Annotated in this window: 37 protein-coding genes (2 of these 37 cut by a window edge); 7 read left to right on the top strand and 30 right to left on the bottom strand. The window is 70.1% G+C overall.

Going from position 1 to position 57,671, the window contains the following annotated elements; translation table 11 throughout:
* Both ACOJUJ_RS12130 and ACOJUJ_RS12125 read right to left on the bottom strand, forming a co-directional pair.
* A protein-coding gene (locus tag ACOJUJ_RS12130; RefSeq protein WP_420127141.1) for a zinc-dependent alcohol dehydrogenase crosses the window boundary here: on the bottom strand, nt 1-691 show its 5' portion. It extends 488 nt beyond the left edge of the window; the window shows 691 of its 1,179 coding nt (coding positions 1-691); its start codon is at nt 689-691; its stop codon lies beyond the left edge, outside the window.
* An 84-nt stretch (nt 692-775) separates the two neighbouring features.
* A complete protein-coding gene (locus ACOJUJ_RS12125; protein WP_420127140.1) occupies nt 776-1,255 on the bottom strand; it encodes a hypothetical protein in 480 nt (159 codons plus the stop codon).
* A 233-nt stretch (nt 1,256-1,488) separates the two neighbouring features.
* Here ACOJUJ_RS12125 and ACOJUJ_RS12120 point away from each other — a divergent pair, with 233 nt between their 5' ends.
* On the top strand, nt 1,489-1,932 hold the full coding sequence (locus tag ACOJUJ_RS12120; RefSeq protein WP_420127139.1) for a DUF488 family protein: 444 nt from the start codon (nt 1,489-1,491) through the stop codon (nt 1,930-1,932).
* Nucleotides 1,933-2,265: 333 nt separating this feature from the next.
* On the opposite strand, the gene ACOJUJ_RS12115 is transcribed toward ACOJUJ_RS12120, so the two are convergent.
* The 3 genes from ACOJUJ_RS12115 to ACOJUJ_RS12105 all read right to left on the bottom strand — a co-directional run bounded on the left by ACOJUJ_RS12115 (nt 2,266) and on the right by ACOJUJ_RS12105 (nt 8,981).
* The gene (locus ACOJUJ_RS12115; protein WP_420127138.1) at nt 2,266-3,759 is read right to left on the bottom strand and encodes a S8 family peptidase; all 1,494 of its coding nucleotides are present in this window, start codon (nt 3,757-3,759) and stop codon (nt 2,266-2,268) included.
* A 604-nt stretch (nt 3,760-4,363) separates the two neighbouring features.
* Nucleotides 4,364-7,213, bottom strand: a complete 2,850-nt coding sequence (gene ppc / locus ACOJUJ_RS12110; RefSeq protein ID WP_420127137.1) for a phosphoenolpyruvate carboxylase — start codon at nt 7,211-7,213, stop codon at nt 4,364-4,366.
* A gap of 964 nt (nt 7,214-8,177) precedes the next feature.
* Nucleotides 8,178-8,981, bottom strand: a complete 804-nt coding sequence (locus ACOJUJ_RS12105; RefSeq protein ID WP_420127136.1) for an ATP-grasp domain-containing protein — start codon at nt 8,979-8,981, stop codon at nt 8,178-8,180.
* A gap of 383 nt (nt 8,982-9,364) precedes the next feature.
* On the opposite strand from ACOJUJ_RS12105, the gene ACOJUJ_RS12100 reads away from it, so the two are divergent.
* The gene (locus ACOJUJ_RS12100) at nt 9,365-10,420 is read left to right on the top strand and encodes a saccharopine dehydrogenase family protein (RefSeq protein WP_420127135.1); all 1,056 of its coding nucleotides are present in this window, start codon (nt 9,365-9,367) and stop codon (nt 10,418-10,420) included.
* Nucleotides 10,421-10,822: 402 nt separating this feature from the next.
* The gene (locus ACOJUJ_RS12095) at nt 10,823-12,964 is read left to right on the top strand and encodes a TonB-dependent receptor (RefSeq protein WP_420127134.1); all 2,142 of its coding nucleotides are present in this window, start codon (nt 10,823-10,825) and stop codon (nt 12,962-12,964) included.
* A gap of 208 nt (nt 12,965-13,172) precedes the next feature.
* Here ACOJUJ_RS12095 and ACOJUJ_RS12090 read toward each other — a convergent pair whose 3' ends face one another.
* The 10 genes from ACOJUJ_RS12090 to ACOJUJ_RS12045 all read right to left on the bottom strand — a co-directional run bounded on the left by ACOJUJ_RS12090 (nt 13,173) and on the right by ACOJUJ_RS12045 (nt 23,167).
* Complete coding sequence (locus tag ACOJUJ_RS12090; protein WP_420127133.1) at nt 13,173-14,009, bottom strand: phosphodiester glycosidase family protein; 837 nt, start codon at nt 14,007-14,009, stop codon at nt 13,173-13,175.
* A 13-nt stretch (nt 14,010-14,022) separates the two neighbouring features.
* Nucleotides 14,023-14,910, bottom strand: a complete 888-nt coding sequence (locus ACOJUJ_RS12085; protein ID WP_420127132.1) for a lysylphosphatidylglycerol synthase domain-containing protein — start codon at nt 14,908-14,910, stop codon at nt 14,023-14,025.
* A gap of 169 nt (nt 14,911-15,079) precedes the next feature.
* Nucleotides 15,080-15,391 carry a hypothetical protein gene (locus tag ACOJUJ_RS12080; RefSeq protein ID WP_420127131.1) on the bottom strand — a complete coding sequence of 104 codons (312 nt, stop codon included), beginning with the start codon at nt 15,389-15,391 and terminating at the stop codon, nt 15,080-15,082.
* A 75-nt stretch (nt 15,392-15,466) separates the two neighbouring features.
* Nucleotides 15,467-15,739 (bottom strand): DUF3892 domain-containing protein, encoded by a 273-nt coding sequence (locus tag ACOJUJ_RS12075; protein ID WP_420127130.1) that lies wholly within the window; start codon nt 15,737-15,739, stop codon nt 15,467-15,469.
* A gap of 26 nt (nt 15,740-15,765) precedes the next feature.
* Nucleotides 15,766-16,215 (bottom strand): metal-dependent hydrolase, encoded by a 450-nt coding sequence (locus ACOJUJ_RS12070; protein ID WP_420127129.1) that lies wholly within the window; start codon nt 16,213-16,215, stop codon nt 15,766-15,768.
* A gap of 258 nt (nt 16,216-16,473) precedes the next feature.
* Entirely contained in the window at nt 16,474-17,064 is a 591-nt protein-coding gene (locus ACOJUJ_RS12065; RefSeq protein ID WP_420127128.1) for a hypothetical protein, read from the bottom strand.
* Nucleotides 17,065-18,329: 1,265 nt separating this feature from the next.
* Nucleotides 18,330-19,388, bottom strand: coding sequence for an ankyrin repeat domain-containing protein (locus tag ACOJUJ_RS12060; protein ID WP_420127127.1), 1,059 nt, complete (start codon nt 19,386-19,388; stop codon nt 18,330-18,332).
* A 403-nt stretch (nt 19,389-19,791) separates the two neighbouring features.
* A complete protein-coding gene (locus ACOJUJ_RS12055; protein WP_420127126.1) occupies nt 19,792-20,571 on the bottom strand; it encodes a phosphatase PAP2 family protein in 780 nt (259 codons plus the stop codon).
* A gap of 616 nt (nt 20,572-21,187) precedes the next feature.
* Nucleotides 21,188-22,720 (bottom strand): serine hydrolase domain-containing protein, encoded by a 1,533-nt coding sequence (locus ACOJUJ_RS12050; protein ID WP_420127125.1) that lies wholly within the window; start codon nt 22,718-22,720, stop codon nt 21,188-21,190.
* Nucleotides 22,721-22,780: 60 nt separating this feature from the next.
* Entirely contained in the window at nt 22,781-23,167 is a 387-nt protein-coding gene (locus ACOJUJ_RS12045) for a DUF6249 domain-containing protein (RefSeq protein ID WP_420127124.1), read from the bottom strand.
* A gap of 570 nt (nt 23,168-23,737) precedes the next feature.
* On the opposite strand from ACOJUJ_RS12045, the gene ACOJUJ_RS12040 reads away from it, so the two are divergent.
* Both ACOJUJ_RS12040 and ACOJUJ_RS12035 read left to right on the top strand, forming a co-directional pair.
* The gene (locus ACOJUJ_RS12040; RefSeq protein WP_420127123.1) at nt 23,738-24,313 is read left to right on the top strand and encodes an RNA polymerase sigma factor; all 576 of its coding nucleotides are present in this window, start codon (nt 23,738-23,740) and stop codon (nt 24,311-24,313) included.
* The gene (locus ACOJUJ_RS12035) at nt 24,310-24,714 is read left to right on the top strand and encodes a hypothetical protein (protein WP_420127122.1); all 405 of its coding nucleotides are present in this window, start codon (nt 24,310-24,312) and stop codon (nt 24,712-24,714) included. The genes ACOJUJ_RS12040 and ACOJUJ_RS12035 overlap by 4 nt, the downstream gene beginning before the upstream one ends.
* 359 nt (nt 24,715-25,073) lie before the next feature.
* Here ACOJUJ_RS12035 and ACOJUJ_RS12030 read toward each other — a convergent pair whose 3' ends face one another.
* The 13 genes from ACOJUJ_RS12030 to ACOJUJ_RS11970 form a co-directional block, all read right to left on the bottom strand.
* Nucleotides 25,074-26,390 carry a hypothetical protein gene (locus tag ACOJUJ_RS12030; protein ID WP_420127121.1) on the bottom strand — a complete coding sequence of 439 codons (1,317 nt, stop codon included), beginning with the start codon at nt 26,388-26,390 and terminating at the stop codon, nt 25,074-25,076.
* 146 nt (nt 26,391-26,536) lie between these two features.
* The gene (locus ACOJUJ_RS12025) at nt 26,537-27,004 is read right to left on the bottom strand and encodes an SET domain-containing protein (protein WP_420127120.1); all 468 of its coding nucleotides are present in this window, start codon (nt 27,002-27,004) and stop codon (nt 26,537-26,539) included.
* Between the two features lie 344 nt (nt 27,005-27,348).
* Nucleotides 27,349-28,047 (bottom strand): cupin domain-containing protein, encoded by a 699-nt coding sequence (locus tag ACOJUJ_RS12020; RefSeq protein ID WP_420127119.1) that lies wholly within the window; start codon nt 28,045-28,047, stop codon nt 27,349-27,351.
* 404 nt (nt 28,048-28,451) lie between these two features.
* Nucleotides 28,452-30,125, bottom strand: a complete 1,674-nt coding sequence (locus tag ACOJUJ_RS12015) for an asparagine synthetase B family protein (protein ID WP_420127118.1) — start codon at nt 30,123-30,125, stop codon at nt 28,452-28,454.
* Entirely contained in the window at nt 30,122-31,276 is a 1,155-nt protein-coding gene (locus ACOJUJ_RS12010) for a hypothetical protein (protein WP_420127117.1), read from the bottom strand. Before ACOJUJ_RS12010 ends, ACOJUJ_RS12015 begins: the two co-directional genes overlap by 4 nt.
* A gap of 80 nt (nt 31,277-31,356) precedes the next feature.
* Nucleotides 31,357-32,505 (bottom strand): hypothetical protein, encoded by a 1,149-nt coding sequence (locus ACOJUJ_RS12005; protein WP_420127116.1) that lies wholly within the window; start codon nt 32,503-32,505, stop codon nt 31,357-31,359.
* Nucleotides 32,506-32,557: 52 nt separating this feature from the next.
* The gene (locus ACOJUJ_RS12000; protein ID WP_420127115.1) at nt 32,558-33,982 is read right to left on the bottom strand and encodes an asparagine synthetase B family protein; all 1,425 of its coding nucleotides are present in this window, start codon (nt 33,980-33,982) and stop codon (nt 32,558-32,560) included.
* On the bottom strand, nt 33,939-34,736 hold the full coding sequence (locus ACOJUJ_RS11995) for a hypothetical protein (RefSeq protein ID WP_420127114.1): 798 nt from the start codon (nt 34,734-34,736) through the stop codon (nt 33,939-33,941). Before ACOJUJ_RS11995 ends, ACOJUJ_RS12000 begins: the two co-directional genes overlap by 44 nt.
* A 948-nt stretch (nt 34,737-35,684) precedes the next feature.
* Entirely contained in the window at nt 35,685-36,809 is a 1,125-nt protein-coding gene (locus ACOJUJ_RS11990; protein ID WP_420127113.1) for an NAD(P)-binding domain-containing protein, read from the bottom strand.
* Between the two features lie 362 nt (nt 36,810-37,171).
* Nucleotides 37,172-38,248, bottom strand: a complete 1,077-nt coding sequence (locus ACOJUJ_RS11985) for an LLM class flavin-dependent oxidoreductase (RefSeq protein ID WP_420127112.1) — start codon at nt 38,246-38,248, stop codon at nt 37,172-37,174.
* Nucleotides 38,249-38,324: 76 nt separating this feature from the next.
* On the bottom strand, nt 38,325-38,735 hold the full coding sequence (locus ACOJUJ_RS11980) for a DoxX family protein (protein ID WP_420127111.1): 411 nt from the start codon (nt 38,733-38,735) through the stop codon (nt 38,325-38,327).
* 106 nt (nt 38,736-38,841) lie between these two features.
* Nucleotides 38,842-39,318, bottom strand: a complete 477-nt coding sequence (locus ACOJUJ_RS11975) for a MarR family winged helix-turn-helix transcriptional regulator (RefSeq protein WP_420127110.1) — start codon at nt 39,316-39,318, stop codon at nt 38,842-38,844.
* A gap of 579 nt (nt 39,319-39,897) precedes the next feature.
* A complete protein-coding gene (locus tag ACOJUJ_RS11970) occupies nt 39,898-40,797 on the bottom strand; it encodes a GntR family transcriptional regulator (protein ID WP_420127109.1) in 900 nt (299 codons plus the stop codon).
* A 201-nt stretch (nt 40,798-40,998) separates the two neighbouring features.
* On the opposite strand from ACOJUJ_RS11970, the gene ACOJUJ_RS11965 reads away from it, so the two are divergent.
* Both ACOJUJ_RS11965 and ACOJUJ_RS11960 read left to right on the top strand, forming a co-directional pair.
* Nucleotides 40,999-41,277: a hypothetical protein gene (locus ACOJUJ_RS11965; RefSeq protein ID WP_420127108.1), complete on the top strand. Its 279-nt coding sequence runs from the start codon at nt 40,999-41,001 to the stop codon at nt 41,275-41,277.
* Between the two features lie 713 nt (nt 41,278-41,990).
* A complete protein-coding gene (locus ACOJUJ_RS11960) occupies nt 41,991-43,430 on the top strand; it encodes a serine hydrolase domain-containing protein (protein WP_420127107.1) in 1,440 nt (479 codons plus the stop codon).
* Nucleotides 43,431-43,951: 521 nt separating this feature from the next.
* On the opposite strand, the gene ACOJUJ_RS11955 is transcribed toward ACOJUJ_RS11960, so the two are convergent.
* The gene (locus tag ACOJUJ_RS11955) at nt 43,952-51,223 is read right to left on the bottom strand and encodes an amino acid adenylation domain-containing protein (RefSeq protein WP_420127106.1); all 7,272 of its coding nucleotides are present in this window, start codon (nt 51,221-51,223) and stop codon (nt 43,952-43,954) included.
* Between the two features lies 1 nt (nt 51,224).
* A protein-coding gene (locus tag ACOJUJ_RS11950; protein ID WP_420127105.1) for a non-ribosomal peptide synthase/polyketide synthase crosses the window boundary here: on the bottom strand, nt 51,225-57,671 show its 3' portion. 9,633 nt of this gene lie beyond the right edge of the window; only the last 6,447 of its 16,080 coding nucleotides appear in the window; its start codon lies beyond the right edge, outside the window; the stop codon is at nt 51,225-51,227.

Genomic DNA, 57,671 nt, shown 5'->3' with positions numbered 1-57,671 from the left:
GCCCCGCCGAGCGAGCCATCGCCAGCCGCTCCGGCACCGTGTCGATGGCGATCACCCGCCCGGCGCCCTGCATCCAGCAGCTCTGGATGGTCATCTGCCCCACCGGCCCGCACCCCCACACCGCCACCGTGTCGCCCGGCTGGATCTCGGCGTTGAGCGCCGCCATCCACCCCGTGGGAAAGATGTCGGAGAGAAACAGCACCTTTTCGTCGGGCAGGTCGCTGTCGATGCGCAGCGGGCCCACGTCGGCGTACGGCACGCGAAGGTACTGCGCCTGGCCGCCCGCGTAGCCGCCCGTCAGGTGCGAGTAGCCGAACAGGCCGGCGGTGGTGTGGCCCATCATCTTCTTCGCGACTTCGGCGTCGCGGTTGGTGTTCTCGCACACCGAGTAAAAGTCGTGCTGGCAGAACCAGCAGCTGCCGCACGAGATGGTGAACGGCACCACCACGCGGTCGCCCTTCTTGAGGCGCTTGACCGCGCTTCCCACCTCTTCCACGATCCCCATGGGCTCGTGGCCAATGATGTCGCCCGGCTTCATGAACGGGTTGAAGCCGTCGTACAGGTGCAGGTCGCTGCCGCAGATGGCCGTGCTGGTGATGCGGACGATGGCGTCCGTCGGGTCCACGATCGTCGGATCGGGCACCGTTTCACACTTCATCGACGAGCGCCCGTGCCACGTAAGTGCCTTCATCCTCTTCCTCCCCCTCCCGAGTGATCCGTCCGCCGCCGCTCCCCCTGAAGCGGCGGCCGTGTGATCCAGCCGGACGTTCCGCCCTCAGTCGTGGACGATGCGGCGGCTCAGCTCGCTGGCGCACAGCACGTCCAGCAGCGCCACCCCCGCCACCGCGCCCATGGCGATGGCCACGTTGCCGCGCCGGGGGTTGTCGCCGCTCAGCCCCGGCGCCAGCGTGGCCAGGTCCAGCGCGTCACCCGCCACCCGCCCCCAGACAAACTCCACGGGGCGCCGCCTGGCCAGGATCCCCACGCCCGTGGCGATCTCGCGCACGCCGTACGCCTGGATGAGCGCCGTCTGGTCCTCCATCCCCAGCGTGCGGGCCAGGTGGCGCGGGGCCAGCAGCTCGTACAGCCCCAGCCCGATGCTGAACCAGGCCAGCCCCCTGGCCAGCACCTTTCCGTCGCCGGTGCGGCGCTCCGTGTCCAGGTTCCACCCCGGCGTTTCCGTGGCGCTGCCCACCGAGTCCGCCATCTCGGGCCTGAACGCCCGCGCCCGGGTGTCTTCGAGGGTCGTCGTCATGCGTGTTTTCTCCTCCACCTTCGGTCCCTGTATCCGCCTCCTCGCCCGATTGCGGCGAGCGGGCCGGGGGGTCCTTGCACGCACGATGCCGCGAAGCCCGGCCAACCCACCCCATGCGCGTGCAGTGTAACGGGATGGTTCCGCGCGTGAAGCACGGCGGCCGGCGCGTGGCACGTGATTGGAAGAAGCCGATGTGGGGAACCGACGCAGCCGATCAGCCGGAACAGGAACGGATGACCTCCATCGCGACGATTGGATATGAAGACGCCACGGTGCAGCGCTTTCTGGGCACGCTGCGCGAGGCCGGTGTGGAGCTGCTGGTGGACGTGCGTGCGGTGGCGGGATCGCGGCGCCCCGGCTTCGCCAAGACCAGGCTGTCGGCCAACGTGCGGGAGATCGGCATCGACTACCTGCACCTGCGCGGCCTGGGCACCCCGTCCGACGGCCGCGCCGCCGCCCGCGCCGGCCGCCACGACGAGATGCGCGCGATCTTTCTGGACCACCTGCAGACGGCGGAATCGCAGGCGGAGCTGCACGCGCTGGCGGAACTGGTGCGCGGCGGCAAGCGCGTGTGCCTGCTCTGCCTGGAAGCCGACCCCGCCCACTGCCACCGCAGCATCGTCGCCGAAGCCCTGGGCGAGATCGTCCCCATCACCGTGGACCACCTGCGGCCGTGAGGCGCTTCGACGAATCTCGAGCTGCGTCCGACGGTGGCCCCTCTCCCGGCCTCTCCCCCGCAAAAAGCGCGGGAGAGAGGTGACGCGCACCGAGCGTTCAGCGCGCAGCCGACAGGCCGGACGCGAACACCGTCTACAAGCCGGTACGCGTGGAGGGTCGCGGTGCGGCGGTCTTTGTGGGACAGGTGGATGGTCCGCCGCCTGAAGCGTGGGATACGGAGGAACAGACCAAAGCCGGAGGTACGGAGGAGCTTCCTCCGTATCTCCGGCTTTTCTCTGCTGCTCTGTGCTCCCGCCGTTGTTCTTACGTCCGGCGGAAGCGTGGGCTCGTCGTCAGCAGATGTACTGGCCGCACATCATCTCCACGTACAGGTAGTGCTGGTTGCTGGTGACGGTCCCGCCGCCGGTAACGATCACGCGCACGTAGAACGAGGCGCTCCGCACCGGGACGCTGCGGCTGTAGGTAGCGCTGTTGGTGCCCACGTTGGTCCACGTGCCGGAGCCCTCGGGACGGTACTGCCACTGGTACGTGTACGGCTTTACACCGCCCGTCGCCCTGGCGCTGAACGTGACCGTAGCGGTGGTGGTGGGAGCGATGTACGTGGGCCCGCTCACGCTGGCCACCGGCGGCGAGGCGGGCGGCGGCGGGGGCGCGGCCGACAGGTCATCCAGCCGGCTGTACAGGAGCTGGTTGGGCGTGCCCGGGCTCACGCCCGACAGGCGATTGGGCGTGGCGCGGGCCATGATCACGCTCTGCACCGTGGCCGGCGTGGCCCACGGGTCGCCCTGCAGGTACAGCGCGGCGGCGCCCGCCACATGCGGCGCCGCCATCGACGTGCCGCTGTTGTTGTAGGTGCCCCCGTTGCTCCAGGTGGACACGATGCCCTCGCCCGGCGCGAACAGGTCCACGCAGGTGCCCCAGTTGCTGAACCACGCCTGGTGGTCCAGCGAGTTGCTGGCTCCCACGGTGATGGCGCTGGGCGCGCGGGCCGGCGAGTACTGGCAGGCGTCGTAGTTGTCGTTGCCCGCCGCGACCACCGCCGTGACCCCGGCGGCCACCAGGTTGGCCACCGCGTCGTCCGCGGACTGCATGGTCCAACCGCCCAGCGACAGGTTGGCCACCGCCGGCTTGATGTGGTTGAACCGCACCCAGTCGATGCCGGCGATGATCTGGCTCCAGTTGCCGGTGCCGTTGCACGCCAGCACCCGCACGGCGATCAGGCTGGCCGACTTGGCCACGCCGTAGGTGGTGGACCCCACCGTTCCCGCCACGTGGGTGCCGTGCCCGTTGCAGTCCTGCCCCGTGCCGCCCAGCGCGTCGTACCCCACCGACGCCCGACCGCCGAACTCCGCGTGCGACGTAAGGATCCCCGTGTCCAGCACGTACACGCGCACGCCGGAGCCCGTGGCGGCGTAGGTGTACGCGCTGTTGAGCGGGCGGTCGCGCTGGTCCACGCGGTCCAGCCCCCAGCTGCCCACCTGACTGGCGGTGACCACCTGGTCCTGCTCGATGTACGCCACGTGCGGATTGTGGCGCAGCCCGTTTACCGCCGCGGCGGGGAGCGTGGCCGCGAAGCCCTTGATGGCGTGCTGGTAGGTGTAGTGCAGCGTGCCGCCGGCGGACAGCTGGCGCGCCAGCCCGGGCACGTCGCGCGCGCCGTCCTTGAACACCACGATGTAGCGGTCGGGGATTGCCTGTCCGGCGCGCCCCGCCTGCAGCGCCGCCGGCGCGTCGGCGCGCGCGCGGTCGGGTGCGCTGGGCACGTCGGAGCACGCGGCGACCCCCATGGACGCCAGGAGAGCCGCAAGGCACAACCTGCTGCGCATCAGCATACGTCCAGCCTCCCTGTACTCCGGGTGATTCCGCTTCCCGGTCCCGCTCCGGAGCGCGCACGGGCCAGGTGGGTACGGCCAGCCGGCCGTCCCGTTCCGCATCCGCACCGAAGATCCATCCACATCACATTAAGTCTGATTACGTACTTATCTTCAGCGAAATTGTCCTTCCTGTCAAGACTCCTTTTCTTCGAGAATCCCCCAGCTTTCATAGTGGGGAGGTCGGTGCCTTATCTCGGCTCCCGTGAGCACCATTTGTCTACCTGAAGATGCTGTTTTCCGCATCTACTTGCCTGACAATGTTCTGCGAATAACGGAATAAAAACTTCTATACTTTGATTCCCCAAATACTCGATGCGCACCTGCGGTTCTGATGCGCAAACCGGAATCAGCATGACCTGCATGCGAAGCCAGCAGAGCCGGCGAGAAGCAACTCCGTTGACTCCGTTAACTCCGTGTGAGGCCCATTCTTTGGTGAATCGGCGGATACGAAGAAAGGCGCGGAGACGTGTTGCCGTCTCCGCGCCTCTCCCTCTGTCTCCGCGCCTCCGCGTGATGCTTTTCCCTTCCCGCGCAGGATTCAGCAGATCGCCGGTCATCACCCCGTGTTGCGCAGTCCCTGGGCGATGCCGCTGAGGGTGGTCGCGAGGGCGCTGTCCAGCCGCGCGACGGAATCCTCATCCGTCACCGCGTGCTCGCGCTTGCGCCGCAGAAGGACGATCTGCAGCAGCGAGAGCGGGTCCACGTACGGATTGCGCAGGGCGATGGCCGCCTGCAGCACCGGCGCGTCGTCCAGCAGATGCGCGGCGCCGCGGACGCGCAGGATGGTGTCCACCGTGCGGCGGAACTCTTCTTCCAGCCGCTCCAGCAGGCCGACGTCGCCGCCCAGCCGCTCCACGTACGCGCGGGCGATGACGAGGTCCGCCTTGGCGCACACCATCTCGATCTTCCCCAGCAGGTCGTCGAAGAACGGCCAGGTGCGCACCATCCGCCGCAGCAGCTCTACCCCGCCGGGGGCGGCGGCCGCCTCTGCCAGCGCGGTGCCGGCGCCCAGCCACGCGGGGAGCATCAGGCGGTTCTGCGTCCAGCCGAACTGCCACGGGATGGCGCGGATTCCCATGATCCCCGCCCCCGCCCCGGGCCGGTAGGCCGGCCGCGACCCGAAGCGCGCGTCCGCCAGCTCCTCCACCGGCGTGGCCGCGCGAAAGAGCGCGAACACCTCGTCGCCCTCGTGCACCAAGTCGCGGTAGATGCCCAGCGAGCGCTCCGACAGCCGCTCCATCACCTCGCGGAACGCCGCCTCGTCACCCGCCCGCGCATCGTCGCGCCAGTCGGAAAAGGCGTGGAGCAGGGTGCCGCCCAGCGTAACCTCCAGCGTGCGCTCGGCGATGGCGGACAGGCCGAACTGCTGGCTGATGATCTCGCCCTGCTCGGTGATCTTGATCCTCCCTTCCACCGTCTCCGGCGGAAGCGCCGCCAGCGCGCGGTGCACCGGCGATCCGCCGCCGCGGCCCACGCTGCCGCCGCGCCCGTGGAAGAGCGTCAGCTCCACGCCCCGCTCGCGGAAGAGCGCGGACAGCGCCTCCTGCGCCTGGTGCAGCCCCCAGGCGCTGGCCAGGATCCCCGCGTCCTTGCCGGAATCGGAGTAGCCGATCATCACCTCCTGCCGTCCCCCGCGCGCCGCCAGCTGGCGCTGGTAGACAGGGTCGTCCAGCAGCGAGCCCATCACCCCCGGCGCGTGCCGCAGGTCGTCCAGCGTCTCGAAGAGGGGCACCACGTCGATGCGCGACACCGGCGGGTCCGCCGCCAGGTCCACCAGCCCCGCCTCGCGCGCCAGCAGCAGCACGCGCAGCAGGTCCTCCGCCGAGGTGGTCATCGACACGATGTAGGTGGATGCCGCCGCGGCGCCCGCCTCGTCCTGCACCGTGCGCACGGCGCCAAAGGTGTCCAGCACGCGCCGCGTCGCATCCTCCACCGGCACGTAAGGACCCACGAGCGGGCGCCGCGCCAGCAGCTCGGCCCGCAGCGCCGCACCGTCCAGCTCCGCCAGCCCCACCTGGGCGGCCACGTCCGCCAGCGCCGCGGCGTGCGCGCTGGCGTGGTCGCGCACGTCCATCATGAAGCCGTGAAAGCCGTGCGCGCGCAGGCCCACCAGCAGCGGGTCCAGCGCGGACCGGCACACCTGCCGCGCCCCCGCCGCCACCAGGCACTCGCGCACCAGCAGCAGGTCGCGCTCGAACCCCGCCGCGTCCCCGTACGCCGCGGGCTCGTGCGCCGGGCGGCCCGCGTCGCGCGAGGCGACCTGGCGGCGCGTGGCCTCCAGCCGGCCCGACATGAAGCTGAGCTTGAGGCGCAGCGGCTCGTCGGCGTTGCGGCGGCGGTTGGCCTCCCACACCTCCGGCAGCACCGCGCGGTCGGCGTCCAGCGAGGCGCGCAGCGCCGGCCCCGGCTCTGCCACCTGTGCGGAGAGCGACAGCTGCTCGATGAGCGTTTCCACCTCGCGCCGGTAGCGGCCCAGGATCACGTGGCTGGCGCGCCGCGCCGCCGCCACCGTGACCTCCGGCGTGACGTTCGGATTGCCGTCGCGGTCCCCGCCGATCCAGTTGCCGATGCGCAGCGGCGTCGCCAGCCGCAGCCCCTCGTCCGCCTGCACGCCGAACTCGTCCTCGAACGCGCGGACCATGGCGTCCTGCGCCTTTGCGCCCGCCTCCAGCAGCCGTGTCTCCAGGTACCACAGGCCCGTGCTAACCTCGTCCATCACCGACGGGCGGTCGCGGCGCACCTCCGCCGTAAGCCACAGCAGCTCGATCTCGCCCTCCAGCGCGTCCTCCACCGGGCGGCGCTCGGCGGGCGGCGTCGCCTCCCGCTGAAGCAGCAGCTCCGCCACCCGCGACTGCAGCGCCAGCAGCGTGCGCCGCGTGCTTTCGGTGGGATGCGCCGTCATCACCGGGCGCACGTCCAGCCGCGCGATCGCCTCCGCCACTTCGCCGGCCGTCTTTCCGCCCTCGCGCAGCTGCCGCAGCGTCCACCGCGCGGACGCCGTTTGCGGCTCGCTGCCGGCCTGGCGCAGGTAGTGGGCGCGGCGGCGCACGCGGTGCACCTGCTCGGCGGTGTTGATGAGGAGAAAGAAAAGCGTGAACGCCCGCGCCGCGGATGCGCACGCCTCCAGCGGCAGCGCCGCCACGCGCTCCAGCAGCTGCTCGAAGGTCGGCGCGCCGGGATCGCCGCGGCGCCGGTCGCGGCACGCCTGGCGCAGCCCCTCGACGGTTTCCAGCGCCTGCGGCCCCTCCAGCCGCCCGATCACGCGTCCCAGCGCCGCCGCCAGCCAGCGCACGTCCTCGTGCAGCGGCACGTCTTCAGCGCGCGTCTCCGGCTGCGGCGGCACGGCGGAGGATGCGTTCACGGCGCTGGATGCGGCCGGATCGGTGGTGGCGGACTGGGTTTCCATGGATGTCGTTGGATGGGGCTGCCGTACGTGCTCGAACCCGCCACGCGTCACGATGCGGGCCACGGGCGCGCGGGAGCACGATTCGGGCGGTCCGGTGCGCTGCCGCCGGGTTCGTCGGGAGGGGGATCCGCCGGCCTCGGCTCGGTGATCTGGCATCGTGCCGGCGGGCTTGCCGGGGCGAATAAATTCGCGGCAACAACTACACAAAGTCCGCCTGCGCGGACTCGGCGGCCCGGCGGTGTGCGGCATTCCAGGCGACTGCGCGTCCGCAAGCGGGGGGGGGTGCCGCGGACGTCGGCGCGGGTGATCTGGCATCGTGCCATCCGCCCGCGGGAGCGAATAAATTCGCCGCTGGAAAGTCGCAAAGTCCGGCCTGCGCGGACTCGGCGGCCCGGCGGTGTGCGGCATTCCAGGCGACTGCGCGTCCGCAACCGGGGGGTTGCCGCAGACGTCGGCGCGGGGATCCGGTAATGTGCCGTCCGCCCGCGGGAGCGAATAAATTCGCCGCTACAACATCACAAAGTCCGCCTGCGCGGACTCGGCGGCCCGGCGGTGTGCGGCATTCCAAGCGAATGCGCGTCCGCAGCCAGGGGGGTTGCCGCATACGTCGGCGCGGGAATCTGGCAAATGTGCGATCCGCCCGCGGAAGCAAATGAATTCGCCGCTACAACATCACAAAGTCCGCCTGCGCGGACTCGGGGGCCCGGCGGTGTGCGGCATTCCAAGCGACTGCGCGTCCGCAGCCGGAGTGGGGCCTGCCTCCGCGCCCAAATTTGTCATTTCGAAGGAGCGCCGCGCTACACCTTCCGACGCTCCCAAACCAGGCGTGCGCCTGAGAAATCTACCGTCGGAGTTCACGTAACTGGCCACAGCGCATTGCACGTGCGGCTACAGTCCGCGCAGGCGGACTTTGCGCTTTTCCAGCGGCGAATTTATTCGCTCCTGGCGCGGACTTGGCTCCTCCTTATGCCGACGAAACCGCCGCCTGGAGCACCCGAACGAAGCTTGGCAGATCCCACGATTTTCGGTCCGACACCTGGCCGTCGCCGACTTCGACCAGGCGCAGCGCGCCGTCGCTGCGCAGCGCCACGTCAATGCTGGCGAAGGGCGCGTCCAGGCGCTCCGCCACTTCGCGCACCAGGTCCGGCGGGGCGGCTCCGTCTCGCCCGAACACGCGCTGGCGCACGGCGAAGTAGCGCTCCTCGCTCCCGGCGACGTACGCCTCCACCCGCCGCAGGCACACACCGCCTTCCAGCGAGCCGCGGTACTTCGCGAGCAGATCGACCACCTCCAGCACCTCGCCTGCTGAGCGGGCAATGGAGCCGCGGCTGGTGGTGAGCGACTTCACGAAGTCCTTGACGAAGTAGCCGGGCCACGACAGCTCCCGCAGCACACGGGGCAGCTCCGCCGGGTCCGTGACCACCACCGTCTCGGCGGTAAACTCACGGCACGGGTCCAGCCACCCCGGAAGGTGATGGCACCGTTCGTAGTCGGCGGCCGTGGTGACCATGCTGGCGCCCGCGGCCCGCACCCCCTCCTCCAGCGCGGCGTACGCCGGGACGCGCAGCATCCACCCCCGATACAGCACGTGCCCGCCTTCCGGGAGTGCCGGCCGCGCCACCACGCGCCCGCCATTGAAATTCTCCGACGAGAGCACCGCACAACTCAGCCCGGCCGCTTCGGCCGCCGCGTGCTCCTGGGCGTAGCTCGCGTCCGGGGCGCGGCGGGAAAGCGGATCGCTGGGATACAGCAACGTGGCTGGCGTCATGCGAGCGGTCGTGGCGTTACGTGGATGACATCGATGCTGAACGCGGCTGAAGGATCATTACCTCCAGCACCGGCGGCAAGCCTGTGCCGCCTAACAGGGGAAATAGAACCGAGCAGCCGCTTTGTTCGAATACCCCACCCGCCTGTCGAAGCGGGATCGACTTCTCCCCTCTCCGTGAGGAACGAACGGGGAGGGGCCGGGGGAGGGGCATCCCGGCCGACGCAGTTCGATCTCCGCCAGGACAACTCGTCCTCTCCTGATCCTTGCTTCCGTTGGACTGAGTCCGGCGAACGACAACACACGCGCCGGGGTGCCGTGGCGGCTCGCGTTGCGTAGAATGTGCGGATCGATGCACCGCCTCCCCCTCGCACCGTCCGGAAGCCATGGCCGCCGACTTTCTGCTCTACGGGTCCTACGGGTACACGGGCCGCCTGATCGCCGAGCGGGCGCGCGAGCTGGGGCTGTCGCCGCTGCTGGCGGGGCGCGATGCGCGACAGCTGGAGGCGCAGGCGGCGGAGCTTGGCTTGCCGCACCGCGCCTTTGCCCTGGACGACGCGGCCGCGCTGGACGCCGCGCTTGGCGAGACGCCCGTGGTGCTGCACGCCGCCGGCCCCTTCAGCCGCACGGCCAGGCCCATGGTGGAGGCGTGCCTGCGCACCGGCGCGCACTATCTGGACATCACCGGCGAGATCGGCGTCTTTGAGATGGCCGCCGCGCAGGACGCAAAAGCCAGGGCGGCCGGCGTGATGCTCCTTCCCGGCGCCGGCTTTGACGTGGTGCCCTCCGACTGCCTGGCCGCGCACCTCAAGCGCCGCCTGCCCTCCGCCACGTCGCTGACGCTGGCGTTCATGGGAACGGGCGGCGTCTCCCGCGGCACGCTGACGACCATGGCGGAGAGCGCGGGCGAGGGCGGCGCCGTGCGGCGGGGCGGGCGCATCACGCGCGTTCCCGCCGCGTACCGGTCGATGGAGGTGGATTTTGGGCGCGGGCCCGTGACGGTCACAACGATCCCGTGGGGCGACGTGTCCACCGCCTATCACAGCACCGGCATCCCCGACATCCAGGTGTACACCCGCGTGCCACGCCGGCAGGTGCGGATGATGCGCGCCACCCGCCGCCTGGGCTGGCTGCTGGGCTCCGCGCCCGTGCAGCGGATGATGAAGCGCTCCATCGCCAGGGGCCCGGCCGGCCCCACGCCGGAGCAGCGCGCCAGGGGGCTCAGCCTGCTGTGGGGGATGGCGGTGGATGCCGACGGACGGGCCGCCGTCAGCCGCCTGCGCACGCCCGAAGGCTACACGCTCACCGCCCGCACCTCCGTCGAGGCCGTGCGCCGCGTGCTGGCCGGCGAAGCGCCCGCCGGCTTTCAGACCCCCTCCCGCGCCTACGGCCCCGACTGGATCCTCCAGTTCGACGGCGTGCAGCGCGAGGACGTGGAGTGAGCAGGTCGACACCGTCTGGAGCCTGCCGTTTGCGGATCGGATGGGCGAAATCCCTGGCCGCGGACGCGCAGGTGCTGGGGACACCGCACACACCCTGGCCGCCGGGTCCGCGACGGCGCCGCGACGGCGGACTTTGTGATGTTCCAGCGGTCAAGCTTGCCGATTGAGGATCTAATCCGATGATCCCCCGGTTGCGGACGCGCCGGTGCGTGGGACGCCGCACACGCCCGGGCCGCCGAGTCCGCGAAGGTGGACTTTGCGATGTTCCAGCGGCGAATTCATTCGCTTCAGCGGGCCGGACGGCACGTGACCGGGTCCCGGGTCGGTATCGTTTGCTCCCGCAGGCGGGACGGCGTGTTACCGAATCCGCATCCAACAAGAACCACCCGTAGATCTACCGTGATGCACCCGATCGTCCGAATCGTCCCCCTGCTCCTTATCGCCGCCGCGCCGCTGCACGCGCAGCAGCCGGCGGTGCGGGACACCACTCATCTCGACACCGTCGTGCGGTTGCCGGACGTGACGGTGACGGCCACGCGCGCGCCGGCCCGCATCCTGGACGTGCCGCTCGCCGTGACCGTGGTGGGGCGGGAGGAGCTGCACGCGCAGGGCAACCGCGTGGACCAGGCGCTGCGCTCGGTTCCCGGCGTGCTGGCGCAGTCGCGCACGGGCGGCGGCGACCTGCGCATCGTTATCCGCGGCTTTGGGGCGCGCGGCGCGGGGGACCGTTCCAACGCGGGAACCACGCGCGGCATCCGCATCCTGCAGGACGGCGTACCCGAGACGGAGCCGGACGGGCGCACGGCGCTGGACCTCATCGACCTGGGCGCGGTGGAGGAGCTGGAGGTGGTGCGATCCAACGCGTCGGCGCTGTGGGGGAACGCGGCGGGCGGCGTCGTCAGCTTCTCGACCCTCCCCGCCTTCGATTTGCCGTTCGTGCAGGCGGAGCAGCAGGCGGGCGGATTCGGCCTGATGCGGCACGTGGCGCGCGGCGGGGTGCCCATCGGTGCGGCGCGCGGATACCTGATGTTTTCGCGGACGGAGCAGGACGGATGGCGCCGCAACTCCGCCGGCCTGCGCTCGCTGCTGAACGCGGGGCTGGTGGCGCCGATCGGCGGGCGGACGGACGTGCGGCTGCACGCGGTGGCGGCGGACAACCGCTTCGGCATCCCCGGCCCCCTGACGCAGGCCGCGCTGGAGGCGGACCCGCGCCAGGCGAACGCCGTCTACGCCGAACGCCGCGAGCGGCGGCACAACCGGCTGGCGCGCGGCTCCGTGCACGTGGAGCACCGCGCGGGCGAGCGGGTGACCGTGCAGGGAATGCTGTTCGCGCAGCCCAAGCAGCTGGTGCGCAGCGAGCGCGGCACCTACCGCGAGTTCGACCGCCACCACGCCGGCGGCAGCCTGGGCGCGCGCTGGGAGCACGCCGCGAGTCGGAACGTTTCGGCGAGCCTTTCCGCCGGCGTGGATTACGCGCGGCAGGGCGGGCCCGGCGTTTTCTACTCGCTCTCCGATGAAGGTGGCCGCGGCGACGAGGTGCGGACGAACCAGCGCGAGGGTTCCAGCAACTTCGGCGTCTATGCGCAGGAGCAGCTTTCCGCGGGCGCGCTGGAGGTGATCCTGGGCGCGCGGTGGGACGCGGTGGCGTACGACGTGGAGGACCGGCTGGACCCGCGCCTGAGCGACGAGCGCAGCTTCACCCGCCTGTCGCCCAAGCTGGGCCTGCTCTGGCGCCTGTCGCCCACGCGCAGCGTGTACGCCGGGGTGGGCGGCGGCGTGGAGGCGCCCGCGGGGAACGAGACGGACCCCGTGGGCACCTTTGGCGACGACACCATCTACGGCATCAACCCGCTGCTGCGCCCCATCCGCTCCACCACGTACGAGGTGGGCACCAAGGCCATCGAGGCGCGGGACGCCGGCATCGTCCGCGCGTTCAGCTACGACCTGGCGCTGTACTGGACGGAGGTGCGCGACGAGATCGTCCCCTACCGCGGCGGCCGCTTCTACTTCAGCGCGGGCGCCGTCCGCCGCCGCGGCGCGGAGCTGGGGGTGCGCGTGGTGACGGCGCCGGGGGTGGAGATGGACCTGGCGCTGGCGGGGAGCGACCACCGCTACACGCGCTACGCGGTGGATAGCGTGCACTACGGCCGCCCCGGCGCCACCGCCGACTTCAGCGGCAACCGCGTGGTCGGCGTCCCCGATGTGCACGGATCCGCGGCGGTGCGCTGGGCGCCGGCCTTTCGCCGCGAGGCGGAGCTGGAGCTGGCGATGCAGTGGGTGGACGGATTCTGGGCCGATGACGCCAACGCGGTGCGCGTTCCCGGCTACGCGCTGTGGAGCGCCGGCGTGGGGCTGCGGCGCCCCGTGCGCCTGCCGCGCGGCCTGACGCTGCGCGGCTCGCTGCGTCTGGAGAATCTGCTGGACGAGCGCTACGTCGCCTCCGCCTTTCTGAACCCCGACGTGGTGAATGGGCAGCCCGTCGCCTTTGAGCCCGGTCTCCCCCGCCACGCCGTCCTTACGTTTTCCGTGGGATGGGGACGCTGATTCCGAGGGAGAGATCGTCCATCGGACTACAGGAAACAGAGGTCAGGGTACAGAGGAACAGAGAACAGCCAGAGGATCAGAGGAGGGAATGCGGATCACCTCTGTTCCTCTGGCTGTTCTCCTTCCCTCTGTACCTTCCGATGTTGCTTTCCGGATTCGGCATGGTGGCTGGGCGATTGCGGGAGCGCATCCCTCCGCCCGGCGACTTCTACCGCCGCCTCGCGGTCTCCGTCACGATGAATACCGCGGCGAACTCGCGCGACGGTGGGGGAAGGCGGGTGCCGGGCCCGGCGTAGAATTGGGAGATGGCTCCATCCAGGAACAGCGCGTCCCGATATGCGAATGCGTCGCGGAACGCCGTGGCGAAGTGGTGAAAGGTGACGGGATCGTCCGCGATGGCAAAGACCACCGTGCCATCCCCGCGCACGCCGACGCCGTTGCGCACCTTGCGGCTCTGGCTGTTCGCCGGGAACGCGCGGGCCAGCGCGCCGTTTCGCACCAGCATGGGCCCCGACTGCGACGCGATCGTCGGCGCACCGGCCGGGGCACGGCGCGCCGCGAAATCCGCCGTCGACAGCACCCCCGCGCGCCCGCCGGCGACGAAGAACACGCCGTTGGGCGGGCAGTAGAAGTTCGCCACCGCGCACGGATTCGCCGGCCCCGCGCCGCGGTTCAGGCGCGAATACGTGCGTCCATCCGCCACCAGCAGTCCCGTCGCCGAATCCGCCCGCTCGTACAGCCCCGCGTTGGTGGCAAACAGCAGCCGCTCGCCGCGGGCGCGCACCAGCGAGTCCACGCGCGCGATGGTGCGCACCGGCCGCCCCCCGGCGTAGCGCGCCGTCAGCTGCAGCCGCGCCACCGCCGCGGGCGCAATCTCGCACACGCGGTATCGCGCGCCCCCGATGGCCTGCTGCCGGCAGGTGACCGGCGCATCGGTGCGCGGCGTCTGTGCCGCGGCGCGGTCCGCCGGCAGCCCGCCGAGGGCGACCACCACGATGGAGAGAAGCCATCGAACCCCGATCCCCACATCACCCAAACGGTTCATCCATCCTCGGCGGTCACACGATCTCGGCTTCGGCCTTCGGAAGTTCGGCCGGCCGCTCGCCACGAAGCACGTTGCGAACCGCGGCGCCTCCGTATCGCCGCAGCGCCAGCGCAAAGCCCAGGATCACCGGCACGCCGGTGGTGATCGCCCGCCACGCCAGGAACACCGGCCCCGCCGTTCCGCCCAGCTCCCCCGCCGTCCCGGCCGACGCCAGCAGCTCCACCGCACCCGCGCCGCCCGGCGTGGGAAAGAACAGCTGCCCGTAGACGAGCGCGAACGAGCCCATGACCAGCACGCCCGGCGCCGGCGGGTCGGGCAGCGTCTGCGCCAGAACCGGCAGCATCGCCAGCCGCGCGCCAATGCTGGCCAGCGTCAGCGGCACGCTCACCGCCAGCGGCCATCCGACGGCGCCGCGCAGCGCGGCTATCGTCGGCGCGGGCCTGGCGGCGGCCGGACGGCGCGCGCGGCGGCGGCGAACCCAGATCCACACGCCCACGCTCGCCGCGATGACGGCGAGCAGCCACGGCAGCCCCTCGCCCGCGCGGGCGCCCAGCCGCGGACCCTCGTCGGCCCACCAGCCGGCGCCCAGCAGCCACGCCGCGGCCGCGCCGGAGACCGCCACCACCGTCAGGTAGCTCACCATCTCCAGCGCCAGCACGGCCGCCGACACCCGTGCCGGCACGCCGCCGGAGAGCAGCCCCAGCCAGCGCGCCGGCTCTCCGCCCAGCCGCATGGGCGTGACCGCCGCCGCCGCGTCGCCAAACAGGATGGACGCGCAGAGCGACCGCACCGGCAGCCGGTAGCCCGCGCCGCGCAGAAACCAGTGCAGGCGCAGCGACCGGGCAAGCAGGTCGGCCGCCAGCAGCGCGGCGCACAGCGCGCAGGCGATCGGAAGGCTCATGCTCACACTCCCACGGCGGGCTTACGCTCATGGCCCTTCTGCAGTCGGGAAGGACCCCGACATAACCTGCGCGAGGGCGTGGCGGTGGACAAGACAAAAGTGCGGGGCAAGCGCGCCCGCGCCGCCCCGCACCTCCACCATTCGCCGCATCGTCCCGATGAATTTCGGGTCACAGAAGATGGCGGAGCCTTTTCAGGAACGCCACCACGTTGCCACCTGTGAACTCCGAAGTATTCAGCCGCATCTGTTCCCACAGGCCAAAGATCTCACGCTCCTGCTCGTCGGGTGGCCGGCCACCACCTCCTCCCCCGGATGCGCACTCCGGGGTAGAGAGGCGCATGAACAGACTGCCACGCTGAATGGAAACCTGTACACAGGTCGGCCTCCCGTCCTGTCTCCGACGCTGGATCTGCTCATTGATCCAGCTCTCAGTCACCTCTTCGAGCTTGCGGCTATCCGGCCCTACCTGAATCGTTACCATCGGCGTCCCCTGCGGGTGTGCGGGTAAGACCCGCGCTGGGGCAGCAACTCCCCAGCGCGGCAAATCGCTCTCCGGTCACGGGCACTGAGGCAGCGAAAGCAGGTTGTTGTTCCACTGTCGGTCCGCATACGTCCGGAGGTACGGCGCGCGTCCCGCTTCGCGCACAACTCCCACGTCTGCCCGCCTGCCCGCGTAGTCCTGGGTGTAGAACGTGTGCTCGCGTCCTTCGATCCAGGCGATCACCTGCTCTCGTGTCCATATAGAACCGTTGCTCCCCACATGCGTGATGTGCTCATGCGCGCTTTGCGGGTTCTGCTTACGGATGCATGTGATTCTTACGTCAGCCATCTTTGTCTCTCCATAGCTAAAAGGTTCTATCGGCAAATCAGCGGCAAGCTCATCGGGGTTGCCGCATCGAGCACCAGGTGGGACACGTACCCTGCCTGCATGCCCCCCAGGGCGCCGGCGAGAAACCGCCACAGGAACTCCAGCAGCAGCGCCACCGCTTGCTGAACGGTACTGAGTGTCTGATCGGCACGACGCACCGCGCATGCATCGGCCTGGGTACGGCAATACCGGCGCGCTGCCTCTAGTGACGCGAGCGAGACTCCCAGCAGCGCGAGAACGCTGTGCGCGCTGCTGCGGTGGCAGGGAGAGCGCGCCGGCTCAAGAACGTCCGGTGCCAGCCCACCCACCTTTCCTCCCCAAGCCGCTCCCGCGACTTCGCTCAACCACGCAAACCCCGTTTCGTCGCGGGCGTGGAACAGTCCCATTCCCACCCCGGCTGCCGTACCAACCTTCACGTGTGTTGCTCTGCCTGGCATCTTGTTCTCCTAGTCCAGTGGATTCCCGAAGGCCCATTCATCTTCACTTCACAACATGAAAACGAGGGCGTGACTGGTCATCGGGATGCAAGGGACCAGAAATGGCCAGCGTTGCGACCGCATGAATCGGCGCTGGTACGCACAGCAAAACCCGACGTGCACTAACTTACGTGCACGCCGCCTTCTTGTCAACCTTATTCATTCAACAAAATGAAAACGTTGAGGTATCTCTACCTTAATACATTATAGCATTGTAATTTACCGAACTGCAGCATAGACGTATTCCCGGCCGCCACCCAACACTGGACGATGGTCAATCCGGCGGACCAGTCCCAACTTGGAGAGATTCGTCAGACGGTTCGTCGCAGTCGAGATGTTCGCCAGGGAGAAGTGGCTCTGAACGGAACTGGCCGTTGCTTCGGATACTGAGAGGAGATGAGAGTAAGTTGCTTCGACGGCTGGGTCCACATCGCCCCGCAGCGTAGGTCCGTCCTCTTCGGACCGCTCTATCGCAACGAGCCTTTCTCCTTCCAACATGATTTCGACGTTATAGAGGCTGTCTCCCAGATCACGGAGAACGATGTACCGATCTTTCAACTCTCCAGTACTCACCCTTAAGAGCGCGCGGCGCAGAAGTCGGCGGGCAGCCTCCGACGCGACCCGCACATCCGTGAAATCAATCTCCAACAGACCGCCTACCGGGAGTTGATCCAGTTCGTGCAGCAACGCGTTCTCTGCATCTGCGGCCTCATCTGCCGTGAAGACAGAGTGGTCTCGGACATGGTCGGCGACTCGGAACAGTGCCGTCCGGGTATCTGAAGATCTTGTATACGCGTTCATGTCATTCAATGTACGGCTTATCTTCGGTCACGTCAAGTTTCCTCAGTTGGGGGATTACCTAATCGGGATCTCGATCCGTGTTTGCGTACCGTGTCCGTATGTAAGGCGGGACACTACTGGATCATCGCCGGAGCTTGGATTTATTCGAACCAGGGCAGCACCCGACCGGAACGTGACCGTCGCTCCCGCGTCGGTCACCAAGCGCTTGACCATACGCGCCATGCCCCCACCGGTGAATGCGCCGACCATCTCCTCTGAACGGCCGGAAAGCGGGTCCCGAAGCGCGGCACGAGTGGCGAGCGCATCAGAGTACTCGGCCAGCCGGGCATGCCGCACTTGAGTTAGCAGCGACGTCGGTATTCCCATCCCGTCGTCCGCGATTCCGATCTGAAGCACTGGAGGACGGCGTCTTGTGAACATCAGCGCCACTGCTGCGGCGTTCGAAGCTCCTCCGTGTGAAAGCACGTTTTGAAGGCACTCGTTCGTTGCACCCATCACGGCTGATGCCATTCGTTTGGTTAAGCCGCACTCACGGGAACGTGAGGAAAGAGCATTGAGGAAGGCGTCGATCGAAGAGTTACGATGCGGGCCAAAGATGGCAGCTGGCGCCAGGTTCTGACAATTGATCTGGCCAGCTGACGACACTGGTATCCACGCGGTACAGGCACTTCCCCGGTGCACGCCAGACTCGGCAAGTGCTCTCTCGGTTGCGGAACTCTGCGTTCCACAGGCGAGAACACTGCATCCTCTATGCGAAAAATGCCGTCCTACGACGGAAAAGAAGGCGATGCCCTCAGCGGTGCACGAATCTGCAGTGCTCCAATCAAGAACCAGCGTTTCCGGCACTGGGGCCGCTTCATCTCCAAACCCGCTGCGGACAAGCAGAGTCGAAAGGCCGCTGTGCGCTCTGGAATCATCGAGGCCCAGCCCGCGGAGTCGAAGCCAGACGGCAGTGCTTCTGCGTAGTGCCGGCTGAAGCGCGATTCGGAGCGCTTCGGGGCTAACAAGGGCTTCTTCGGCTAGGGTCATTCGTAAGTCATTCGGCGCCCGCCGGAAGCCGCCCGGTCCAACGCCAGCAGCGCGGCGCACAGGGCGCAGGCGATCGGAAGGCTCATCGGCGACCGGGGCACAGGGACGCGGCACGTCGTACCGTGAAGCTTGCCATCACGATTGCCTCGCCCCCCGCTCCGGGTCAACCACTTTCGCACGCCCCGACGCCGAAGGGCGGATCCGGCAAGGGATCCGCCCTTCGTGTTTCGCGACGCCGCGGAAGGCTACCGCCGATCCAGCAGTTCGACGATCGCGGCGTGCCCCCGCGACGCGGCGAGCGAGCGCGGCGTGTGGCCCAGCGCCTCCGGAGCGGGCGAGGCCCCGTGGTCCAGCAGCAGCCGGACGATCTCCGTCTCGCCCATCTCCGCCGCGCGGTGCAGCGACGTAAAGCCGCGCCCGTCCGCCGCGTCCGGGTCCGCGCCCCGGTCCAGCAAAAAGGCCGTCATGGCGGCGTTGCGGCCCTGCGCCGCGTTCATCAGCGGCGTCGCGCCTTCGTGCGAGCGCACGTCCACCGGCGAACCGCGCTCCAGCAGCAGGCGGGCGATGCGGGTATCGTCCCCGTGCACCAGCGCCCAGTGCAGCGGCGCCAGGCCGTCGCGCGCCAGCACGTCCGGTGGCGTGCCCGCGTCCAGCAGCGCCCGCACCGGCTCCACCTCGCCGTGCGCCACCGCGATGTGCAGCAGCGAATGCGTGCGCAGCGGCGGCTCTGGCGGGTCCAGCGGCAGCGCGTGCGGCGTGGCGAAGTGGGCGCGGTCGCCAAAGGCGGAAAAGCACCAGAGCGCCGCCTCCCGTGGATCCTGCTCGATCCCGGGGATCAGCGGCGCCGGGTAGATCAGCTCCATCGCGTGGCTGCGGATGAGAAAGTCCAGCACGCGGACCGTCAGCTCCGGCGCCTCGTCCTCGTCCAGGAACGCACCGCGGACGGTGGTGACCTCCAGCTCGCCGCCGGTGATGCGGACGTCCGCGACGGCCTGGACCGCGCGGTGCCAGCTGCGGATGAAGAGGATTTGCCCGCGATGAAGGTAGATGGCCCACTTCTGCTCCATCGCATCCGGGTTGAAGAGTACGCCGTCCGCCGGCGTCCCCTCCACGCGATACCGCAGCCCCGCCGCCACCCGCCGCGCCACAGGCGGCTCGATGCTGATAAAGCAGGTGCCGTCCTCGCGCCCGAACGAGGCGGCGTTCCGGGCGCACTGCGCATCCTTGGTGGTCGACAGCATCCCCAGCGCGATCGGCCGAACGTCCAGCAGCGGCACGCCCCACGGGTTCTCCGCCGCACTCATCCACCGCACCGGTGGAGCCTCGGACCCGGCTTCCGCCTCACCGCCGCTCTCCGGCGCACGAACCCGCGGGACGTCGGGCGCCGGCTCCGTTTCCTCGTTCGCCGACGGTTCCGCTTTCCCGCCGCGCTCCCTTCCGCGATTGAACCATTTTCCCAGCATGGGGCGTCGTCTGGTGGCACGGTTCCCGTGAAGTACCGCTGAAGGGCACAAGCCTACCGCGCGGCATGCGCCGCTGCAATGCAAGACGTGGCCGCGCGGCTGCCTTCCGCCGGTCATCCCGCGAGAACGGCTGCACCGGCCCACGGTCTGCTGACGCGGCACGAGCGCATGAAAAACCGGGTGACCACCTCCAAGGCAAGGTGATCACCCGGTTTTCGCTTGCTCGTCCGATCCGGCGCGGGAATCAGGTCCCGGGCGAGGGCTCCGGGGGCGGGTCCGGCCCGGCGGCGGCGGGGGTGGCGCGCGGGCGCGGCTTGACCAGGCGCCCGTACGCCAGCTGGCTCACCCCCAGCACCCAGGCCAGCGACGCGCACCATCCCGCGACCACGTCCGAGGGAAAGTGCACGCCCAGGTACACGCGCGAGAAGCCGACCAGGAAGGTAAAGGCGCCACCCAGGATGATGGCCCACCAGCGCCACCGGGTGGGCCACGCCAGCACCGCCAGCGCGGCGACGAACGCCATGGAACCCATGGAGTGCCCGCTGGGAAAGCTGTAGGTGTGCTCCGGCGACGGAGACACCCACAGGTCCGGCCGGGTGCGGCGAAAGGTCAGCTTGGCCGCCTGGTTCAGCGTTCCTGCCCCCACGATCGCCACCGCGAAGAAGAGCGCGTTGCCGCGGCGGCGGGCGACCAGCAGCCCGATGATGATCAGCACGGAGGCCGGCACCACCCCGCTCAGGTGCCCGATGTCGCTGATGAGCGTCATCGCCGCGTCGCGGCCGGGGGTGGCGTGCAGGTGCACGTAGCGCAGGATCGGCTCGTCCCAGCCGAGGCCGCCGCGCCTCCACACGTCCTGCGCCAGCACGCCAAAGGTGACGAGCGGAACGCCCAATCCGAAGAACAGCAGGAGAAGGGCCTTCCAGCGGGCGCGGACAAAGCGGACCATCGCCTTGGCCAGCCCACGCCCCGCGCCGATTGCTTTCCTGCGTCCGTCGTGCACGGACGGCTCCGCGATCCTGGACAAGTCCGGCTGCCGTAACGTTCGGGTGAAGAGGATGTAACGACCCCGGACGCACCTGCACGAACGTTGCCCGCGCCGCGTACCCGCCGCTCGCCGCCTGCTCCGCTGCAACGCGCCCGCGGTTCGGGAGATGCCGACGAGGTCGGCGACCCGCCGTGGCGAGAACGCGGCAGCCCCCCCCGCACGATCCTGCCGTGCGGGGGAGGCCAGAGGTGGCGGAAGGTTCTAAAGATCGCGCATCAGGTGGTGCGATCGACCTGCTCCGATGCGCTTCGGGCATCATCCCCCGATCCTCATCCCTCGCTGCCCGGATCTCCCGCGCGCAGATGGCGGGAAGGGTGTTCCTCCAAAAAACGCGGATGGCCCCCTGCCGCATTCCATCCACTTCCCGTTCCCGAAACCTTCACAAAAGATCGCACCTCGCCCACCACCTCATCCGCACCCGACACCTGGGAATCCCGCACGGAGAGACCGGAGGAACCGCCACGTAAAACTCTGCTAACTCTGGTGACTCTGCGTGAGACCCATTCGGTTGTCGCACGCGATGAGCTCGGCGGAAAACGCCACGTAAAACTCCGTTGACTCCGTGTGAGGCCCATTCCGTTACGAAGCCGGCGATTTACTGTCGAGCCAGGAATCCGAGCACCGGGCCGGCCATGGGGCGAATGTCCTGCTCCAGGTCGTAGTTGCCCAGCACTACCAGCGTCCAGTCGCCCACCATCTCCACGTCCGCGCCAATGCCGGACGAGCTGCCGCCGCCACTGTGCCCGATCTCCGCATGCACGCCGGGGAACGCCGCCACGTAGAACCCGTACGCGTACTGCACCGCCGGGTCGGAGCCCACCGGCACCTTGCCGGTCAGCACCGTCTCCGTCATCTCCGGGCTCAGCAGCCGATGCTCGCGAAGCGCCCGGGTAAAGCGGAACAGGTCCTCCGCCGTCAGGCCCATGCCCCCAAACCCGCTCAGCTCCGTCGACGGGCCGCCCTGCCCCACCATCCACTCGTTGCCGCGGCGCGGCTCCATCCCCATGGGGTCCAGCTCCGGCGGCCGCGAGTAGCCGCGGGCCCACGGCAGCCGGCGGTACGCGTCCATCTGCGCCGCCGCCATCCCCGCCGGGCGAAACACGTGGTCCCGCACGTACTCGCCGAACGGCTGGCCGCTCACCCGCTCCACCACCGCCGCCAGCACCGCGTAGCCACCGTTGCTGTACTGCATCCGCTCGCCGGGGCGAATCTCCAGCGGCTGATCGGCAAACAGCGCCATCCACTCCCGCGGGGTGGCGTACCGGGTGCCCCGCACGTAGCCGGGCGCCGCAAACGGGTCGCGGACGCCGGACGTGTGCGTGAGCAGGTGGTGGATGGTCACGTGGCGCCGCGCATCCTCGTTGGGATAGTCGGGAAGCACCGCGCCCAGCGTGTCGGTGAACTTCAGCCGCCCCTGCTCCACCAGCTGGGCCACCGCCACCCCCGTGATCATCTTGGGCACCGAGCCCGTGCCGATGCGGGTGTCCAGCGTGTTCGCGCGCCCCGCCTCGCGATCGGCCATCCCGTACGCCTGGTGGTGGACGATGCGCCCGCCCCGCGCCAGCAGCACCACCCCGCTGAACCGGTCCGCCTCCGCCGCCGCGCCCACGTGGCGGGCGACCGCCGCCGCCACCGTGGCCTCGTCGGCCTTGCCCTCCGGGAACTCCGGACGCGGACCCCGCGGCGCCATGGGGTGCAGTTCGATCAGCTTCATCCGCGCGGGATCGGCCGGGTCCGCCACGAACTCCACGCCCACGCGGCCGCCGGAGCGGGTCTGAAAGATGACGCCCAGGTAGTGGGGATCGCCCTGGTCCATCACCCGCCCGGGCTGAAGGCCGCCGCCGCTCTGGCGCGCCAGCCGCGCGAACATGGCCTCGTACCGCGCGGGCGTCCACTCCATCATCGGCGTCGCCGACACGTGCCGCTGCACAAAGGCGTGCACCGCCGCGGAATCGTTCGCGTTCATCGCGTCCATGAACGCCTGCGCCGCTGTCCCGGCCGGCGTCGGCGGGATCTGCGCCGGGGCGGGCGGGCCGCCGGGCGCGGACGGCGCGGGCTGCTGCTGGGCCTGCGCGGACGCCGCCGCCAGCACGGCGGCCACGGTGATGGCGAGGATCGTGTTCATCATCATCTATCTCCAGGTTGAAGGTCGCCCGGTGGGGACCTGTTCTCGTTTGATTCGGACGGATCAGACGTGCTCGTCCAAGGTCGTGCGGTGCCGCTGGGGAGCCGCGGCGGCATCGCGCCGGAGGATGGCGCGGGCGATGGCGTAGTAGGCCAACAGGCCAGCCCCGCCGAACACCAGCACCACTCCCCAGGCCAGCGGCTCGTCGAAGCTCGCGTGCAGCTGCCGCGACGCGATCACCCCCAGCCCCAGCGCGGCCAGCACGATTCCCCACTTGAGCGCGGCGAACAGCTCGGGATCGTTCTCCTTGCGGAACAGGGTGCGGATGACCTCGTCCGACACCCGCGCCTCGATCAGCTTGCGCCGGGTCCAGTTGTCCGAAAGGATCTTGGTGACGCCCAGGACAAAGGCGAAGAAGCTGACGAAAACGAGTGCTGGCTCATCCCACATCCTGGCCTCCAGAGGCATTCGTCGGGGTTGCGCGGGGCGCCGGATCAGCGCCTCATTCAGGATGGACAGGCCGACCCGCGAATCGGTTGCACGCGCCTGGTCCCCCTGGAATGATGGACAGGCCGATCCCCCGATCGGTTGCACGCGCCTTGTCCACCTGGAATGATGGACAGGCCCTCGCGCCGATCGGTTGCACGGATTGGAATGATGCCGCTGATTCGCATCCATCCCCCGGTCGCTTACATCGCGGTGAATGTCATTTTGAAGGAGCGCCGCGCCGCCCCTGCCGATCCCACGCAGCCGGCGCGCGACTGAGAAATCTACTTTCCGATTTCTCGTGGCCGGCCATGGCACATCGTGCTTGCGGCTACAATCCGCGCAGGCGGATTTTGCGATTTTCCAGCGGCGAATTCATTCGCTCCTGGCGGGCGGACGGCACGCTACACGGTCGATGGCGCGCCCCCCGGCGGCGGCTTCATCTACACGCGCTGCACCGGCCACACGGCACATCCCACCTCCGCATCAACCCCTCCCTGCAACCGAACCCGCGATGACCCTGTCCAACGGGAGATGAGCGATCGGGAGATGGTGGCACGCGTGCTCTCGGGCGACCGCGGCGCGTTCCGGGAACTGGTGCACGCGCACCAGCGCCTGGTAAGCCACGTCGTCTTTCGCATCGTCCGCGACCCGCGCGACCGCGAAGAGGTGTGCCAGGACGTCTTTGTCCGCGTGTACCAGAAGCTGGACCAGTTTGCCTTCGAGTCGGCGCTGGGCACCTGGATCGCAAGCATTGCGTACCGGCTCAGCCTGAACCACCTGGAGCGCCGCCGCATTCCGCTGTACGACGACCTGCGCGCCGACGAGACCGGCGGCGCGTCCGTCGACCAGCTGCCCGGCGCGTGGGCGTCGCCGCTGGACGAGGCCCAGGGCGCCCAGCTTCGCGCATTCGTGCGGGCGCGGGTGGACGAGCTGCCGGTGCAGTACCGCACCGTGGTGACGCTGTATCACCTGGAAGAGATGGCCGTGGGCGAGATCGCGGCCGTGATGGACCTGCCTGAGGGAACGGTGAAAAGCCACCTGTTCCGCGCGCGCAAGCTGCTGAAGGAGAAGCTGATGGCCAGCTACGGACCGGAGGGGACGGCATGATGGATCGGGACGAGCAGATCCAGGCCGCGCTGGACGGGGGAAACGCGCGCACGGCCGCGGACGTGGACGAGGCGGCCTACCAGCTGGTGTTCGCCGCGCTGCGCGAGGACGAGGGATTCGGCCTCTCCGCGAACTTCGCCGAGGCCATGGCCGCGCGGCTGATGCCCGCCCGCGTGCGCGCCTCTCCGTTTGAGCGCTACGTGCTGCCCGTGCTCATGCTGGTGGCGTGCGCCATGGGCGTTCCCGTCGTCATCGGAATGCTTGGGGGCGCGCTGACGCGGGTGGCGGGGCCGGCGGGCGAAAGCTCCGGCCTGCACGTCATCGCCGCCGTTGCGCTCGTCGTCGCCTTGATCGCGGTGGCCGACCGCCTTGCGCGCCGCGCCGGGCTGACGCCGATGTGACGGTCCGCAACAGAATGGGCCTTATGCCAGATCCGACAAAACTGTCATTCTGAGAGGGTGTTGAGAAACCTCAGTTGTTCCTCAAGAAGCACAGTGTCATCCTGAGGGAGCGCACGCCCGCAACTTTCAGCAACCACAGAAGCTTGCGCGCGACCGAAGGATCTTTGTCGGGTCGCGCGAGACCCAGCCCTCGGGACGCCCTGAGTGAGGAAGGCGCCGCGCAGTGCTCCCCGTTTGCCCAGGAGCGTGGCGCCGACCGAAGAATCTTCATGCTGAAACGGGCGGTTCTTTCCGTCCCGAGAGGGTTCCCGGGCGTTGCCCGGAAGGGGTTCCGCGTGAGGAGGAGGGAGATTCCTCGGTCACTCGAAGAACACGCTGCTTCCGCCGATGGCGCTCCCTCCGCGCACCAGCTCCTGGTTGCGCCGCGCCCGCGCCTCCACCTCGTGCTCCCGGACGTTGCCGCCGCGCTGGCCGAGCGTCCGGCGAGGCTCCTGCTCGTCCAGCAGGTCGTACACGCGAGCTTCTTCGTCCGTCGCCAGGGCCTGCACCACGGCGGCGTGCAGCGGCGCGATCATCGACCCGCCGCCCGTAAGCGTCTGCGCGTTGATGGGCCCGCGCACGTGGTCGCGAAGGAAGGTGTCACGCACCGTGATGAGCCGAGCCGCAAAGTGGCGCAGCGCCTCCACCGTCTTCTCCGCGTCCCCGATCCGCCGCGGCCCGCCGCGAACGTCGGCGATGGTGACGGGCACGCCGCGGTACAGGTCCACCTTCAGCGCATCCCACTCGCTGGGAGACAGCCGCCGGATCGCCCGCTGCGCGTCCCCGTCCAGGCTGTCGTAGATGGCCTGGTCCAGCTCGCGGATGCCAAGCTCGTACGACTGCTGGACGATCTGGGGACGATGCCAGTCGTTGGAGCTGAAGCTGGTATCGAACTGCACGTATCCCAGGTCCGTGGTAAACCCGCCGATGTCGATCACCAGCACGCCAAAGCTCCCCGACATGCGCCGCAGCGCCTGCAGCAGGCCTTCGGGCTCCAGCATCTTCATCAGGTGCAGCGAGCGGCCCGCGCGGGGCGTGAACGGCGCCGCCGGGGGGTACCAGGTCGCGTTGCGCCCGCGCGTAAACATGCCGCACGCGTTGGATTCCGGCTCGTAGACCGTCACGCGGCCGTGCGCCGGACGCCATCCCGCCGCGTCAAGGATGCGCCCCACGCGGCCGTCCATGTCAGCCACGTCGATGCGGGGAACGCAGACGCGGACCGCGCTGGACGCAATCTCGTCCCCGTACGGCGAGCGCTCCAGGCTCTCCCGCAGGCCGCGGAAGAACTGGGTGGCAATCAGCTCGTAGTCTTCGCTGCTGTGCGCTTCGGTAGACTGCCCCATCTGGTCGCGGCTCACCTGCGCCGGCGAGCCGGTGGCAAACAGCCGGGCCTTCCAGTAGCGAAAGATGCTGATCCCATCCCCCGGCGCCTGCGCCGCCGCGTCCGCGCCGATCATCCAACGCGTATCGCCCTTCGCCTCTACCCGCGCCACGACGGAGGGCACGCAGAAGTCCACCTCGTCCGAGGCAAGGGGCAGGTCGCGAAGCAGGTCCGACTCGGCGTTCCAGTCCCTCCGTATCGCCACCTTGGTGTAGGCACTGCCCAGATCGATCGAAACCAGCCTGCGGTTTTTCACTCAACCTCACGTTCATTGCTACGAGGAAATCTCTTCCGAATCCACAAAACCGCAGATCTCACGCGGAGACGCGGAGGGCGCGGAGGCGCGGAGCAGCATCCTCCGTGTCTCCACGCCTCCATGTGAGACCTGTTTCTTCCGGACGATCAGCGCTTGTTGCCCAGGATGGTGCCGCGACAGGACGGGGCGCCGCAGTGACAGGGAAAGTGGCGCTTCATCTTTGCCGTGTGGCGCTGGGGGAGGATGTAGTTGTAGTCGTAGGCCAGCTCCTCGCCCGGCTGGATGTCGCGGATGCTTTCGATGTACAGCCGCCCATCCTCCTCCACCACCTCGCAGTTGGGATCGCAGGAATGGTTGATCCACCGCGCCAGGTTGCCCCCGTACGCGGCGTCGATCATCGTCTCGTCATCCACCGCGAACAGAAAGGTGTGGTGTGGCGCGGAAAAGTCGTCTGGGTAGCGGCGGTCTGCCTCGGCGGTGGTGATGCGCTCGCCGCGGTACTCCACGATGCGCGTGTCGGCGGCGATGGGCGCGCGGGCGTAGACGCCGCGGCCATGGATGCCGGAGCGCCGCACGGAAAGATACGGACGGACGGGAAGCACGGGTCTTCGCATCCGGCGATTCTACCACCCCCGCCGCCGTCGCGGGAGGGTGCGACAGCTCTTTTCGGAGTCCGGCCAAACGTGTCATTCTGAGGAAGGCGCCCACCGCGAGCGTTCGGAAACACACGGCAGCCGGTGCGCCGACCGAAGAATCTTTACGATGGGCGGCAGAATCCTTCCCCTCGCACGGGGTTCCCGGGCGTTGCCCGGTGAGGGCTCCGCGCGAGGGGAAGGAGATTCTTCGGTCGCGCTGCACGGTCCAGCGAGATGCTCCGGCTTCGAGGTGGGCGCTCCCTCAGAATGACAGGTGTTCCTCAGGCTTGTGTATCAACACTTTCATCCCGCCGCCACGCCGCTCATACCTCCGCCGTGCGGATCTCGCCGATGTGCGCGGCGGAGACGCCGTCGACGATCGTGCGGTTGACCATGGGATGATGGTCGTGCGTGGGGCCAAAGTCGCTGTCGGGGTGCCACGCCAGCACGTCCACCGCCTCGCCGCGGGTAAAGAACGAGTGCAGCACGCCGGTGGGGATGCGCCACCCCATCCCCGGCCGCAGCGCAAAGGTGCCGCCCGGCGTGCGGCACTCGCCCGTCCCGCGCACAATCACGCCGATGCGCTCGGAGGGGTGCGTGTGCGCCGTCTGGTCGGTGCCCGGCGGCATGTGCAGGTGGTTCAGGCATGGCTCGCCCAGCACCGGCGGACACACCAGCAGCGTGTCGGAGCACCCGTCGATGTAGCGCAGGCGCCCGGCGGCCTCCACGGGCCCGCCCAGCTGAAACAGGCCGCGATACCCCAGCCGCGAGATCACCATCCCCGCCCCGCCGCGCACGGTCGCCGTGCCGGGCACCACGAAGAACATCCCCGTGCGCAGTTCGAACCGGCCGGCCGCCGTCTGCAGCGTGCCGCCGTCCTCCACCGCCATCCCGTAGTGCGTGGCGTCCGCCTCCAGCGCCAGCGCCTCACCGCGCCAGCCGTAGACGCGTGTGGGATAGGCGTCATCCGCCAGGTCCACCAGCAGGCCGCTTTCGATGTCCAGAGGAACGAAGTCGCTCATCGTAGTCGTCGTTATCCGTGTCACAGAGGATGTAGTCAACTCGTGCCGAAGCACTGGCTTCCGGGGGCTGAGGCTGAGAGGGTGTTGAGAATCTTGGATGTCCCCACAGAAGGGCGGTGTCATCCCGAGCGAGCGCACACCCGCAACGTTCGTAATCACCAGAGTTTGCGCGCGACCGAAGGATCATTATCGGGTCGCGGTGGGCCAGCCCTCGACAGCCGTTCAAGGCTCCTGGTTCTGCGGGCAAGGTCCTTCGGTCGGCGCCAAAGGGTTGTGCGTCAGCAGATTGCGGAGCGGCGCCTCCCTCAGGATGACTGGGGGTCGAGGTTTTTCAACATCCTCCGAGGGAGCGCCGCCCGAAACCGTTCGACCGCACTGCAGGTAGTGCGCGACCGAAGGACCTATCACTCGTTGGCCCGCAGCCACACTTCCATCGTCAGCAGCAGCCAGAGCTTTACGCCGCGCTTGGGGGCCCTGGGCGTATCCAGCCACTCCTTTACCGTCCGCGGGTCGAAATACGACCGCGTGCGCGCGTTGCGGTCCAGCAGCATGGCGCGGGCGTAGGAGCGCAGCTCGTTCTGGAACCAGGCCTGAACGGGGACCAGCATCCCGCTCTTGGGGCGATGGACCACCTCGACGGGAAGCAGGTCGGACACCGCGGCCTTGAGCACCGCCTTTTCCACCGTGCCCGCCAGCTTGTGCTCCGGCGGGATGGCGAAGCTGGCATCGATCACGCGGCGGTCCGCCAGCGGCGAGCGGCCCAGCAAGCCGTTCGCCGACGTCAGGTTGGCCACCTTGGTGAGGATGTGGTCGGCGCCCTTGAAGCGCACGTTCACGTCCAGCAGCCGGTTGAGAAAGTGCCGCATCCCCCCGTCCACCAGCCGCGGGGCGAACCACCACCCCGCCGGCGGCCCGTCTCGCAGCGCCGCCTGCACGTCCGCCGTCAGCAGCGACGGCAGGTCGTCCCAGCACTTGCCAAAGGAGCGCAGGTACGCCGTCGTCAGGTCGTCCGCGCCGCCGTAGAGCGCGTGCAGCAGCATCGGCGTGTTCTTGGGGCCGCCAAAGCTGGGGTCGCCTCCCTCGCCGTTCAGGATGGTCCCCGTCACCCCCGCCGCCGCCCGGCCGATGAGCAGGTTGGGCGTGGTGAGCGGATCGCCGATGGGATCGTCCAGCGCGGCAAGGCTTTCCGGCAGGTGCTTCTGGATGACGGACGCGGGAAACTCCAGCACGTGGTGCTGCGTCCCGCAGTGCCGCGCGACGAGGGACGACCAGGCCAGCTCGTTGGCGAACGATCCGCCGAAGTGCAGCGAAAAGGTATGCACCGGCCCCGGCGCCATCCGCGCCGCCAGCGCCGTCACCAGGCTGCTGTCCACCCCGCCGGAAAGGTACACGCCCACGGGTCCGGACGCCGGCAACCGCACTCGCACCGCGTCGTCGATCAGGTCGCGCAACCGCGCCGCATGCGCCTCCAGCGGCGCGTCCGCGTCCTCGATCCGCTCCGTCGGCTCCCAGAAGACGTGCGCGCCGCCGTCGGGGAGCGACAGCGCCGTCCCCGGCCGCAGTTCCGCCACGCCGCGCCACATCGTCCGCTCACCGGGAACGAAGGCGCAGGTCAAATAGTCGCGCAGCGCGACCAGGTCGACCTCGCCGGAGACGCCAGCCGCCCGCCGCAGCGCGCGTGGCGACGAGGCGAAGCTCCACCCGCGCGTCACGTCTCCTGCGAAGTACAGCGTCCGCGCGCCCGCGCCGTCGCGCAGCAGCCATAGGCGGCGCTCGGCGGGGAGCCACACGGCGGCGGCGTACATCCCCAGCGCATGGCGGCCGGCGTCTGCACCGTCCCTGCGCACCAGCGCCGCCAGCAGCGCCAGCGGCGACGCGCCGGGCAGATCCAGCGCCCGCCGCAACTCCCCCGCGTTGTCCAGGACGACGTCGCCGCACGCGATCCATCCGCCGTCCGGTGCCTGCTCCACCGCCCCGGCCAGCGCCAGCCCTCCCTCGCTCCACGCGGGATCGAAGCCCGGGCGCCGGAGCGCGGCGGCCGGATCGGGCCCGCCGAAGACACCCGCGAACGCGCTCATCCGAACCCGTCCACCGCGGCGGTGTCGGCGCCGCCGGCCGGGTCTCCGATCCAGATCATCCCGCCACCGTACAGGGCGCCGGCGGTCGCCGGGATGCCGACGGAGCCGTCATGGGGCCCGGCGGCCACGATCCCCTTGTAGGCGGCGCGCATCAGCTGCGTGGGACGCAGGGCGGCGAGCTCGGACGAGTGGCCTTCGGTGAGCCACTGCTGGTCCTCCGGCGACAGGCTTTCCATCAGCTCCGGCGGGCGGAACGCCGACGAGCCCTGGAGCTCGGGAAGGCGCAGGCGCTTGGCGATCTCCGGGCGCAGCCCCAGGTCCACGATGCGCACCCGCGGGTCGGGAAACCACGCCGGCTCGCGCAGCACGAAGGGAAGATGGCACCCGGCCAGGCTGGCGTCGTGCAGCGCGAACACGGTCAGGCGCGGGTTGCGGCGCAGCATCTCCTTGATGGTGTCGGCGATGCCGTCGGGGTAGCCGTCCACGCTCAGCACGGCGCAGTTGTGCTCGAAGTGAAAGCGGTTGGCCACCAGCATCGCCGCCGTCTCCCACCGGTCCGTCACCAGGGCGCGGTCGAAGGAAAAGGCGGCCACGTCCGGCGGCACCTGCCTGGGCATGACGGCGGCCGCCTCCTCACGCGGCGGAAGGAGCCCGGGGATGGGGCCGTTCACCTCGATCCAGCGCGGCAGGTGCTGCTTCTGAAACACTTCGAACCGCATGCTGGGAGGGCCGTGTTTAAACGGCGGCGCCGTGTTGGCGCGCCAGTTGGCATACACGGTCAGGGCGCCCATGCCCACGGCGCCCACGGCCGACAGCCAGTACAGCGCGGGAACGGCAAAAAGCTTCGCCAGCATGACGAGCGGAAGCGCGCCCACGACCGCGCCCGCCACCGCGGCCCAGAAAAGGGAGGCCGGCTGGCGCACCACGCCACGCAACGCCCAGCGCCGGTGCACCTCGTACCACAGGTTGCGCGCGGTGAACCGCACCGTGCCGTCTCCCGAGACACGGCCGACGGCGCGCTTGAACTGCAGGTCCGTGATCCAGGACGGATCGGTCGTGGGCTCGAAGACGAACCGGTGCTGGCACTTTGCACAGCGCCCGTCCTTCCGCTCGCGGAGCCTGGAATGCGTCCCGCACTGGATGCACTGCATGCGTTCGGATCAATCCGGGTTGAATGAAGATGACGACGCGAGCGCTGCGGCGAATGCACGGGCAAGCGCCGCGAACGCGCTCATCCGAACCCGTCCACGCCGGCCGTGTCGACACCCGGGCTCATGTCGCCCACCCAGATGATCCCGCCGCCGTAGTACGTGTCTCCCCCACCGCCGTCCGAGCCGCCGCCGGAGCCGTCGTTGGGTCCGGCGGCCACGATCCCCTGGTAGGCGGCGCGCAGCACCTGCTCGGGGCGCAGGGCGGCCAGTTCCGCCCGGTGCCCCTCCGCCAGCCATGCCACGTCCTCCGCCGGAAGGAGCTCCCCCAGCCGCGGCGGCGGCTGCGTGGGCCCGCCGGCCAGCGCCGGAACGCGCATGCGCCTCGCCGTCGACGGCCGCAGCCCCAGGTCCACGATGCGGACCGCCGGGTCCGGAAACCACTCCGCGTCGCGCAGCGTCAGCGGGAGCAGGCACCCGCCGGGGGTGGCGTCGTGCAGGGCAAAGACGGTCAGGCGCGGATTGCGGCGCAGCATCTCCTTCACCGTGTCCGCGATGCCGTCCGGATAGCCGTCTCGGCTGAGCACGGCGCAGTTGTGCTCGAAGTGAAAGCGGTTGGCCACCAGCATCTGCGCCGTTTCCCACGTATCCGTGACCACCGCGCGGTCAAACGAGAACGCGGCCACGTCCGCGCGCACCTCGGTGGGCATGGCGGGGAGCGCCGCCTCGCGCGCGGGGAGCAGCCCCGGCACGTCGCCGTGCACCTCGCGCCAGCGCCGCAGGTACAGCCGCTCGAAATCGTCCAGGCGAATGCGGGGCGGGCGGGGCGGACGGGGCGCGCGGCGGTTGGCCAGCCCGCTCAACGCGGCGCCCGCGCCCAGCCCGGCCGCCACGCCAAAGCAGATCAGCGCCAGGGGAAACACCGCCACGTGGATGACGTCCAGCAAGGCGAGCACACCCGGCCCGGCGCCCGCGACCGGCAGCACACCGTAGGGGCTGCGCCAGAAGCCGGGGTGCATCCACCGCCGGTTGAACTCGTACCACAGCTCCCGCTCGGTGAACTGCACCTTGCCGGAGCCGGAGACGCGGTCGATGGCGTTCTTGAACTGGCCGTCGGTAACCTGGTGCGGATCGGTGGTGGGCTCAAAGGCGAAGCGGTTGTGGCACCTGGGACAGCGCTTGTCCGTCCGCTCGCGCAGCTTGGAGTCCGTCCCACAGTGAATGCACTTCATGCGATCGGCCGATGGGGGGAGGATGCGGAGGTTGGGCCGCGGAGAACAGGGGTCACGAGATCCGCCAGTCCAGCGGGGGATCCTGCGCGTCGAGCCACAGGTGCAGCATCAGCAGTGCCCACAGCTTTTCGCCGGCGCGGCGGCGGCGCGTCTCCCCCGGATGATCGTCGCCGCGGCGCAGGGCGGCCACGTACTCGGGCCGGAACCACCCGTCGCGCCGCAGCCGCCGCGCGGAGAGGCGCCGGGCCGCCTCCCACCGCAGCGGACTCATCCAGCCGCGCAGCCACTCCGTCGCTGGGACGCCCATCCCCCGCTTGGGCCGGTCGATGAGCACGGGGGGAAGCAGCCCCTGGGCCGCGCGCTTGAGCAGGTGCTTTTCGCTGGCGCCGCGGAGAAAGAAGTCCGCGGGGAGCGTGAACGTCCACTCCGCCAGCGCCGTGTCGAAGAAGGGTGCGCGCGCCTGCAGCCCGTGCACCGCCGCCAGCTGCGCCATGCGCGGGGCGATGTTCTGCGCGCCCTTGAGCCGGAGGTTGGCCGCGCGCAGGCGGTGCAGCAGCGTGGGCAGACCGGGCGCGTCCAGCGCCGGCCGCAGCCACGCCCCGGCGTCCATCGTCCCGATCGCCGCCCGCGCCGCCGGGGTCAGCAGCTGGTCCTCCACGCCGTAAAAGCGGTGGTAGGTGGCCAGGTACGCGGCCTCGCGGCTGTACCCTGCCCCGCCGTACGCCTCGGCCGCCAGCATGGGCTTGGTCGCCCATCCCCCGAACAGCTGGTCCCCGCCCTCGCCGTTGAAGACGCTGGCCACGTGGTCGCGCGCCGCCTGGCCAAGGAGAAAAAGGGGGACGGTGACGGGGTCCCCGAACGGCTGATGCAGCGCCGCCGCCGTCGGCTCCAGCGCGCGGCTGACGTCGCGCGGGCGGGCGCGGACGCGGTGCAGCGGGCGGCCCAGATGGTCGGCGACGGCCCGCGCGTGCTCCAGCTCCGCGTCCCACGGCGCGCCAAAGTCGAGCGAGAACAGGTGGACCCGAGCGCCGGCGCGGGCCAGCAGCGCCGCGACCAGGCTGCTGTCCAGCCCGCCGGAAAGGTAGACGCCCACGTCGCGTTCCGCCCCCAGCATCCGCGCCACCGACGCGGCGAGGAGTGCGCGCAGCGTGCGGACGGCGGACCCCTCGTCCGCGGGCGCGGGGCGCTCCGCCCACGGCGCGGGCGCCGGGACGCGCTCGACTCCGGCGAAGAGCGTGCGCGGATCGGGAGGGTGGGAGAAGCAGAGGTAGCCGTGCAGCGCGGCCGGGTCCACACCCCGCGGCGCGCCGGGAAGGTGGCGCAGCGCGCGCGGATCGGCGGCGGTGTGCGCGCGCCCGTCCAGGCGCAGCGCGTAGACCGCGTGCGCGCCGAAGGGATCGAGCGCCTGGTCCGGAGCGACGCGGGGGGCCCCGCTACTCGATCCGGAGGTCGTCCACCTCGACGCGGCCTCGGGCATTCGTGGGGTTGAAGGGGTGGCCGACCTTGAGGGAGATGCCCGTCACCGTGCCGGGCTCGCCGCCGCGTGTGGTACGCCAGGGAGAGCGCGAGTCGGCGCGGGTCTGGTGCTCGAACTGGTCCAGCCGGAACGTCAGGGTGTGCCACTCCGTCTCGACGGGGATGTCGGGCGAGCGCCAGCGCTCCGTGGGCCCGTTCTCGATGAAGACGCGTGCGTTGCCCAGCCCGCCGTCGCCGCGGATGCGCAGCGTGACCGTCTCGTGCCCGTCCAGCGACGCGGGGACGGAGGCGGTGTTGAGGTTGGCCCAGTAGCGCCCGTCATCCTCCGCCACAAAGCGCTCGACGACGATCACGCCACGCCCGCCCTCCTGCCGCGCGCTCCCCGTGGAGCGGCCGTTGAAGTCGCCGGACCAGACCTGCGCGTCGTTCTGGAAGGTGTAGGTGACGGGGTCCGGGGGCGGTGGGTTGGCGACGCGGTAGGCGCCGGCCGCCAGCAGGACGGCCGCCACCGCGCCGGCGACGGTGTTGCGGATGCGCCGGCCGCGGCGGATGCGCGCCACGGTCGCCGCGTGCGTGTCGGCGGCGGCGCGCTCCAGCTGGGTGCGTGAGATCCCCAGCTCTTCGGCCGCCTGCGCGTAGCTTTCGCGGTCCTGCCGCACCTCGCGCTCGCGCTCGTCCACCTCCTGCCGGCGGACAGCCTCGCGCAGCACCTCCGGCAGCTCTTCCGGCGTAAGGTCGTCGTAGCGTCGGGGCATGGGGCGGTTCCATCCGGGTGCGCTGGAACGGCGGGCGTTTCGCGGTCAATCTACCCGCCGGCCGGGAGCGGGACCAGCCCGCCCGGCGCGCACTCGTACGTTCGGTGCGCGGCGGAAGTGTCGGCGGCCAGTTGCCCGTTACCGCATCGTTGCACACCGCGCGTCCGGCTCTGGAAAAGATAGGTCTCACACGGAGTCAACGGAGTCAACGGAGTTTTACGTGGCGTTTTCCGCCGAGCTCATCGCGCGCGACAACAGAATGGGTCTCACGCAGAGTCACCAGAGTTAGCAGAGTTTTACGTGGCGTTTCTTCTGATCTCTGGGCGCGGGATTCCCAGGTGTCGGTGGAGATGGAGGCGGTCAATGAGACGCGATCTTTTGTGAGAGTTTCGGGAACGGGAAGCAGATGGAATGCGGCAGGGGGCCATCCGCGTTTTTTGGAGGAACACCATTCCCGCCATCTCCGCATCCGCGCGGGATGGGGACATCGAAAAAGATGCGCATCAGGTGGGGCGTCCTCTGGTTTCTGCACGGCATCGGCGGGATGGATGCCGGGTGGATGGGAATGGGTACGACTCTGTGGCAATCATTCGATCGGCGCGAGGGGGGGATCCGTTACGAGGGATGTGGATCGGTGGATGATGTCCGCAGCGCATCGAAGCACATCGATCGCACCACCTGATGCGCGATCTGGCGAACCGTCGGCCCACTCTATCATCAAGGGGGCGTCGCGTTTTGTACGAACGACTTTGGCGCCGACCGAACGACCTTTCCGGGTGAGTCAGGGACTTGAACGGCTCCCGATGGCTGGGCCTCGCGCGACCCGACAAAGATCCTTCGGTCGCGCGCAAGCTTTTGTGTTTGTGCAAGTTAGGGGTGTGCGCTCCCTCAGGATGACACCGCGCCTCCGTTGGCGGCAGGCGAGGTTGGGCGACACGTTCTAAAGGCTCAGCCGAGGCCGAGGAACGCGGTCAGCTCGTCCGCGGCGGCCCTGCCTGCCCGGTTGGCGCCGATGGTGGAGGCAGAAGGACCGTAGCCCACCAGGTGGATGCGCGGATCCCTGGCCACCTGCGTGGCGAGCCGGCCAGTCATGGTGATCCCCCCGCCCTCCTCGCGCAGCATGAGCGGCGCAAGGTGATCCAGCGAGCTTCGAAAGCCGGTGCACCAGAGGATGACGTCGGCGCGCAGCTCGGTGCCGTCGGGCCACCGCACACCCTCATCCGTGATCTCGCTGAACATCGGCAGGCGGTTCAGAACGCCGCGCGCGCGCATCGCCTGGACGGCCGGCGTATCGGGTAGCCCCGTCACCGAGACGACGGACGAGGGCGGAAGGCCGCGGCGCACCCGTTCCTCCACCATCGCCACCGCGGCGCGGCCCGCGCCCTCGTCGAACGGGCCCGCGCGGAACTCGGGCGGGCGGCGCGTAACCCACGTGGTGGTGGTGACGCGCGAGACCTCGTCCAGCAGCTGGATCGCCGAGATCCCGGCGCCGACCACCACCACGTGCCGCCCGGCGAACTCGCCGGCGGTGCGGTAGTCCTTTGTGTGAAGCTGTCGTCCGCGAAACCGGTCCGCGCCCGGGTACTCCGGGATGTACGGCGATTCCCAGGTGCCCGTGGCGTTGATGATCCCGCGCGCCGACAGCTGGATGCGGTCCGTCTCCACACGCAGCCGCCCGTCGCGGTCGCAGACCACCGTGGCCGTCATGGGCCGGTAGACGGGAAGGCCGAACGCCTTTTCGTACGCGGCAAAGTAGCGGGGCACCGCGCTGCTGGCCTGCACCTGGGAGTCCGTGGTGTCCACCGCCTCGGAAAAGCGCATTCCGGGAAGGTCGTGGACGCGGTTCACCGTGCTCAGCGTCAGCGACGGCCACCGGAACTGCCAGGCGCCCCCCGGTGCGGGCGACCGGTCCAGCACCACGAAGCCGCGATGTGGCGCCAGCCCGCGCTTCGTGAGATGGTACGCGGCGGAGAGCCCCGCCTGCCCCGCGCCGATGACCACGATCTCCGTCTTGAGCGCCAGCCCTGCACGAGGGCCGTGCCGCGCCGGGACCGGGGAGGAGGTGGATTCCATTCGAGTCAGACCGGCGTACGCGCTGAGGATGAAAGGAAAGGCCGTAGCGCACCCGCCGGAAAGCCCGGCGGGTGCGCATTACTGACGACAGATCGGCTCACAGGGCGTCGCCAAGCCACACCAGCTGCCACCGGACGCCCACTGTCATCCTGAGGGAGCGCACACCCGTAACTTTCACAACCACAAAACCTTGCGCGCGACCGAAGGATCTTTGTCGGGTCGCGCCAAGCCCAGCATCGGGAGCCGTTCAGGCCCCTCAGCCAGGCAGACAAGGTCCTTCGGTCGGCGCCAACCCTTTGCGTGACAGCAGTTTGTGGAGCGGCGCCTCCCTCAGGATGACTGATTACGGAGAGGATCCAGGCTCAGGCCGCTTTCGCCGGGTCCGCCCCGCCTTCGGCGGCCATCAGCTCTCGCACGCGCGGGATGACTTCGCGGCCGTAAAGCTCGATGCTGCGCATCATGATCCCGTGCGCCAGCGTGCCCGCGCTGTACTTCATGTCGAAGCGGTCGATCCCCAGCGCCTGCGCCGTCGCGGCGATCTTGCGCGCCACGGTCTCCGGCGACCCCACGTACAGCGAGCCCACCTCGATCTCGCGCTCGAACTCCGCGCGGCTGGTGGGCGGCCACCCGCGCTCGGCCCCGATACGGTCGCGCATCTCGCGATACGGCAGCCACAGCTCCTCGCGCGCCTGCGTGTCCGTCTCGGCCACGTGGCCGGGGGAGTGCACACCGACGGGAAGCCGCGGCGTTCCAAGCTCCCCCAGCGCCCGGTGGAACAGGTCCACGTACGGCGCAAAGCGGCGCGGATCGCCACCGATGATGGCGAGCGTAAGCGGCATTCCGTACCGCGCCGCCCGCACCACCGACTCCGGGCTGCCCCCTACGCCGATCCACACCTTGAGCCCGCCGTGCCCCGTCGCGGGGAACACGCGCTGGTTGGCCAGCGGCGGCCGCGTGGCGCCGCGCCACGTAAGGCCTTCGCCCGTGCGGTCCTGCTCCAGGATGGCGGCAAAAAGGTCCAGCTTTTCCTCGAACAGCGTGCCGTACTGGTCCAGCGAGTAGCCGAAAAGCGGAAACGACTCGGTGAACGAGCCCCGCCCCAGGATGACCTCCGCCCGTCCCCCGGACGCCGCGTCCAGCGTGGAGAACCGCTGGAACACGCGGATCGGATCGTCGGAGCTGAGCACGGTAACGGCCGAGCCCAGGCGGATGCGCTCCGTCTGCCCGGCGATGGCGGCCAGCAGCACCTCGGGCGCGGAGATGGCGAAATCTTCCCGGTGATGCTCCCCCACGCCGATGAAGTCGACGCCCAGCCGGTCGGCCAGCACGGCCTCCGCGATCACGTCGCGGATCACCTGCGCGTGCGGGACGGCGCTTCCGTCCGCGGTGCGGGTGACGTCGCCAAAGGTGTCGAGTCCCAGTTCCAGGTGCGTATTCATGATGTCGATGTCCTCAAAAAGACGGATGCGCCGGGAAGGATCCCCGTGATCCTTCCGCGCTGGTGCATCCTTTCGCTCAGCGGCCCAGCAGCCGCAGCGTGCGCTCGCGCCGCCCGTACGCGATGATCGCGAGCACCACCAGCAGCACCAGCGGCATCGCCGGGGTTCCGCCGATCACGAACAGGTGCGTGGCGACGGCCCCCAGCATGACACCCGCGAGCAGCAGCGCACCCACGCCGGCCAGCGCCGGCACCAGCAGCAGCACGGCACCCAGCACTTCCAGCCCGCCGGTGACGTAGCGGAACCACTGGCCGATGCCGATGGCGTCGAACAGCCCGATCATGGCGGGCTCGCCAAAGAGCTTCGCGAACCCGGCCATCCCCAGCATCGCGGCCGCGCCGATCTGCAGGACCCACAGCGCCACATTCGCGGCCTTGCCGGTGCCGCGCACGCGGGACCCGTCGTTCGTCACGGTTGCGACCGTCATCTTCCGTTCTCCCCCAAGACTCCGGGCATCGCCCCGGTGCGGCGCCAGGCGGCGCGATCTTCTTCCTGTCAAGAATCTTGATCTCGAAGCATTGGAGCGGCCGAAATCAGCCTTGCCCGGCCGCATGGTAGCCCAGGCGCCGCAGGAACGAGGTGGCGATCCGCTTCTCCTCGGTGGTCAGGCCCTCCATGGTACCGCGGATCTCCTCCGCATGCGCGGGAAAGATTCCGCCCACCAGCTCGCGGCCGGCATCCGTCAGCTCCGCGTAGCACACGCGGCGGTCCTCGGACGAGATGCGCCGCTGGACAAGGCCGCGCCGCTCCAGCTTGTCGACGACCGGGGTCACGCTGCCGCTGGTGACCAGCACGCGCTCACCCACCTGCCCCAGCGTAAGCGGCCCCTTGTGGTACAGCGCCTCCAGCACGCCAAACTCCGTGGGACGAAGCCCCATCCGCTCGATCTGGCGGCGCGCGCGCTCACCGATGGCCCGGTGCGCGCGGTTGAGCACCACCCACAGCTTGAGCGCGGCGGCGGTGTCATCGTCCTTCGGCGGACTCGCGTGCGGATCGTTGTCGGCAATCATCTTGATATCAAGATAAATGAAGTGAGGTAGGCGCACAAGGGGATCGGGTCCGAGAGCTGGGCCTCGCGCGACCCGACAGAGATCCTTCGTTCGCGCGCAAGGTGTTGTGGTTATGAAAGTTGCGGGCGTGCGCTCCCTCAGGATGACAGTGGACGTCCGGCGGGAGCAGGAAGGGTTCGGAATCACCAAGCAGCTTGGCGACGATCCTCAGCCTCAGGCTCAGAGGGTGATGAGAAACCCGTTTCTTTCGTATGGCAGCGCACAGTCATCCTGAGGGAGCGCCACACGGAACCTTCAGGAACACAAGAGCTTACGCGCGACCGAAGGACCTTCTCTCCGCCACCGCGGGGCCAGATGCGGGGCATGAAGCCAGCCTCACGCTTCTGCCGGCAAGGTCCTTCAGTCGGCGCCAGGGTAGTGTGTATGAGCAGGTTGTGGAGCGGCGCCTCCCTCAGGATGACTGGCACGATGCGAGGTCTCTCAACAGCCCCTCAGGATGACAGTGGGCGTCCGGCGGGAGCAGGTGAGGGTTAGCGGGACGCCCCGCTGCCGGCACACCCGCCGCGCGGACATCCTCGATCAGTCGGCGAGGCTCAGCGCCACGATCACCTCGTAGAGTTCGCGCGCGGAGGCGGGAGAAATGTAGGTGGGAGGTGTTGGGACCAGGTGATGGTCCGGCAGACCCAGCTTGCGGCGGGCCGCGCGCGTTACCAGCACCGAGCCGCTCTCCAGGTCCAGCGGGCCTTCAAGCTCATCGACCAGGACCAGGCGGACCTTGCCGCGGTGAGGCGTTACGTCCAGGAACTCCCTGGCCCGGTCACCAAACGCCGGGTCCGCGATCACCCCCGTGACCTCGCGCCCGGACAGTGCCTTGTTGATCTCAGCCGCAAACCGCGGGTTCAGGCTGACCACCACACACGGTTTTCCCGCGCCCGCGGCGGCCGCGCGCGCTGCGTCTCCGTGAAAGACCGTGGTCACCACCAGGTCCGCCGCGGCGAGCTCGTGGGGCGCGATGGAGTCCGGACCGGCGGACGGGCTTACCCGCACCGGGTGCACGTCCAGCGAAAAGTCGGCTTCCAGTTCCGCCGCGATGGCCACCATGTGGTCTTCGTTGGATTCCACGCAGGCGCATCGCACGCGCGAAGCGGCGCAGCGCTCCACCAGCCCCGCCATCTCGGTCCGCGGCAGCCGCCGGCTCCACCCTTCCAGCAATACCTCCCCCAGCCAGCGCGCCGTTTCGGACTCGACCGCCCGCTCCCCGCCGTCAGCGGCCAGGTAGACGCCGGAGCCCGGCCGGATCTCCACCAGCCCTTCCGCTTCCAGCGCGCGATACGCGCTGGCCACCGCGCGGTGGTCCACCCCTAGCTCCCTGGCCATGCCGCGGATACTCGGCAGAAGGTCGCCGCGCTTAAGCCGGCCCACGTGCAAAAGCCCCACGATCCGGTAGCGGAGATGCCGCTGTACCTCGCTGCTGTTCATCGACCCGTTCTGTGTGTTTCTGGGGATCCGCCGGCCAGCCGCCGACGTTGATGTAGCGGTCGCGGAATCGCCGCGCAAACCGCTACATCAAACGTAGCGGTTCGGCCCGTCGTTTGCACGTCCGGCGCCGCCGCAGAAATTGAACTACGAGAGGGTATGCAGAAACGGAGCATTTGCAGGATTCCGCTGGGGGTTGTGGGCGTGCTCGCACAGCCCGCCCGCGTTGAGGCGCCGGCGGAGCGGATGGCCGCCGCGTTCGTCGCCGCCACGTCGGCCATGTCGTGCGCGGCGGCGGCCGAGCTGATCGGGGTGCAGCCGGTAACCATCCGCAAGTGGCGGCGGCGCACGCCCCGTTCAGTCAAGGCGGCGACCACCGCCCGGCTGAACGCCTGGCTTACCGGAGATCGTTCCTCCACGGCCGACGAAGGGCTGCACCGCGCATTCAGCCACACCTTGCGCGGGGCATCCGCTCGCAGGTGAGGGCCCTGCGTTCCGCATCGCCTCAAAAGATTTTGCCGGATCTCCCCTGAGATCAGTCATCCTGCGGAAGGCCCCGGCGGCGCGCGCGATCCGGTCACGTTCGTCGCGGTGCCGCCGCTGCTTCCGGGCATCGTCGCACTCGCCAGCTACGTCCCTACCCGCCGCACCACGCGCGTCGATCCCATCATCGTGATGCGGCCGGAGTAGACGCTACGGCAAAAAGAATGGGCCTCACACGGAGTTAACGGAGTCAACGGAGTTTTCTCGTGCCTTTCCTCTGCTCTCGCGGTCCAACAAAAAGAATGGGCCTCACACAGAGTTAGCAGAGTCAACAGAGTTTGTTCGTGCCGGTTCCTCTGCTGACGCGGTGAGGTCCGATTCCCACGTGTCGGGTGCAGTGGGGGGCTGTCGAAGCGGCGCGAACTTTTGTAGGGATGTCGGAAACGGGAGGTAGATGGAATGCGGCAGGGGGCCATGAGAATTTTTTTGGAGAGGATGCGGATCGGCAGATGAGCTTGCGTGGCGCGTGGAAGCAGGCCATGCGCACCACCTGATGCGCGATCTTTAAGACCATCCGCCACTCGGGGCCCGGCGATTCGGGAGTAGGAGCCGTCTTGCCGCCCGCGACAGTAGATTAACTATGCTCACGGCCTGCGCCGGCCGCTAACTCCGCAACAATTTCATTGCTCGCGAATAGGATTTCCATGCGTCACATGCGTTTACACCGGCTGCTGATCCTGGCGCTGACGGTCCAGGGAGCGGCGTGCATCCCCCTGATCGCCGCGGCGCAGGCAGGTACGCTGGATCGCACCCGTGTCATGCACGTGGTCGATTCGATCGTGGGGGTGGAGATTGCCGCCGGGCGCGTCGCGGGGATGACGGTCGCGATGGTACGCGGACGCGACACACTCCTTCTCAAACCGTACGGCCGCGCGAACCTGGAGCTGGACGTCCCCACGCCGGACGAGGCGGTCTACGACATTGCATCGCAGGCCAAGACGTTCACGGCCGCCGCCGTCATGCTGCTGATGGAGCAGGGGAAGCTCTCGCCGGATGACCCCGTCGCGAAGCACCTGCCGGGGGTGCTGCCGGCGGACGCCGGCGGCAGGGTGACGGTGCGGCACCTGCTCACCCACACGTCGGGGATTCCGGAGTATTCGATCCTTCCCGCGTTCATCGACATCTGGCAGCGGTCGTATCCCGCCCCTCCGCCCGCTGACACCATCCTGAAGCTCGTCGCTCCGCTGCCGCTGGCATTCGAACCGGGGACGGCGATGGTCTACAGCAACAGCGGCTATCATCTGCTCGGCGCGCTGGTGGAGCGCGTGAGCGGCAAGAGCCTGGAGGACTACCTTGCGGCCGAGGTGTTTCCCAGGGCCGGCATGCGTTCCACCCGGCGCTACCGGGTCACCGAGATCATCCCCAACCTGACCAGCGGCTACGTCTCCGGGCCCAACGGACTTCGCCCGGGGCACGGCCAGGGAGACCACTGGTGGAATCGCGGCGCGAGCGGCTTTGTATCCACCGCCGCCGACGTCGCACGCTGGCTGCAGGCGCTGCACGGCAGCAGCATCCTTGGCGCGGAAGCGTACCAGGCCCTCGTCGCGCCCGGCACTCTCGCCGACGGCACCCCTCTGCGCTACGGCAGCGGCGTGGCGCTGCAGACCATGCGCGGACACCGCGCCTTCTCTCATGGCGGAGCCATCCCGTCCGGCTACAACTCCTTCGGCGCCTGGCTGCCGGACGACAGCCTGGCGGTCGTGGTCCTGTCCAACACACTGGGGGGAACCGACACCGAGGCCATCGTTGCGCGGATCGTCGGGGCGCTGCTGGGAGACCGCCGGCCCTCGCCCACGCCGTTCGCAGGCCCGGTTGAGCCGTATCTGGGCACCTACCGCTCCGCGGCGACCTACTTCTTCACGTCGTTCCGGATCGCCGCGGCGGACACGGGTGGCCTGACGGTGTCCATCGACGGCGGAGCGCCCCTCCCGCTCGCCCAGTACGGTGAAGACCGCTTCGCCACGGGAAACGGCTACATGTTCTACACGTTTCTGCGGGAGGGCGGCGTCGTGACCGGCGTGCGCGTCGAACATCCGGTCGGCGTCATGCGCTTTCGCAAGGAGACGGCTGCACCAGAGGAACAGCGACCATGACAGGATTGGACACGGAATCCGGGAAACACCTGTCACCGCGCTACATCCAATCGCTCTGGGCACGCCGCTCACCCCTGGTGAAGCGACTCGGCGTCCCGGCACCGGCCTGAACGAAGGCGGTCCGGTCATACCATTTCCATGATTCGCCGCGCACTTGGAGTTCTACTGCGGCTCACGCGGAGGGCGCGGAGACGCGGAGAACGTCATGCTTCTCCGCGCCTCCGGGTGAGATTCAGTTGTATCTACCTCCCCACTCGCGGAACCCTTTCCGGGCAACGCCCGGAAACACCCTCGTGACGGAAAGATCCTGCCGCCGCGTAGAGATTCTTCGGTCGGCGCCACGCTCCCCGGCGAACGGAGAGCACTGTGAGGCGCCTCCCTCAGAATGACACTTTTGTCGGATCTGGGTAAAAGCAGCCCGGCTCGATCCACTCGAGCCGGGCTGCTTCTGGATCATCCTTGGTCGGGCGATGCAACCGGAAAGCAGGCCGATTCGCGCGCGCCGCCTGCCCCGGCGAGCCTCAGCCCCCGCTGGACTCGCGGATCGCGCGGGAAATCACCTCTCCCACCACCTCCACGTTCCCCTTCTTCCACATGGTGTGGTGCGTACCGGGAACGCGCTCCACCCGGAACGGAGCGCCCCCCGGCATGTCTTCCCAGCCGCGGCGCGGGTTGTCGCCCGCATCGTCGGTGGCGAAGATGCAGGCGGAGACCGGGAGCGGCGGGGGGACGTACTCCGCGATGCTGCGCTTGAGGACGGCGATCCGCCGGTCCACCTGCTCCGCCCGGGCCACGGTGAGCGTTTCGGGAAGCAGCGCCCGCTCCTTGCACGCGGCGACAAAGGCCGGCAGGTCCATGCCCTCGGTATCCTCCCGCAGCGCCTGCAGCGCCTCGGGCGTCGCCGGCGCCACGCCGTTGTCCCGGGCCAGCAGCTCCAGCACCGTGAACTGCCGATCCCGTGGCGACTCCTGCTGTGCCGCGTTGGGGTAGACCGCGTCCAGCAGCCCCACGAACTCCACCGCGTGTCCCATCTTGATCAGCCGATCCGCCGCCGCATAGGCAAAGATTCCGCCCGCCGACCACCCCGACATGCGATACGGCCCCTCGGGCTGCACCTCCGTCATCATCTGCACCAGACGGGTCACCAGATCGTCCAGCGAGGTGAGCTCCTCCTCTTCGTTCAGCGGCCCCGGCAGGGCGTACATGGGGATCTCGGGGTTCAGGTGCGGGCGAAGGAGCTGCCCGTAGAAGACGATCCCCACCGCGTCGTGCACCACGAACAGGGGGCGCTCGGAGCCGGTTTCCCTGATCGGAATGGCGCGCGTGGTGCCGAACCACTCGCCGCCTCCCTGCATTCGCGCCGCGAACTCGTAGAGCATGGGGTACGCGAACACCTCGTCCACCGTCGCCGCCGGGTTCAGCGCCTCGCGCACCCGGGCGATCAGTTTCACGGCGAGCAGGGAGTGCCCGCCCAGGTCAAAGAAGTGGTCGCGCCGGGTCACCCGCTGCACCCCCAGCAGGTCAACCCAGATGGACGCCAGCACCTGCTCCGCCATCGTGCGCGGCGGCTCGGGGGCGCGGCGCGCGTACGACGCGCCGCCCGGCACCGGCAGCGCCCCGCGGTCCAGCTTGCCGTTGCTGGTACGCGGAAACGCCTCCAGCCGCACGTACGCCCCCGGCACCATGTACCCCGGCACACAGGCCGTGAGGTGCGCCGTCAGCGCCTCGGCCGAGGCCTGGCCAATCACGTAGGCCACCAGCCGCTTCTTTCCGGGAGCGTCCTCCCGCAGCAGCACCACCGCCTCGTGCACGTCGGGGTGCTCGCGCAGCCGCGCCTCGATCTCGCCCGGCTCCACGCGCAGGCCGCGGATCTTCATCTGGAAGTCGGTGCGTCCCAGAAAGTCCAGAACGCCGCCTTCCTTCCACCGCACCCGGTCGCCGCTGCGGTACAGCCGCGCGCCGGGCACGCCGGAGAACGGATCGGGGACAAAGCGCTCGGCGGTGTGCGCGGGATGGCCTTCGTACCCGCGCCCCACGCCCACGCCGCCGATCAGCAGCTCGCCGGAAACGCCCAGCGGCTGCGGATCGCCCAGTGCGTCGCACACGTACAGGCGCACGTTCCCCAGCGGCCGGCCGATCGGGTACCCGTCCACCTTGCCGTCCGCCGGCACCGTGTGCGCCGAGGCCAGGACCGTCGCCTCGGTGGGGCCGTAGAGAACGTACGTCCGCGCGGCCGGAAAGACGGCGCTCAGCTCCGCCAGCAGGCCGGCGGGGATCGGCTCGCCGCCCACGAAGATGCCGCGGACGTGGGCCAGGCGCGGCGCCTTGCGCTCGGCCTGCAGGATCTCGCGCAGGAGCATGGGGCCGCCGCTCAGGAGCGTGGCGTCCGGGATCTCGCCCAGGAGCACGCGGGCGTCCATCACCCGCGGCGGCGGGACCATGCGGACCTCCGCGCCGGAGACGAGCGGAAGAAGGAGCTCGAAAAGGGAGATGTCGAAGGCGCTGGGCGCCAGCGCGGGCAACACGTCGCCGGGGCCCACGCCGTACTCCGCGGCGGTGACGGCCAGCAGGCTGACCAGTGAGTCGTGCCGCACCTGCACGCCCTTGGGCCTGCCCGTGGATCCGGAGGTGTAGATGACGTACGCCAGGTGCTCCGGCCCCACCCCGACCTCCGCCCGGGCGGGGTCCGACACGGGCTGCGCATCCCACGCCGCCCGGTTGCCCAGGTCGACGAGCGGCACCCCGGCGCTGGCGAAGCGCCCGGCGATCGGCCCTCCCGTCAGCACCACGGCGGGCGCGCTCTCCGCCACCGCGTAGCGCAGGCGGTCCTCCGGATTTCCGGGGTCCAGCGGCATGTAGACGCCGCCGGCCTTGAGCACCGCCAGCATGGAGACCACCGTATCGATCCCCCGCTGAATGCACACCGCCACGCGCACCTCCGGCCCCACGCCCAGCGCGCGGAGGTGGTGCGCCAGCCGGTTGGCCAGCGCGTTCAGCTCCGCGTAGGTAAGGCCCTCCCCCATGAACGACAGCGCCACGGCGCCGGGTGTCCGCTCTACCTGGGCCTCGAACAGCTGGTGGACGCATGCGTCCGCGGGGAACGTGGCGTCGGTGGCGTTCCACGCCTCCACCACCGTGCGCCGCTCGGCCGCGGAAAGCAGCTCCAGCCGGTGCACCGGCCTCGTGTCGTCCGCCACCATCTGCTCCAGCACGCGGCGCAGGTAGCCCACGTGCCGCTCGACGGTCGCCCGGTCAAAGAGCGCAGTGGCGTACTCCACCGACCCCGCGATCCGCCCGCCGTACTCCCCCAGCGTCAGCGACAGGTCGAACTTGGAGGTCACCTCCGACAGCGAGCCCCCTGAGCCCGCCGGGTGCAGCGGACCCTGGGCCAGCCCCGGCAGCTCCAGGCTTCCGCCGGGCGCGTTCTGCCACGTGAACAGCACCTGAAAGATGGGGCTGTGCGCCCGGGTGCGCGTGGGGTGCACGCGCTCCACCACCTGCTCGAAGGGGATGTCCTGGTTCCGCTGCGCCTCCAGCGCGCGCGCCCTGACCCGGTCCAGCAGCCCGGCCGTCGTGGGCGCGCCGGAAAGGTCCACGCGCACCGGCAGGGTGTTGACGAAGAAGCCGATCAGATCCTCTACCTCCGCACGGCCGCGGTTGGCGCTCGGAGTGCCGATCACCACGTCGTCCTGCCCCGACAGGCGGGCGAGCACGGCGGCCCAGCCGGCCAGCAGCGTCATGAACAGCGTGGTGCCGTGCCGCTGCGACAGCGTCCGGAGCGCCGCGGCCAGTCCCTCGTCCAGCTCCAGGTTCACCAGCCCGCCGGCGAAGTCCTGCTTCGCAGGGCGCGCATGATCCGTCGGCAGCTCCAGCAGCTCGGGGGCGCCAGCCAACGTCTGGGTCCAGTACTCCGCCTGGGCTTCCAGCACCGGTCCTTCCACCCACTGGCGGTGCCACACGGCGTAGTCCGCGTACTGGATGGGGAGCGGCGGCAGCGGATCGGGCTCGCCGCGCGCAAAGGCGGCGTACAGCGCGCCCACCTCGCGGTGCAGCACGCCGGCCGACCAGCCGTCGCTGACGCTGTGGTGCATCGTCAGCAGCAGCCCGTTGTCGTCCGCCGCCATCCGGATCAGCCGCCCCCGGAACAGCGGCCCCTGCGCCAGATCAAAGGGCGCGTTCGTCTCCTCCTGCACGATGCGGCGCAGCTCGTCCTCCGCGTCCGCGGAAGCGCGGAGATCGTGCTCCACCAGACGGAATCCGCTCTCCTCCGCCGGGGCGATGCGCTGCACCGGCTCCTCGTCCACCGTGGGGAATGAGGTGCGCAGCGCCTCGTGGCGCGCGACGATGCGGTCCAGCGCGCGGACGAGGGCGCCGCGATCCAGCTCACCCCGCAGCCGCAGCCGCAGGGGCATGTGGTACGTGCTGCCCAGGTTCCCCAGCTGCTCCAGGAACCACAGACGCTGCTGCGCGAACGAGAGCGGGATGTTGCCCGTGCGATCCGCAGGCTCGATCGCGCCCCCTTCCGCGGGCGCGGGGCGCTCCAGCCCCCGCCCGAAGTGCGCCACCCCCCGCCGCGCAAACACGTCGCGCGCCGAGACCTCCACCCCCAGCGCCTGCCGAACGCGCGAAATCACGCGCACCGCCAGCAGCGAGTGTCCGCCCAGGTCGAAGAAGTGGTCGTGGCGGCCCACGCGCTCCGCGCCCAGCAGCTCCGCCCAGATCGCCGCGACCGCCACCTCCGCCTGGCCGGACGGCGCCTCGTACCCGCGCGCGGAGAACGCATCGCCTTCGGGCGCGGGGAGCGCCTTGCGGTCCACCTTGCCGTTGGGCGTCAGCGGCAGCGCGTCCAGCCGCACGTAGGCGGCGGGCACCATGTACTCCGGCAGGCGTTCGGAGAGATGCGCCCGCAGCACGTCCGCTGCGGCCGTCTCGTCACCCGCAACGTACGCCACCAGCCGCCTCTCGCCCGGCACGTCCTCGCGCACCAGCACCACCGCCTCGCGCACGCCGGCGTGCTCCGCTAGCCGCGCCTCGATCTCCCCCGGCTCGATGCGGAACCCGCGCACCTTCACCTGGAAATCGGTCCGGCCCAGGAACTCCAGCGACCCGTCCGCCAGCCAGCGCACCCGGTCGCCCGTCCGATAGAGCCGCGCGCCTGGTTCGGCCGAGAACGGATCGGGGGCGAAGCGCTCCGCCGTCAGCCCCGGCCGGCCCAGGTAGTCGCGCGCCACGCTGGCGCCGCCCAGCCACAGCTCGCCCGGTACCCCCACGGGTGCCACCCGGCCGCCGGGCTCCACCACGTAGAGCGTGGCGTTCCCCAGCGGCCGTCCCACCATCTGCCGCGCCGCCGCTTCCTCGCCCAGCCGGTGCGTCGCGCAGATGATCGCCGCCTCCGTCGGCCCGTAGAGCACGTGGATCTCGGCCGCCGGGAACGCCGTCCGCATCTCCTCCAGCAGGTCCGGCGCGACCGCGTCGCCGCCTACGAAGGCGTGGCGCAGCGTGTTCAGCACCCCCTCGGGCGTGGCGCGCACCTCGTCCACGATGCGGCGCATGAGCGCCGGGACGGCGTGCACCGTGGTGCACGCGGCCAGATTCTCCACCAGCCCCGGCACATCCACGACGCGGTCGCGCGGCACCAGCCGCACCGTACCGCCGACCAGCAGGGGGAGCAGCGTCTCGAACAGCCAGATGTCGAAGGCGAACGAGGCCAGCGAGGGAACCCGGTCGCCAGCGCCGAACCCGAACGCCTCACCCGCAACCGCCAGCGTGGCGCCGACGCTGCCGTGCGGCACGCGCACGCCCTTGGGGCGGCCGGTGGAGCCGGAGGTGTAGATGACGTACGCCAGGTGCTCCGCCGTCAGCCCGCCGCGGTCCGGATTGCCGGCCGGCTGCTCCTCCCACGCCGCCCCCGCCGACCCCAGCTCGATCACGGGGAGGGTGGCGTCGGCGAACAGGGGGCGCAGCGCGGGCTGGGTCAGGAGCGCCGCGGGAGCACCGTCCTCCAGCATGTAGCGCAGCCGCTCCGCGGGATACGCGGGGTCGAGCGGGAGATACGCCCCGCCCGCCTTGAGCACGGCCAGCACCCCCACCACCATCTCGAAACCCCGCTCCGTGCAGATCCCCACCCGCGCGTCCGGTCCCACGCCCAGGGTGCGGAGGTGGTGCGCCAGCCGGTTGGCCCGCGCATTCAGCTCCGCGTAGCTCAGCGTCTCGTTTTCATAGACGAGCGCGGCCGCGCCGGGCGTGCGCTCCGCCTGGGCTTCGAACCGCTCGTGCACGAACGTGCCGGCGGCGGGCGGCGCGCCAGCGACGGCGTTCCACTCTCCCACCACCACGTGCCGCTCTTCGGCCGAGAGCAGGTCCAGCTCCGAAAGCCGCGCGTCCGCGTTCGCGGCGGCCTGCTGCAGCACCCGCTCCAGGTGCCCCAGCATCCGCACGATCGTAGCGCGCTCGAACAGGTCGGTGTTGTAGGCCAGACCGCCGCGCAGGCCCTGCGGGTGCACGTTGAAGCTCAGCTCCAGGTCGAACTTTGTCGTCCCCAGTTCCGCCTCCACGGCCCTGCCCTGCAGACCGGCGATTCCACCGCCCGAGGCCGGGTTGCCGTCCTGCAGCGAGAACGCGACCTGGACCAGCGGGGAGTGGCTGAGGCTGCGCTCCGGCCGCAGCTCCGCCACCAGCTTGTCGAAGGGAAGCTCCTGGTGCTCGAACGCGCCCAGCGTCGCCTCCCGCACCCGCCCCAGGGCTTCGCGGAAGCTGGGATCTCCGCCCAGGTCCGTGCGCAGCACCAGCGTGTTGACAAAGAAGCCGATCAGCCCCGCGACTTCCTTTCTCGTCCGCCCCGCCATGGGGCTGCCCACGACGACGTCGTCGCTGCCGCTGTACCGGGAGAGCAGCACCTGAAAGGCGGCGAGCGCCACCATGTAGAGCGTCGCGCCCTCGCTGCGCGCCAGCGCCTGCAACCGCTCCAGCAGCTCGGCGGAAAGCTCGATCCGCTCGTTGGCCCCGCGGAACGTCTGCACCGGCGGGCGGGGACGGTCGGTGGGCAGCTCCAGCAGCTCGGGAGCGCCCGCAAGCTGCCCACGCCAGTACGAGAGCTGCCGCTCCAGGTTGTCGCCCTGCAGCTGCTCGCGCTGCCACACGGCGTAGTCGGCGTACTGCACCGGCAGCTCCGGCAGCGGCGACTCGCCACCCGCCTGGTACGCCTCGTACAGCGTCCACATCTCGCGGGCAAGCACCCCCATGCTCCACCCGTCGCTGACGATGTGGTGCATCGAGAGCAGCAGCACGTGCTCCTCGCCGCCCAGCCGCAGCAGCGCCGCGCGAAAGAGGGGCCCCGTCGTGAGGTCGAACGGCAGCCGCGCCTCGTCGGTGGCGCGGCGCGCCACCTCCACCTCGCGCTCCGCGTCGGGGAGCGCGGAGAGATCGTGGAGCGGCAGCGTGAATCCGCCGAACGGCGCGATCACCTGCACCGGCGAGCCATCCACCTCCCGGAACACCGTGCGCAACGCCTCGTGCCTGCGGACGATCTCGCCCAGCGCGCGCTCCAGCACCGCGGGATCCAGCGCACCCTCCAGGCGCCGTGCCACGGAGATGTTGTAGGTGGCGCTCCCCGGCTCCAGCTGGTCCATGAACCAGAGGCGCTCCTGCGCAAAGGAGAGCGGAGCGCCGTCACGATGGGCGCGGGGAACGATGCCCGACGAGCGGACCTGCCGCTTAAGCCTCGCCTCGATGAGCGCGCGCTTGTCGGCGGAAAGCTCGGGGCGCGGAAGCTCGACCGTGTTTTCCGAGGCCATCTCAGACTCCTGCAACGGGGTTGGATTCAGACAGCTGCTCGGCCGCGATGTCGGACAAGGTGGCTGCGTCTTCATAGATCCTGCGCTCGATCTCTCCCGCCATGGCTTCCAGCGTGGGCATGGAGAACACGGTGCGGATCGTCAGTTCCAGGTCGAACGTGTCCTGGATCTCGGCGAGCAGGCGCATGATCAGCAGCGAGTGCCCTCCCAGGTCAAAGAAGCTGTCGTGGACCCCCACCCGGTCCCGGCGCAGCACCTCCGTCCAGATCCCCGCCAGCACCTCCTCCACCAGGGTGCGCGGCGCCACGTACGCCACCTCCGCCGGCGCCAGGTCCGGCGCCGGCAACGCCTTGCGGTCCAGCTTGCCGTTGGGCGTCAGCGGCAGCGCCTCCAGCGGTACGAACGCGGACGGGACCATGTACTCCGGCAGGCTGCGCCGCACGTGCGCGCGCAGCGCCGCCGCCTCCGCGTCACCCACGACGTACGCCACCAGCCGCTGGTCGCCCGTCTCGTCCTCGCGCGCGGCGACGGCGCAGTCCGTAACGCCGGGTGCCTGGCGCAGCACGGCCTCGATCTCGCCCAGCTCGATGCGGAAGCCGCGCACCTTGACCTGAAAGTCGTTCCGGCCCAGGAAGTCCAGCGTTCCGTCCGGCTGCCAGCGCGCAAGGTCGCCCGTGCGGTACAGGCGCGCGCCGGGTTCGGCGCTGAACGGGTCGGGGACGAACTTTTCCGCCGTGAGCCCCGGCCGCCCCAGGTAGCCGCGCGCCACGCCCGCCCCGCCGATGTACAGCTCGCCCGGGACGCCCGCCGGCAGCGGGGACAGGTAGCGGTCCAGCACGTACACCCGCGTGTTGGCCACCGGCGCGCCGATGGAGACCTGCCCGCGGCCCACCTCCGCCTCCAGATGCTGCGCCGTGGACCAGATGGTGGTCTCGGTGGGTCCGTACACGTTCCAGAGCGCGCCGACGCGCGCGCGCAGCCGCGTGGCCAGCTCCGCGGGCAGCGCCTCGCCGCCGCTGAGGGCGCGCAGGCCAGGCGCGCCCTCCCAGCCGGCGTCCAGAAGGAGCCGCCAGGTCGCGGGTGTGGCCTGCAGCACGGTCCCGGCGCCCGCCCCCACCGCCTCCCGCAGCAGGGCGGGATCCGCCGCCGTGGCGCGGTCCAGGACCTCCACCCGCGCGCCCGAGAGCAGCGGCAGAAAGAGCTCGAGCACCGAGATGTCGAAGGACAGGGTGGTGATGGCGAGCAGCCGGTCCGTGGGCGCCATCGCCACGGTTCCGCGCATGGACCAGAGCAGGTTCACCACGCCGCCGTGGTGGTTCATCACCCCCTTGGGGCGGCCGGTGCTGCCGGAGGTGTAGATGACGTACGCCAGCGATTCCGGCCCCGCGCCACCTACCGGGTTCTCCGCCGGCTCCGCCGCCAGCCGCTCCGCCAGTGCGTCCACCTCCACCACCTCGACGCCTTCGCGCGCGGGGACGGCCTCGCGCAGGGCGGCCTGCACCAGCACCAGCGGCACGCCGCTGTCCTCCAGCACGTACGCCAGCCGCTCGGCGGGCAGAGCCGGGTCCAGCGGCACGTACGCGCCGCCGGCCTTGAGCACCGCCAGGACGCCGATCACCATCTCCAGGCTGCGCTCCAGGCAGATCCCCACCCGCACCTCCGGCCCCACCCCGCGCCGCCGAAGGTAATGCGCAAGGCGGTTGGCGCGCTCGTTCAGCTGCGCGTACGTGAGCGACGCGTCCTTGAAGCGCAGGGCCACCGCCCCCGGTGTGCGCGCCGCCTGGGCTTCGAACAGCTGGTGGATGCACCGGTCCGCCGGAAGCTCCGCATCGGTCCGGTTCCACGCCTCCAGCACCTGCCGCCGCTCGGCCTGCGGGAGCACCTGGATGGTGTCCAGCGGCCGCTCGGGCGCGTTCTCCAGCGCCTGGACCAGGCCGGCGAGCGCCGTGTGCATCAGCGCGCACACCCGCTGTGCGCCCACCTCGGCCTCCGCCTGCACCGACAGGGAGAACTCGTCCCCCCAGTCGTTCACGGCCAGGTTGAGCGGGTAGTTGGAGCGCTCCATGACCTGCAGGGTCTGGCTGGGCCCGCGCGCGGAGCCCTTTCCGCCGCGCCCTCCTCCACCACCCGCGTGACGGTAGTTGAAGAGCGCCGAGAACAGCGGCTCCGGCGCCGGCACCCCGCTCATCTGCTGCGCCAGCGCGAGCGATGCGTGCTCGTGGCGCACCAGGCTGGCCAGCAGCGCCTGCGTCCGGCGCACGCTCGCCTCCGCACCTTCCCCCACCCCGATGCGCACCGGCAGCGTGTTGATGAACGGCCCCAGCACCCGGTCCGCTCCCTCCCCACCCTGCATGCGGCCGAAGAGGACGGTGCCGAAGACGACGTCGCTCCGCCCCGAGACCCGCGCCAGCACCTGGGCCCACGCCACGTGGCACACGGCCGCCACGCTCACCCCCAGCGCCCGCGCACGCTCCCGCAGCCGCACGCCCAGTTCCGCCTCCACCCGCAGCATCCCCGGCTCCAGCCCCAGCCCGTCGCCGTGCACCTCGCGCAGCCCGAACGGCGCCGTCGGCTCGTCCACATCTCCCAGGAGCTCGCGGAAGAACGCCTCGTGCTCCGCCCGGCTCACCCCCAGGCGCGCCTGCGCCACGTAGTTGCGGAAGGGCAGCGGAGCCGGGAGCTGGTCCGCGCGGCCCTCCAGGTACGCCTCCATCTCCTCGCGCAACACGTCCGCGGTGGTATGGTCGCTGGCCATGTGGTGCAGCAGCAGCAGCAGCCCCCAGCGCCCCGCGACCGCCTGCCGGCTGACGTAGACACGCAGCATGGGCGCGTGGCGCAGATCCACGCCCTGATGCAGCGGATCGACGCGCTCGTACAGGTGCCTCGCCGCGTCGCCCGCGGCGGGGTCGACCTCCACCTCTTCAACGGAAAGCGGAGCGTGGCGCCAGACCACCTGCACCGGCTCCGGAAGACCGTCCCACACCACCGAGGTGCGCAGGATGTCGTGCCGCGCGATCGCGGCGTGCAGCGCGGCCAGGTAGGCATCCCGCCGCTCGCGGCTTTCAAAGGCGAGCGGCTGCGGGAGCAGGTAGGGATCGCTCTCCGGGCTGAGCCGGTGGTGGAACAGGATCCCCTCCTGCAGGGGCGCCAGCGGATAGATGTCCTGCACGTTCTCCGCGCCGCCCGGCACGCCGGCCACGATGCGGTCGATCTCCGCCTGCGTAAGCTCCACCAGCGGAAGCATCTCGGGCGTGATGGCCACGGAGCCGGCCGGGATCCGGTTCGGCGGGACCTGCACGTCGGAGCCGGGGCCTTCCACCGCGGCGGCGAGCTCCGCCACCGTGGGCGTAGTGAACAGGGCGCGTACGTCCGCGCGCACACCGCGCCGCCGCATCCGTTCGACCAGGGTGACCGCCAGCAGGGAGTGTCCGCCCAGGGCGAAGAAGTTGTCGTGCACCCCCACCCGCTCCACCTTCAGCACTTCCGCCCAGATCCCCGCAATCTGCTCCTCGGCAGGCGTGCGCGGCGCCACGTAGCGGTCCGCGTCCGCCGCGTACTCCGGCGCGGGAAGCGCCTTGCGGTCCAGCTTTCCGTTGGGCGTCAGCGGCAACGCCTTCAGGAAGACGAACGCGGACGGGACCATGTACTCCGGCAGGCTTCCCCGCAGGTGCTCCCGCAGCGTGTCCGCCTCCGCGTCACCGACGACGTACGCCACCAGCCGCCGGTCGCCCGGCACGTCCTCGCGCGCAATCACCACGCAGTCGCTGACGCACTCGTGGCCCCGCAGAAGGGCCTCGATCTCGCCGGGCTCGATGCGGAAACCGCGGATCTTCACCTGCGTGTCTACGCGCCCCATGAACTCCAGCGTCCCGTCCGTCCGCCAGCGCGCCCGGTCGCCCGTCCGGTACAGCCGTGCGCCAAGCTCTCCGCCGAAGGGATCGGGAACGAAGCGCTCCGCCGTCAGGCCGGCGCGGCCCAGGTAGCCGCGTGCCACCCCCGCCCCGCCGATCAGCAGCTCGCCCGGAACGCCCACCGGCTGCGCATTCCCGAAGGCGTCGCACACGTACAGGCGCACGTTGCCCAGGGGACGGCCGATCGGATGCCCCTCCACCCTGCCGTCCGCCGGCACCGGGTGGGTGGACGCCAGGATGGTTCCTTCGGTGGGACCGTAGAGGACGTGCGACTCCGCCGCCGAAAACACCTCCCGCATCTCCGCCAGCAGGTCAGCCGCGACCTGGTCGCCGCCCACAAAGGCGCGCCGCAGCCGGACCAGCCGGGGCGTCTCGCGCTCCGCCTGGACGATCTGCCGCATCAGCGCGGGGACGGCGTGGACGAGCGTGGCGTCCGCGATCTCCTCCACCAGCGCGGGCACATCCAGCACCCGCTCGCGATCTACCAGGCGCACCGACGCGCCAGAGGTGAGCGGAAGCAGCGCCTCGAAGAGCCAGATATCAAATGCGTACGACGCCAGCGCCGGCATCACGTCGCCCTCACCGACGCCGAACGCCTCGCGCGTGGCGGCCAGCAGGTTCGACAGGGAGCCGTGCTGCACCTGCACGCCCTTGGGGCGGCCAGTAGAGCCGGAAGTGTAGATGACGTACGCCAGCCTCGCGTCGGACGCGGGCAGCTCCGGCGCCGCATCGGATGCGGTATCCGGAAGCTGATCCACCCGCACGAGGGTGGCTCCGTGCTCCGGCAGCACCCCGGCCGTGCTTTCGGCGACGACCACCACCGGAAGCGCCGCGTCGGTGACCATCCACGCCAACCGATCCGCCGGATAGCTGGGATCCAGAGGCACGTAGGCGCCACCCGCCTTCCAAATCCCCAGCACGCCCACCAGCAGATCGGGCGTGCGCTCCATGCACAGCCCCACCGGCGTCTCGGGCCCGACGCCCAGCTCGCGCAGGTGGCGGGCGAGAACCGCCGCGCGCCGGTCCAGCGCGGCGTACGTCACGGCATCCTGGCCGGCCAGGAGCGCGGTAGCCTCGGGAGCACGGCGCGCCCACTCGGCGAAGAGCAGGTGGGCGGGCGGATCGGAGGTTTCGCGCGCCGTCTGGTTCCACGTCTCCAGCACCTGCTCGCGCTCCGCCTCGCCGAGCAGTTCCAGTTGCGACAGGCGCACGTCCGTGTCCGCGGCGACCTGCTCCAGCACCCGGGCCAGGTGGCCCAGCATCCGCTCGACCGTATCACGCTCGAACAGGTCGGTGCTGTAGGACAGCCCGCCGAGCAGGCCGCGCGGCGTGGCTACAAAGGCGAGCGACAGGTCGAACTTGGCGGCCTCCAGCTGCGTTCCCACGCCTTGCACGCTAAGCCCCGCGAACCCGCCGCCGGTGTCCTGGGCGTTGTCCAGCGTAAACGACACCTGAAAGAGCGGCGAATGGCTCAGCGAGCGCTCCGGCTGCAGCTCGGCCACCAGCCGTTCGAACGGCACCTCCTGGTGTTCGTACGCGCCCAGCGTCGCCTCGCGCACCCGCCGCAGGGCTTCGCGAAAGCTGGGGTCGCCCGAAAGGTCGGTCCGCAGCACCAGCGTGTTGACGAAGAAGCCGATCAGTTCCTCGGTCTCCTTCCTGGTGCGCCCCGCGATGGGGCTGCCTACGACGATGTCCTCGCTCCCGCTGTACCTGGAGAGCAGCACCTGAAACGCGCCCAGCAGCGTCATGTACAGCGTCGCGCCCTCGCTGCGTCCCAGCGCCTGCAAGCGGTCCAGCAGCTCACCGGAAAGCTCGATCCGCTCCTGCGCACCACGGAACGTCTGCACCGGCGGGCGGGGACGGTCGGTAGGCAGCTCCAGCAGCTCCGGCGCGCCCGAAAGGCGCTCCCGCCAGTACGAGAGCTGCCGATCCAGGGTCTCGCCCGCCAGCTGCTCGCGCTGCCAGAGCGCGTAGTCCGCGTACTGCACCGGCAGCTCCGGCAGCGGCGACTCCCCGTCCTCCCGGTACGCCGCGTACAGCGCCGACAGCTCACGGAAGAACACCCCCAGGCTCCACCCGTCGCTGACGATGTGGTGCATCGACAGCAGCAGAGCGTGCTCCTGGGCTCCAAGCCGCAGCAGCGCCGCGCGGAAGAGCGGGCCGGCGGCAAGGTCGAACCCGCGCCGCGCTTCCTCCACGGCGCGCCGATTGACCGCCACCTCGCGATCTGCCTTGCTCAGCCCCGACAGATCCTCCACCGGCAGCGCGAAGCCGCCGAACGGCGCCACCCCCTGCACCGGCGCGCCGTCTACCTCGGCGAAGACCGTGCGCAGCGCCTCGTGACGCCGGACGATCTCGCCCAGCGCGCGCTCCAGCGCCGCCTGGTCCAGTGCGCCCGCCAGACGCATCGCGGCGGGGATGTTGTACGTGGCGCTCCCCGGCTCCAGCCGGTCGATGAACCACAGCCGCTCCTGCGCAAAGGAGAGCGGCAGCGGCCCGGTGCGCTCGGCCGGGACCAGCGGCGGCAGGGCCACCAG

This window comes from Longimicrobium sp. (assembly GCF_048594345.1).
In the GTDB taxonomy this organism is placed as follows: domain Bacteria; phylum Gemmatimonadota; class Gemmatimonadetes; order Longimicrobiales; family Longimicrobiaceae; genus Longimicrobium.
The sequence above is the reverse complement of the archived record's forward strand: the minus strand, read 5'-3'. Positions and strand labels throughout refer to the sequence as shown.

Bases quoted from the DNA above. Each gene is read 5' to 3' on its own strand.
- ACOJUJ_RS12045 (WP_420127124.1), bottom strand. From the start codon at position 23,167: ATGTGGGATGAGCCAGCACTCGTTTTCGTCAGCTTCTTCGCCTTTGTC.
- ACOJUJ_RS12095 (WP_420127134.1), top strand. From the start codon at position 10,823: ATGCACCCGATCGTCCGAATCGTCCCCCTGCTCCTTATCGCCGCCGCG.
- ACOJUJ_RS12005 (WP_420127116.1), bottom strand. From the start codon at position 32,505: ATGAAGTGCATTCACTGTGGGACGGACTCCAAGCTGCGCGAGCGGACG.
- ACOJUJ_RS12010 (WP_420127117.1), bottom strand. From the start codon at position 31,276: ATGCAGTGCATCCAGTGCGGGACGCATTCCAGGCTCCGCGAGCGGAAG.
- ACOJUJ_RS11970 (WP_420127109.1), bottom strand. From the start codon at position 40,797: ATGAACAGCAGCGAGGTACAGCGGCATCTCCGCTACCGGATCGTGGGG.
- ACOJUJ_RS11995 (WP_420127114.1), bottom strand. From the start codon at position 34,736: ATGCCCCGACGCTACGACGACCTTACGCCGGAAGAGCTGCCGGAGGTG.
- ACOJUJ_RS11990 (WP_420127113.1), bottom strand. From the start codon at position 36,809: ATGGAATCCACCTCCTCCCCGGTCCCGGCGCGGCACGGCCCTCGTGCA.
- ACOJUJ_RS12015 (WP_420127118.1), bottom strand. From the start codon at position 30,125: ATGAGCGCGTTCGCGGGTGTCTTCGGCGGGCCCGATCCGGCCGCCGCG.
- ACOJUJ_RS11980 (WP_420127111.1), bottom strand. From the start codon at position 38,735: ATGACGGTCGCAACCGTGACGAACGACGGGTCCCGCGTGCGCGGCACC.
- ACOJUJ_RS12060 (WP_420127127.1), bottom strand. From the start codon at position 19,388: ATGAGTGCGGCGGAGAACCCGTGGGGCGTGCCGCTGCTGGACGTTCGG.
- ACOJUJ_RS12035 (WP_420127122.1), top strand. From the start codon at position 24,310: ATGATGGATCGGGACGAGCAGATCCAGGCCGCGCTGGACGGGGGAAAC.
- ACOJUJ_RS12120 (WP_420127139.1), top strand. From the start codon at position 1,489: ATGACCTCCATCGCGACGATTGGATATGAAGACGCCACGGTGCAGCGC.
- ACOJUJ_RS12070 (WP_420127129.1), bottom strand. From the start codon at position 16,215: ATGCCAGGCAGAGCAACACACGTGAAGGTTGGTACGGCAGCCGGGGTG.
- ACOJUJ_RS12020 (WP_420127119.1), bottom strand. From the start codon at position 28,047: ATGAGCGACTTCGTTCCTCTGGACATCGAAAGCGGCCTGCTGGTGGAC.
- ACOJUJ_RS12075 (WP_420127130.1), bottom strand. From the start codon at position 15,739: ATGGCTGACGTAAGAATCACATGCATCCGTAAGCAGAACCCGCAAAGC.
- ACOJUJ_RS12085 (WP_420127132.1), bottom strand. From the start codon at position 14,910: ATGAGCCTTCCGATCGCCTGCGCGCTGTGCGCCGCGCTGCTGGCGGCC.
- ACOJUJ_RS11985 (WP_420127112.1), bottom strand. From the start codon at position 38,248: ATGAATACGCACCTGGAACTGGGACTCGACACCTTTGGCGACGTCACC.
- ACOJUJ_RS12100 (WP_420127135.1), top strand. From the start codon at position 9,365: ATGGCCGCCGACTTTCTGCTCTACGGGTCCTACGGGTACACGGGCCGC.
- ACOJUJ_RS11955 (WP_420127106.1), bottom strand. From the start codon at position 51,223: ATGGCCTCGGAAAACACGGTCGAGCTTCCGCGCCCCGAGCTTTCCGCC.
- ACOJUJ_RS12090 (WP_420127133.1), bottom strand. From the start codon at position 14,009: ATGAACCGTTTGGGTGATGTGGGGATCGGGGTTCGATGGCTTCTCTCC.
- ACOJUJ_RS12125 (WP_420127140.1), bottom strand. From the start codon at position 1,255: ATGACGACGACCCTCGAAGACACCCGGGCGCGGGCGTTCAGGCCCGAG.
- ACOJUJ_RS12000 (WP_420127115.1), bottom strand. From the start codon at position 33,982: ATGCCCGAGGCCGCGTCGAGGTGGACGACCTCCGGATCGAGTAGCGGG.
- ACOJUJ_RS12025 (WP_420127120.1), bottom strand. From the start codon at position 27,004: ATGCGAAGACCCGTGCTTCCCGTCCGTCCGTATCTTTCCGTGCGGCGC.
- ACOJUJ_RS12080 (WP_420127131.1), bottom strand. From the start codon at position 15,391: ATGGTAACGATTCAGGTAGGGCCGGATAGCCGCAAGCTCGAAGAGGTG.
- ACOJUJ_RS12040 (WP_420127123.1), top strand. From the start codon at position 23,738: ATGAGCGATCGGGAGATGGTGGCACGCGTGCTCTCGGGCGACCGCGGC.
- ACOJUJ_RS11975 (WP_420127110.1), bottom strand. From the start codon at position 39,318: ATGATTGCCGACAACGATCCGCACGCGAGTCCGCCGAAGGACGATGAC.
- ACOJUJ_RS12050 (WP_420127125.1), bottom strand. From the start codon at position 22,720: ATGATGAACACGATCCTCGCCATCACCGTGGCCGCCGTGCTGGCGGCG.
- ppc (WP_420127137.1), bottom strand. From the start codon at position 7,213: ATGGAAACCCAGTCCGCCACCACCGATCCGGCCGCATCCAGCGCCGTG.
- ACOJUJ_RS11960 (WP_420127107.1), top strand. From the start codon at position 41,991: ATGCGTTTACACCGGCTGCTGATCCTGGCGCTGACGGTCCAGGGAGCG.
- ACOJUJ_RS12105 (WP_420127136.1), bottom strand. From the start codon at position 8,981: ATGACGCCAGCCACGTTGCTGTATCCCAGCGATCCGCTTTCCCGCCGC.
- ACOJUJ_RS12115 (WP_420127138.1), bottom strand. From the start codon at position 3,759: ATGCGCAGCAGGTTGTGCCTTGCGGCTCTCCTGGCGTCCATGGGGGTC.